The organism is Nitratireductor sp. J20-h4, from assembly GCF_056780505.1.
In genome coordinates, this window is record NZ_CM165557.1 from 4,008,982 (window position 1) to 4,063,473 (window position 54,492).

The window sequence follows — 54,492 nt, forward strand, 5'->3', positions numbered from 1 at the left end:
CTGCATGTCCAGCCGGGCCCAGTCGATCGTGCGGCCGTCGAGCCGCGGCGGCGTCCCGGTTTTCAGCCGGCCGAGCGCCAACCCGGCCTGCCGCAAGGCCTGCGACAGGCCATAACTGGCCTTTTCGTTCATCCGCCCGGCCGGAATGCGGCGCTCGCCGATATGGATCAGGCCGCCGAGAAACGTGCCGGTGGTCAGCACTACGGCCCCACAGGCGATCCGTTCTCCCGAAGCCAGCGTGATGCCGCCGATCCGGCCATCCGCCCGTTCGAACCCGACCGCCTCGCCCTCGACGATGTCGAGCCCGGCCTGCAACGCAAGCGCGTCCTGCATCGCCAGCCGATAAAGCGTGCGGTCGGCCTGGGCGCGCGGCCCGCGTACAGCCGGCCCCTTGCGGCGGTTGAGCAGACGAAACTGGATCCCGGCCTTGTCGGCGACTCGGCCCATCAGCCCGTCCAGCGCATCGATCTCGCGCACGAGATGGCCCTTGCCGAGCCCGCCAATGGCGGGATTACACGACATTACGCCGATCTTGTCCCGCGCAAGGGTCAATAGAGCGGTTCGCGCGCCGGCACGCGCGGATGCCGACGCGGCTTCGCAACCGGCATGCCCGCCGCCGATCACCACTACGTCATATGTCGAGTTCATCACCGTCTCCGAGATCGGACGGGACAGATGCGCCGCGACATCTGTCTTGTCAAGAAAACAGCGCGGCATTGTTTCACGTGAAACGGCCTGCGCCGACATGGCCGGCCTGTTTCACGTGAATCACGCCTTTGCGCCTGTGATCCCCGGCAGGCCATTGTTTCACGTGAATCACTTGCCGATGCAAAACCGTGAAAAGATCGCGCCCAACACCTCCTCGACATCCATCGTTCCCACGACCCGGCCCATGGCCCGCGACGCGATGCGCAGCTCCTCCGCCTGAACTTCCAGCCCCGCAGTGCTGTCTACAGCCGCACGCAAGGCAATCGTCCCGTGCGTCAGTTCTTCGGCCTGGCGCGCCGTAAACGGGACCAGCGATCCGTGTCGGGCAACGCTGGCACGCGCCGCGGCGCTCAGCCGGTCCAGCAGGTCGACCAGGCCTTCGCCCGTGCGCACCGAAAGTCGCAAATCCGCCTCCACCGCCGCGCGCGCGCCCGGTTCGACAAGATCGATCTTGCTCGCCACCCGCAACGCGTCATCCGGAACCGCCCCCGGCACCGCGCCCGGCGCGCCGGGATCGATCAACACAATAACGCAGTCGGCTTCATCCGCGGCCGCGCGGCTGCGACGGATTCCTTCCCGTTCCACCGCCCCGACCGCCTCGCGAATACCCGCCGTATCGGTCACCCGCACCTTCATCCCATCAAGATCGAGCTCGACGCTAACGAGATCGCGCGTCGTGCCCGGCTCGTCGGAGACGATCGCCACGTCCCGCTGCGCCAACGCATTGAGCAGGCTCGATTTCCCGGCATTCGGCGCCCCGATGATCGCGACCTTGAACCCGTCGCGAATGATCTCCGCCTGGCGATAGCCCGCCACATGCGCGGCGATCTCGTCGGCCAGCGCCGCCATGTCCGGCCACACGCGATCCGACATCGCGCCGGGCACGTCGTCCTCGTCGGCGAAATCGAGTTCGGCTTCGATCAAGGCCCGCGCCGCAAGGATCCGGTCGCGCCAGCCCGCATAAAGCGTCTGGTGCCGTCCGTCCGCGTTCTCAAGCGCAAAACGGCGCTGCGCGTCCGTTTCCGCATCGATCAGATCGGCGAGCGCTTCGGCGCCGGGAAGGTCGATCTTTCCGTGCGCGAGCGCTCTTCGGGTGAATTCGCCGGCTTCGGCCTGTCTGAGCCCCGGCATCGCCGACAACACAGCAAGCAGCTTGCCCACGCCGGCGCGCCCGCCATGAATCTGCAGTTCCACGCAGTCCTCGCCGGTAAAACTCGCCGGCCCCGGAAAAAACACCGCCAGCCCGGTATCGATCGGTTCCCCGGCCTGATCGCATAAGCGCCCAAATCGCATCGCCCGCGGCGGCGGCAGCGATCCGATCAGGCCTCGCAGCGCATCGCGCGCCTGCGGTCCCGACAGCCGCACCACGGCCACGCCGGCCGGCAATCCGCCGCTCGACAGGGCGAAAATCGTATCTTGGAAAAGCGTTTGCCCCTGCAACCCGTCAGCCCTACCCTTTGCCCGCATCGCGAGGAAATCCAACATGACTCTCCCGGCCGAGAACCTTCTGTCCGCCGAAAGCAGCCCCTATCTGCGCCAGCATGCCGACAATCCCGTTCATTGGCGCGCCTGGTCCAGCGCTGCGCTTGCCGAGGCCAAGGCGCTCGACCGGCCGATCCTGCTTTCGGTTGGATACGCCGCCTGCCATTGGTGCCACGTCATGGCGCACGAATCCTTCGAAGACGCCGAAACCGCCGCCGTCATGAACCGGCTCTATGTAAACATCAAGGTCGATCGCGAAGAGAGACCCGACATCGACCAGATCTACATGGCCGCGCTGACGGCGACCGGCGAACAAGGCGGGTGGCCGCTGACCATGTTTCTCACGCCCGACGCCCGCCCGTTCTGGGGCGGCACCTATTTCCCCAATAAGAACCAGCACGGCCGGCCGGCCTTTACCGCCGTCCTGAACGCCGTCCATGCCGCCTGGACCGACAAGAAGGCGGAGATCGAACAAAACGCCGCGGCGCTCTCCGCCCATGTCGCGCGCAGTCTCGCCCCCCTCGTCGAAGCCAGCCAGGACGCGACCGCGCCGCTCGCCGATCTGGCCGGATCGATCGCTGATATGACCGACCCCACGCGCGGCGGCCTGCGCGGGGCGCCGAAATTCCCCAACGCGCCGTTCATGAACGCCCTTTGGCACGGTTGGCTCGACCATGGCGAACAACGCTATCGCGATGCGTTCCTGACCAGCCTGCGCGGCATGCTCAACGGCGGCATTTACGACCATGTCGGCGGCGGTCTGTGCCGCTATTCGACCGATGGCGACTGGCTGGTGCCGCATTTCGAAAAGATGCTCTACGACAACGCGTTGATGATCCGCCATTGCCTGTGGGCGCACGCCGAGACCGGCGACGACATGTTTCGGGACCGAATCGAAAACACGGTCGCATGGCTGGTCCGTGAGATGCGGCTCGACGGCGGTGCCTTCGCCTCCAGCCTCGACGCCGACAGCGCCGGCGAAGAGGGACTGTTCTACACGTGGACACGGAGCCGAATCGAATCCGTCCTGGGCGGCGATGCGGGTTTTTTCTTTCGTCATTACAAACTCGGCACGGCCCAGCATTGGGAGGGCGATCCTGTGCTGTTCCTGGCCGACGCTCCCCAGCCAGAGGACGAGGCCCGGCGCTTGGCCGACCTACTGGCAAGGCTGCGCGACGCACGCGCCGAGCGCATACGGCCCGGACGTGACGACAAGGTTCTGGTCGATTGGAACGGCCTCATGATCCGCGCGCTCGCCGAAGCCGGTCGCTATTTCGACCGCGGCGACTGGATCGACATCGCGGCCGACAGTTTTCGTTTCGTTGTCGAATCGAGCGATGGCGGGCGCCTGCCACACAGCATTCTTGGCGCGGACCGGCTGTTTCCCGCCATGTCCAGCGACTATGCCGCGATGATCAACGCCGCGATCGCGCTGGCCGAGGCCTCGGGCGATCGCGATCCGCTCGATCAGGCGCTTATGTGGGCGGCGACGCTGGAAGACTGGTACGGCGACGGCAATTCGGCCCATTACCTGACCGCGCGCGACAGCGCCGACGTGCCGTTTCGCATCCGCGGCGACGCCGATGACGCCGTTCCGTCCGCCACCTCGCAAATCGTCGAGGCTCTCTTCCGGCTTGCCGCGGCGATCGGGGATGTCGATCTGACGCTGCGCGCCATGGCCACCGCGCGCGCCGCTCTCGGCCGTGCTGCCCAGCAGCGTTTCGGCCAGGCCGGCATCGTCGTCGCGGCCGCCATGGCACTCGAGCCGCGAAAACTGGTCATGACCGGCGGCGCTGAGTCCGGGTTCCTTTCGGTTGCGAATCGATATCCCGATCCGCGACGGGTCGATGTCATCGCCTCCGCGTCCGGCGATCTCGGCGCTGCCTTGCCGGAGGGCACGGTGATCGACAGCGGTGCGGCCGCCTATCTGTGCCTGGGGCAGACCTGCCTGCCACCGATCAAGGCAACCGGCCAACTCGAAGCCCGGCTGGCCGAAACGGTACGCCGCGACGCGCCATAAGAACGTGCCGGGACGCCAAGTTTTTGAAAGCCGTGTCCCGCCCTTGACCCAGAGCGCGACGCTCCCGGCAAAGTCTATCGAAACTTACGGAAAAACAACCACTTATCGAGAAGATGGCGAATCATAGCCGGCTCATCGACCGGCCCTGACTCACGTGTTCATCGAATCGAAGAAGTCGGCGTTGCTCTTGGTCTGTTTGAGCTTGTCGATCAGGAATTCGATCGCGTCCGTGGTTCCCATCGGCGACAGGATCCGGCGCAGCACGAAGATCTTCTGCAGATCCTGGCGCGGGATCAGCAGATCCTCCTTGCGCGTACCCGATTTCAGAATGTCGATCGCCGGGAAGATGCGCTTGTCGGCCACCTTGCGGTCGAGCACGATTTCCGAATTGCCGGTGCCCTTGAATTCCTCGAAGATGACCTCGTCCATCCGGCTGCCGGTATCGATTAGCGCCGTGGCGATGATGGTCAGCGACCCGCCTTCCTCGATATTGCGCGCCGCGCCGAAAAACCGCTTCGGCCGCTGCAGGGCGTTGGCGTCGACACCGCCGGTCAGCACCTTGCCGGAAGACGGCACGACGGTGTTGTAGGCGCGTCCGAGCCGGGTGATCGAATCGAGCAGGATCACCACGTCGCGGCCGTGCTCGACAAGGCGCTTGGCTTTCTCGATCACGATTTCCGCAACTTGGACGTGGCGTGCGGCCGGTTCGTCGAAGGTCGAGGACACCACCTCGCCGTTCACCGAGCGCTGCATGTCGGTCACTTCTTCCGGCCGCTCGTCGATCAGCAGCACGATCAAGAAACACTCAGGATGATTGGTGGTGATCGAGTGGGCGATATTCTGCAGAAGCACCGTCTTGCCGGTGCGCGGCTGGGCCACGATCAGCGCGCGCTGGCCCTTGCCGAGCGGCGCCACCAGATCGATGACCCGCGACGAGCTGTCCTTGGTCGTCGGATTGTCGATTTCCATGCGCAGCCGCTCATTGGGGTAAAGCGGCGTCAGATTGTCGAAATGAATCTTGTGACGGATCTTTTCAGGATCCTCGAAATTGATCGTGCTGACCTTGAGCAGCGCGAAATAGCGCTCGCCTTCCTTCGGGCTGCGGATCGGTCCCTCGACCGTATCGCCGGTCTTCAGCGAAAACCGCCGGATCTGCGAGGGCGAAATGTAGATATCGTCCGGACCCGGCAGATAGTTGGCATTGGCCGAGCGCAGGAAGCCGAACCCGTCCTGCAAGACCTCCACCACGCCTTCGCCGATGATCTCGACATCCTGCGCCGCCAGCTTCTTCAGGATCGCGAACATCAGCTCCTGCTTGCGCATGACGCTGGCGTTTTCGACCTCCAGCGACTCCGCAAAGGCGATCAGGTCGGTAGGCTTCTTGCTCTTGAGGTCTTGGAGTTTCATTTCTTGCATATTGTGTGCTCGAAGGCGGAGGGGAAAACAGCGGAAACGGCGAATGCCCGCGGCAGAGTACGAATTCTATGCGGCTGCGCTGTAAGGAGGGAAGAATTCCATAGTCCTTCCGGATCGAAAGCGCAAGGTCGGTTTTGGATCAGAACGGCTTGACGATCACCAAGATCACGATCGCGATCATCAGCACCGTGGGAACTTCGTTCATCAGGCGCCAGAACCGCGCCGGCCGCTGATTGCGGTCTTCGGCGAAACGGCGCACCGATGCCGAGAAATAGCCATGCGCACCCGACATCGCAAGAACCAGTGCAATCTTTGCGTGCAGCCAGCCACCGGAAAACCCGAATCCCTGCCAGGCGAGCCACAGCCCCAGCGCCCAGCTCACCGTCATCGCCGGATTGATGATCGCCCGCAACAGCCGGCGTTCCATCACCTTGAAGGTTTCAGACTGCGCCGAGCCCGGCTCTGCCTGGCAATGATAGACGAACAGGCGCGGCAGATAGAGCATCCCGGCCATCCACGAGATCACCGCGATGACATGGACGGCCTTGATCCAGAGATAATATCCAGCCAGGTCGAAAGCCAGCAGCGCCAGCACCGCGAGCGCCAGCACGATCAGCCCGACGATCGCCCTGACGAGCGGGCTCGGTCCTGCCGCCGATGTCCCGTCCGATTTCATGCCTTGCTCCGAACCCGCGCGATCATCGCTTCGACATGCGCGATCGGTGTTTGCGGGGTGATGCCATGTCCGAGATTGAAGATCAGCGGCCCGTCGGACAGGTGCTCGAGGATCCGATCGACCCCTTTGCCGAGCGCGTCTCCGCCCGCCACCAGCCGCAACGGATCGAGATTGCCCTGCACGGCGCCCCCGGCCTGCAGGCGACGCGCCTGGGAAAGCGGCACGGTCCAGTCGAGCCCCAGCCCGTCGACACCGGTTGCCGCGCGATAATTGTCGAAACGGCTGCCGGCGCCTTTGGGAAAGCCGATCACCGGAATGTCGGGATGCCGCTCCTTGATCGTCGCCACCATTTGCGCCACCGGCTTCACGCAGAACCGGGTAAACTCTTCCTCGCCGAGCACCCCGGCCCAGGAATCGAAGATCTGCACCGTATCGGCGCCGGCTTCGATCTGACGCAGCAGATAGGCGGCCGATATCTCGGTCAAAACCCCGATCAGCCGGTCCATGGCTTCCGGTTCCGTGTAGGCGAACAGCCGCGCCGGCGCCTGGTCGGGCGTCCCGTGCCCGGCGATCATATAGGTCGCGACCGTCCATGGCGCGCCGCAAAAGCCGATCAGCGCGGTTTCTGCCGGCAAAGTCTGCCGCAGACGCGACACGGTTTCGTAGACCGGCGCCAGCCTTTGGTGAAAATCGCTTGGATCGAGGTCGCCGATCTCGGCCGCTTCGATCGGCGTCATCAGCGGCCCTTTGCCTTCCTCGAAGCGCAGATCGCGGCCGAGCGCATGCGGTACGACCAGAATGTCGGAAAACAGGATCGACGCGTCAAAACCGAACCGCCTGATCGGCTGCATGGTCACTTCGACCGCCAGATCGGGATTGTAGCACAGATCGAGAAAGCTCCCCGCCTTCTTCCTGACCTGCCTGTATTCCGGCAGATACCGTCCGGCCTGCCGCATCATCCAGAGCGGTGGCGGGGAGAGGCTTTCGCCTTTCAGGACGCGAATCAGCCTTCGGTCACTGCCCATGCGGAATCCTTCCAGTTGCGGACTTAATTAAAGAAAGAGATTTGAGAAGGGAACTTCTTGTTCTTCTATGACTCTGTCGAAAACGGGGATTGGCGCCAGTCCCCAGATTGTCGCGGTGCGGCTCAACCGAATCGGCCGAACGGTCGTGTACGTCCTGGAATGTTGATAGCGGGGATTGCCAAAAATTTCGCTTGGATTTCAATATGTTGAAAAAGAGACGATTCTTTCCCGAATTCAAGGCCCCGTGGACGGCGTGCCCGGCCCACCGAGTTCTCAACAGCGCCGGAATCTTGTCCAGATCACCCTGGATTGTGGAAGACTCGGCATCTGATACAGTCGCTTCGCCTCGGCCGGTCCCTGGGTCGGGCTTATCCACATTTGCCAACAGGACCGCCGTGCCCCTGTGAATAGACCTCAGAGCTTTTTCCATCTCCATTTGATATCCGATGCGACCGGCGAGACCCTGCTTGCCGCCGGCCGGGCGGCGGCGGCCCAGTACAAGGACGCCCGCGCCGTCGAGCACATCTATCCGCTGATAAGGACCGAACGGCAGCTCCAGGCCGTATTGGACGAGATCGACGCCGAACCGGGCATCGTTCTTTATACCGTCGTCGACGAGACGCTGGCGCGCACCATCGACGAACGCTGCGCGGCGATGGGCCTGCCCTGCGTGTCGGTGCTCGAGCCGGTACTGACCGTGTTCCAGTCCTATCTCGGCGCGCCGGCCGGCCGCCGGGTCGGCGCCCAGCACGCGCTCGATGCCGATTATTTCCGACGCATCGACGCGCTGAATTTCACCATGGATCACGATGACGGCCAGCTGCCCGCCGACATCGAGGAGGCCGACATCGTCCTGGTCGGCATTTCGCGCACCTCCAAGACACCGACCAGCATCTATCTGGCCAATCGCGGCATCAAGACCGCCAATGTGCCGATCGTGCCGGGCGTGCCGGTGCCCGAAGCGCTGTCGCGGGCCAAAAAGCCGCTGATCGTCGGCCTGGTCGCCTCAGCCGAACGCATCTCGCAGGTGCGCCACCATCGTATTCTGGGCGCCACGGCCGATTTCGACGCCGGCGCATACACCGACCGGGCTCATATCGTTCAGGAACTGACCTATGCACGCCAGATCTGCACCCGCAACGGCTGGCCGATGATCGACGTCAGCCGCCGATCGATCGAAGAGACCGCCGCCGCCATTCTTGCACTGCGCGGCAGAAGCCGCTAGCGAGCCGATCATGACCAAGATTCAGACCCGACCGCCGCTCATTCTCGCCTCGCAGAGCCCGTTCAGGCTCAAAATGCTCGCCGATGCCGGCGTGCCGGTCGAGGCGCAGTCGGCCGGGATCGACGAGCGCGCCGTCGAGGCCCCGCTGCGCGGCAGCGGTGCCACGGCCGAGGATGTCGCCATGGTGCTCGCCGAAGCCAAGGCAGGCGCCGTCAGCGAAAAAAGGCCGGAGGCGCTGATCATCGGCGCCGATCAGACATTGTCGCTCGACGGCGAACTGCTCCACAAGCCCGCCGACATGGCCGAGGCACGGCGCCGGCTGTTGCAGCTGTCAGGCAAGACCCATCAACTCAACAGCGCCGTGGCGCTGGTTCGCGGCGGCGAGACCCTGTGGCGGCACGTCTCCGTCGCGCACATGACGGTGCGCGCGCTGGAGCCCGACTTCGTCGGCCGGCATCTCGCCCGCGTCGGCGACGCCGCGCTGACCAGCGTCGGCGCCTATCAGGTCGAGGGCGAGGGCATTCAGCTTTTCGAGCGCATCGAGGGCGACTTTTTCGCCATTGTCGGCCTGCCGCTGCTGCCGCTCCTGGCCGCGCTGCGCGACCTGGGCGCCATCGATGGCTGAGCCGGCGCGGCGCGCCTTCGTCTGCGGCTGGCCGGTCGCGCATTCGCGCTCGCCGTTGATCCATCGATACTGGCTGGCCGAACACGATATCGATGGCAGCTACGACGCCGTTGCGGTCGAACCGGCCGGTTTCGACGATTTCGTCCGCGGGCTGCAGGAGGCGGGCTGGGCCGGCGGCAACGTCACCATTCCGCACAAGCAGCGCGCGGTCGCGCTGGCCGAGCGTCGCGACGCCGCTGCCGAAAGGATCGGCGCGGCCAATACGCTGTGGTTTGAAAACGGCAGGCTTCATGCCGCCAACACCGATTGGTCGGGTTTTGCCGCGAACCTCGATCAGGGCGCGCCGGGCTGGCGCGAGGGCGAGCGTGCCGTCGTGCTGGGCGCCGGCGGCGCGGCACGGGCGGTGATTCACGCCCTGCAAATCGCCGGCTATCGGCACATCGCCATCGTCAACCGCACGGTTGAGAGGGCGCAGGTCCTCGCCGCGCGTTTCGGCGCCGGCGTCGATGTTGCCCCCCTGGAGAGCCTGGGCGGCCTGCTTGCGCATTGCGACCTCCTGGTCAACACGACCTCGCTCGGCATGGACGGTGCGCCCGGCCACGCGTTCGATCTTGACCGGCTCGGCGACCGCACGATCGTGACCGACATCGTTTATGTGCCGCTGGTCACGCCGTTGCTCGCGCAGGCCGCGGCGCGCGGCTGCGTGACCGTCGACGGGCTCGGCATGCTGTTGCATCAGGCCGTGCCCGGTTTCGAAGCCTGGTTCGGGGTGCGGCCGCAGGTGACCGACGCGCTGCGCGCGCTTGTCGTTGCCGATATGGAGAAAAACAAATGATCGTTCTCGGCCTCACCGGTTCGATCGGCATGGGCAAATCGACCACGGCGCGGTTCTTTTCAGACTATGGCGTGCCGGTCCACGATGCCGATGCCGCGGTTCACGCGCTTTACGAAGGAAAGGCGGTTCCGCTGGTCGGCGAACGGTTTCCCGACGCCATCGTTGCCGGCAGGGTCGATCGCGCGCGGCTGGCCGAGCAGGTCCTGGGCAGGCCCGAAGCGCTCAAGGCGCTGGAGGCGATCGTCCATCCGCTGGTGCGCGCCGCCGAACTCGAATTCCTCGCCGCGCACAGGAAAAAGGGCACGCCGCTGGTCGTGCTCGACATTCCGCTTCTTTACGAGACCGGCGGCGAACAAAGGGTTGATCGCGTTCTGGTCGTGACCGCGCCCGAAGAGGTGCAGCGCGAGCGGGTGCTCGCCCGGCCGGGCTTGACGCCCGAGCGCCTGCAAAACATCCTCGACAAGCAGGTTCCGGATGCCGAAAAGCGCCGCCGCGCCGATTTCGTGCTCGATACCGGACAGGGCATGGACCATGCCCGTCGCCGGGTCGGGGAGATCATCGCTGTCCTGACCGGGAAAACCGATGCATCGCCACAGTGACGCCGCCGGCGCGCCGGCATGGCCGTGAAGCCTGTGGTGAAACCGCCGCCGTGGAGCAAAGGTGATTCAGCCGTGGGCCATCATGGTCTAGTCTGGCCATCGAATCGGGATTCGAGGCGGCGATGCGCGAGATCATTTTTGATACCGAAACCACCGGCCTCGACGCCCGCGAAGACCGCGTGATCGAGATCGGGGCGGTCGAACTGGTCAACCGATTTCCCTCCGGCCGGGTCTTTCACGTCTATATTCATCCCGAAAACCGGGCCATTCATCCCGATGCGCAGGCCGTGCACGGCATCAGCCTGGCCGATCTGGAGGGAAAGCCGGTGTTTTCCGAGATCGCCGGGGATTTTCTTGCTTTTGTCGGCGACGGCAAGCTGGTGGCGCACAATGCCGGCTTCGACATGGGCTTCATCAATCAGGAGTTTGCCCGCTTAGGCATCGATGCGGTGGATCCGAACCGCGTAATCGATACGCTGGCGATCGCGCGGCGCAAGCATCCCATGGGGCCGAACTCGCTCGACGCCCTGTGCCGGCGCTACGGTATCGACAATAGCCGCCGCACCAAGCATGGCGCCTTGCTCGATTCGGAACTGCTGGCCGAAGTCTATATCGAGCTGGTGGGCGGCAAGCAGGCCGCGCTCGGGCTGGAAGTGCGCGGCTCCGACACCGAGGAAACCGGGCGCGACATCGACATGATCGCGATCAGGCCGCGCGCGCGCGCCCTGCCGTCGCGTCTCACGGCCTCGGCGCGCGCAGCCCACGCGAAAATGGTCGAAACGCTCGGAGAAAACGCGATCTGGTCGCGGATCGACATTCGGCAAGACGAAAAGACACCCGACTGAGCGGGCTCGATTCTGGTGGGTGGACCAGACCCGGCCGCGCGGCGGGCGCGACGGGCCTTGCCGGTCAGCTTGCCTGGGCTTTGGCCTTGGCCTGATCCTCGGCGACCTTTTTCTGGAAGATCTGCGCGAAGTCGATCGGGTCGAGCATCAGCGGCGGGAAGCCGCCATTGCGCGTCGCGTCCGCGATGATCTGGCGCGCGAACGGGAAAAGCAGCCGCGGGCATTCGATGAACAGCACCGGCAGCACGTGCTCCTTGGGGAACCCGGCCACCCGGAACACGCCGCCATAGGCGAGTTCGACGTTGAACAGCACCGAGTCCTGATGGCTGGCCTTGGCCGTCAGCATCAAATTGACGTCGTACTCGTTTTCCGAGATCGAGTTGGCGTTGACATTGACATTGATATTGATGTTCGGAGCCTGGTCGCGCCCGCGCAGCGAGTTCGGCGCGCCGGGGCTTTCGAAGGACAGGTCCTTGACATATTGGGCCAGAACGTTGAGCGACGGCTGCGCGCCGTTGCCGTTCCCGGTGGTTGCGGCGGCGCCGGCCGCTTCTTTCGACTTCTCGTCAGCCATTCGATCATGCCCTTGCCTGGAGGCCGCATCGCGGCCCGAAAATTTGCGCGTTCGCTATCATGGGCGGCTGTCTGAAACAAGCGCGCAAGCGCAATCGCCGGTCTCCGGCGTCGCCGATCGCCCTATTCGTCGCGTTTCGGCCCTTTCCAGGGCGAGTCCGCCGGACCGGAGCGGGAAAAATCCTTCTCGTCGAGGTCGATGACCGTTTCGTCGCGGGGGGTGAAGTCCGGTTCGGGCCTTCCTCCGACATTGAAATGCACTTTCAGTCGTGACTTCACCAGCGACCAGACCGCGTCGCGCAACGCCGGCACGAACAGCGCGAAGCCGCATGCGTCAGTGACGAAACCCGGCAGCAGCAGCAGCAGCCCGGCGAACAGAATCATCGCGCCGTGCACCAGCTCGCGCTGCGGCACGCGCCCGGCATCCGTTTCCGCCTGGATGCGGCGCAGCAGTCCGAACCCCTGGACCCGCAGCAGCACGGAGCCGATCAAAGCGGTCAGAACCACGATCGCCAGGGTCGCGAAAACGCCGATCCGCCCGCCGATCGCGACAAAAGCCGCGATTTCAAGCAGCGGAACGACCAGAAATATCGCAAAAAGGGTTGGAAATCTCACACTAATCACTTCGCCTGTCCGCGGATGGGACTGTTGTGATAAAATGGCTCGCAAAACGATGATGCGACCTGCACGTTCCCAACATAGTCATGCTACGGTCGGATTTGAATGATTGACCGTCGCGTTCTATATGCAATCGTCTGGGTCCGGTTCCACCGGGCCGGGACACACGGTTAACAACAACGGCGACGATTTTCGAGGCGGTTCGGCGGACACGATGGAATTTCTGGATATCGGAACACTGTTTTTCGTCGTCGCCGCGGTGGTGATCTTTCTCCAGTTGCGCAACGTTCTGGGGCGCCGGACGGGGAGTGAGAAACCGCCCTTCGATCCCTATACGGCCAAGCGCACGCGCGAGACCGACACCGACAGGCCGCAGGACAATGTGGTGTCGTTGCCGCGACGCAAATCAACCGGCGAGGGCGACCAGGAAACGCCCTATGCGGCGATCGACAAATATGCCGCGCCGGGCTCGGAGCTCAACAAGGGGCTGCGCGCCATCCACGACGCCGATCCCTCCTTCGATCCGCGCGGCTTCACCGAGGGCGCCAAGCTCGCCTACGAGATGATCGTCATGGCCTATGCCGACGGCGACCGCAAGACACTGAAAAACCTCCTGTCGCGCGAGGTCTATGACGGGTTCGTCGCCGCGATATCCGAGCGCGAGAAACGGTCGGAAAAGATCCAGTCCTCCTTCGTCGGCATCGACAAGGTCGATATCGTTTCGGCCGAGATGAAGGGAACGGAGGCGCATCTCACCCTGCGCATCGTCAGCGAGCTGATTTCGGCGACGCGCGACGGCGCCGGCGAGGTGATCGACGGCGATCCCGAAACGGTTGCCGAGGTCAAGGATGTGTGGACCTTCGCCCGCGACACGCGCTCGCGCGATCCGAACTGGAAACTGGTGGCCACGGAAGCCGAAGACTGATTACCGGCGTGGTCGGCCCGTGTCCTTGTCTCCCCTTCTGCGGCGCGTCGGGTTCGACGATGTGCCCGGCTGGGACGCCGACGATAGCCGGGCCGCGTTCGCGGCCTATCGGCGCAGCGCTAAGAAGGCGGCAACACGGACCTATCGGACCGGCAGCCTCGGCATAGAAGCCGCCGCCTTCGCGCCGGCCCATGCCGCCGCCTGCGCCGCCCCGCCAGATGACGTCGGCGCGGCACGAACTTTCTTCGAAACCCATTTCGCTGCCTTTCGCGTCGCACCGGACGACCGCGCGCGCGGTTTCGTCACCGGGTATTACGAACCCGAAGTCGACGCCGCGCCGCGGGCCTCGCCCGTTTTCAAATATCCGCTTTTGGCGCGCCCGGCCGATCTGGTTGCGGTCGACGACAGCAACCGGCCCCCCGGTCTCGATCCGTATTTCGCCTTCGCCCGCCAATATCCGGATGGTCGGATCGGCGAATATTTCGACCGTGCCGCGATCGAGAGCGGGGCGCTGTCGGGCCGGGGGCTGGAGATCGCCTGGCTGGCGGACCCCGTCGACGTGTTTTTCATCCATGTCCAGGGCGCGGCGCGGCTGCGCATGCCCAACGGCGCGGTCAAGCGTGTGACCTATGCCGCCAAGAGTGGACATCGCTTCACGGGACCCGGCGGAATTCTGGCCGAAATCGGCGAATTGGCGCGCGAAAACGTCACAATGCAGACGATTCGGGCCTGGTTTTGCGAAAATCCGCAGCGAATCTCCGAGATTTTGTGGCAAAATCGCTCCTTTATCTTCTTCAAGGAAGCGCCGGTCGACGATCCCGCGCTTGGCCCGGTCGCTGCGGCCAAGGTGCCGCTGACGCCCGGTCGCTCGCTTGCGGTCGACCGCCTGCTGCACACGTTCGGCACCCCGGTTTACGTTCATGCGCCGGATCTCGCGGCGTTCGGCGCGGCGCCGTTTTCACGGCTGATGATCGCCCAGGACACCGGCTCCGCCATTACCGGTCCCGCCCGCGGCGATCTGTTTGCCGGCTCCGGCGCGGCGGCCGGCGACATCGCCGGCGTGATCCGGCACGAGGCCGATTTTTTCGTGCTCGTTCCGCGTGTTCTGGCCGACGGGGCCGGCGGATGAGAAACCGGGCGACAAAGGGCCTGACCGAGCAGGACCGGATCTTGTGGGAACGGGTCGCCCGCACCGCCACGCCGCTCAAGGGCCGCCATGCGCCGCCGGCCGAGATCGCGGCGCCGGTTTCCGCATCGCCGCAACAAGACCAGGCGGGCGCGGGCACACGCCGGGCGTCGGTCGCGACCGCGCCGCGGCAGCAGGCCAAGCCCGCGCAGCAGGCGGCCGGCGGCATCGACCGGCCGACCCGGCAGAAACTGGCCAAGGGCCGCGTCGCGCTCGAGGCCAGCGTCGATCTGCACGGTCTGACGCAGAGCCAGGCGCACGGGCTGCTTCTGTCCTTCCTGATGCGCGCCCATGCCGCCGGCATCCGCCATGTGCTGGTCATCACCGGCAAGGGCGCCTCGTTCGGCAGCGAAGGCGTCCTGCGCCGCGCCGTCCCCGGCTGGCTGGCGACCCCCTCCTTCCGCGCCATCGTTGGCGGGTTCGAACCCGCCGCGCGCCATCATGGCGGTCATGGCGCGCTTTATATCCGTCTGCGGCGGGCCGGTGACGGGGCGCGCTGATGACGCCGTTTGGTGAAAAAATGCGCGCCATGCGCCGCGACAAGGGCGTGACCCAGAAGGAGATGGCGCAGGCGCTCGGCGTCAGCCCGGCCTATCTGTCGGCGCTCGAGCGCGGCCATCGCGGCGTGCCGAGCTGGACGTTCCTGCAAAAGGTGCTCGGCTATTTCAACATTATCTGGGACGATGCGGAGGAATTGCGCCGGATCGCCGAACAGTCCCGGCCCCGGGTGGTGATCGACACCTCCGGGCTTTCGCCCGCCGCGACCCGCCTCGCCAATCTGCTGGCCACCGACATCGCCCGGCTCGACGAGGACGACATCGCCGCGCTGATCGAGCGGATCCGGGCGGCGGGACGGCGCTCGAAGCGCTTCGACTGATCTTTTTCCGCCGTGTGCGACGGGCGTCCGGCAATCAATCGGCCGCAAACAGCGCCTTGAGTTCGCTCAGCCTGTCGTTGACCAGCCAGCCATAATAGTTTTCCTCCGGCAGCCGCTTCTCCTCGCCCTTTGCCGCGCGTTCGGCGTTTTCCCGGCGCAGCGCCTGTGCCCGTTCGCGCGGATTGCCGACATTGTAGAGCGTCGCGGTGATGCCGGGATTGTTGGAAATGTCGAACCCGGCGATCTCGGCATAGGCGTCGATCGCGGTTTTCAGCGTCGCCGCGACATAGGGCAGGGTAAGGTCCGGGTCCATGATCGTGCGGTAGACCTGCTGCGGATAGCGATGATCGAGCTTGGGCAATCCGGAAACCCGGTGCACCGTGTCGCTCATCTGCAGGGCCGTCAGCGGGTTGAGCTGGCCGATCCCGAACGTCTGGCCCGCGTAAAAGGGCTGGAAGAACACCGCGCTGAAGCGGTTGTTCGGAAATCCCTTGCCGTCGACGACGCGGCCGCGGAACTGGGTGTTCCAGACCCTTTCGCGACAAGTCCACACCGCGTAACTGCCGGTTTCGGCATCGCAGGCGGCGAATTGCGGCCGCTTGATGAAGACGTCGACATCCTCGCCGTCATAGGCGAAGGAAAACCGCGTCGTCAGGTAGGATACCGCCTTGACGTAATAGGTCTGCAGCCGGTCATACGCATCGACATTGTAGGTATGTTCGCCGACGATGGCGCCGACGATATGCATCGGATCGATGCGGTAGGCGGAGGCGGCCTCGACGATCTTGGTCCGTAGCGTGTCGTCGCGTTTCAGCAGTGCGTAGACCTTGCGGTATTTGGCCTCGAACGTGGTCTTGAGCGCGCGTGTGCGCGATCCCGAACCGAACGGGATGTCGGGTTGCTCGACGTGCCGGTTGCCGACGGGCACCGGCGTTGCCGCCTGCGCGGGGGGCGCGATCAGGCCTGCCGCCAGGATCAGGATCCAAAAAAACTGCCTTGCCATATGTCCCAGAGCCGTTCGTTTTTGAACCGCCACGGTAGGAAACGCGCGGCCCCGAGTCGATAGCGCCAAGGGTGACTTGTTGCCCTTTGGGCCGTCGAAACGGAAACACCGCTTCGACATCCTTGCCACTTCCTAAAGAATGAATCGGGACAAATCTGTGTTCTTGGCCAGATCGCCGACATTCCTGGCGACATAGTCGGCATCGATCGTCAGCGACGATCCCGACCGGTCGGGCGCCTCGAAGGAGATATCGTCGAGCACGCGTTCCATCACCGTCTGCAGCCGGCGCGCGCCGATATTTTCCACCGAGGCGTTGAGATCGACGGCGATGCCGGCCAGCGAATCGATGGCGTCGTCGGTGAAGTCGAGCGTCACGCCCTCCGTCTGCATGAGCGCGACATATTGCTTGATCAGGCTCGCCTCGGTTTCAGTCAGGATGCGCCGGAAATCCTCCTTCTCCAGCGCCCGCAGTTCGACGCGGATCGGCAGCCGGCCCTGCAGCTCCGGCAGCAGGTCCGACGGCTTCGAGACGTGGAAGGCGCCCGAGGCGATAAACAGAATATGGTCGGTCTTGACCGGCCCGTATTTGGTGGCGACCGTGGTGCCCTCGACCAGCGGCAGCAGGTCGCGCTGCACGCCCTCGCGGGACACGCCGGCCCCAACGCCGCTGTCGCGCGTGGCGATCTTGTCGATCTCGTCGAGGAAGACGATCCCGTCATTTTCCGTGATCGACAGCGCCCGGCTCACCACCTCGTCCTGGTCGAGCAGCTTGTCGGATTCGTCGTTGATGAGATGGGCGTAAGAGTCCTTGACCGTGGTCTTGCGTGTCTTGGTACGCCCGCCCATCGCCTTCGACAGCATGTCGTTGATGTTGAGCACGCCGATATTGGCGCCCGGCATGCCGGGGATCTCCAGGGACGGGCCGGAAGTGTCGGCGACCTCGACCTCGATCTCCTTGTCGTCGAGCTCGCCGCTTCTCAGCTTCTTGCGAAAGCTGTCGCGGGTCGCCGGGCTGGCATTCTTGCCCACCAGCGCCTCCAGCACCCGCTCCTCGGCATTGATATGCGCGCGCGCCTTGACGTCCTCGCGCATCTTGTCGCGCACCAGGCCCATCGCCACCTCGACCAGGTCGCGGATGATCTGTTCGACGTCGCGGCCGACATAACCGACCTCGGTGAATTTGGTCGCTTCCACCTTGATGAAGGGCGCGCCGGCGAGCCGCGCCAGCCGGCGCGAGATCTCGGTCTTGCCGACGCCGGTCGGGCCGATCATCAAGATGTTTTTCGGCATCACCTCCTCGCGCATCTGGCCTTCGAGCTGCTGGCGCCGCCAGCGGTTGCGCAGCGCGATCGCCACGGCGCGCTTGGCGTCCTTCTGGCCGATAATGTAGCGGTCGAGCTCGGAAACGATCTCGCGGGGGGAAAATGTGGTCATGACGGGATCTCTTTTGTGTTTTCGCCGTGCTGCATCAAGAGGCAGTCGCCGGTGCGCCCGGCAAGATGCGGGATCGGCCGATAGCCGGCTTTTTCATAAGCGCGTATGGCGCGGCGATTATTCGGATCGGGATCGATGATGATCGTGGTGTGGCCTTGTTCGCGCAGCATTCGGGTGAATGCGCCGAGCGCCGCCGAGCCGATCCCTTTTGACAGCATGTTTTCCTCGCCGATGGAAATATCCACCCCGACCGTTTCGGGAAGGAATTCCGCCAGCCAGGGGTGGTCCGCGATCCAGTCCTCGTTCTGGTGGTGGCCGACATGCCAATACTGGATATAGCCGACCGGCGCACCATCGAGCAGGATGATGAAAGGGTGTGTCGTGTCGCGGCCTTCCACCATGTCGCGGATGTAGCCGAGTTCCACCTCCGGCTCGCCCCACCAGCGGCGCAGATGCGGGCTGTCGAGCCAGGTCCGCAGCACGGGGTAGTCGTCTGGCGTCACCGGCCGGAAGGAGATGTCCTGCGTGTCAATCGGCATCGAGTGTTTCGATCACGACGTTGCGGTTCGTGTAGACGCAGATGTCGGCTGCGATCTCCATCGCGGCGCGGGCGATCTCCTCGGCCGACTTGTCGGTGTCGGCGAGCGCGCGCGCGGCGGCCAGCGCGTAATTGCCGCCGGAGCCGATCGCCATCACCCCGTGCTCGGGTTCCAGCACGTCGCCGGTGCCGGTAAGCGCCAGGGTCACGCTCTTGTCGGCGACCAGCATCATCGCCTCGAGCCGACGCAGATAGCGGTCGGTGCGCCAGTCCTTGGCCAGTTCCACACAGGCCCGCGTCAACTGGTCGGGATATTGTTCGAGCTTGGTCTCGAGCCGTTCGAGCAGGGTGAAGGCGTCGGCGGTCGCGCCGGCGAAACCGGCGATCACGTTGCCCTTGCCCAGGCGCCGGACCTTGCGGGCATTGCCCTTCATGACCGTCTGCCCCATCGAGACCTGACCGTCTCCGGCGATCACCACGGTGCCGCCCTTGCGCACGGTAACGATGGTGGTCGCATGCATTGCGGGTGCTTCTGACATGAATGGCTCCAATGACACGTGACCGAGGCGCGGCGTTTCGACAGGGCCTTATTTATGCAGCGCGGGCCGGATTGCAAATCTGCACCGGACAATGGTCTGCATGCTCCGGCGAACTGGCATTCCCCGCGCGCCACTGTTAGAAGGCAGCGCCACGCTACTTTCAGGACAAGCGAGATGGACGCCAGCACCGGTCGCACCGCAACGATCAGCCGCAAGACCAACGAGACCGCCATCGAGGTGGCCGTCGATCTCGACGGCGGCGGCAAACACGACATCGTAACCGGCGTCGGCTTCTTCGACCATATGCTCGAGCAGCTGTCGCGCCATTCGCTGATCGACATGACGATCAGGACGAAGGGCGACCTGCACATCGACGACCACCACACGGTCGAGGATACCGGCATCGCCATCGGGCAGGCCATCGCCCGCGCGCTCGGCGAGCGGCGCGGCATCACCCGCTACGCCTCGCTCGATCTCGCCATGGACGAAACGCTGACGCGGGCCGCCGTCGACATATCGGGCCGGCCGTTCCTGGTCTGGAACGTGCCTTTCTCGGCGCCCAAGATCGGCACGTTCGATACCGAGCTGGTGCGCGAGTTCTTCCAGGCGCTCGCCCAGAATGCCGGCATCACGCTGCATGTGACGACGCTTTACGGCGCCAACAACCATCATGTCGCCGAGACCTGCTTCAAGGCCGTCGCGCGGGTTCTGCGTGTCGCGCTCGAAGCCGATCCGCGTCAACCCGACGCCGTGCCCTCGACCAAAGGCACGCTTGGCTAGGAACCCGCTTATGGCCAGTTTCGTCGTTCTGGAGCCTTCCGGTGACCGTCCCGCCGCCGACATGAGATTCGTCCGCGACGGTTTTGCCTGGCTCGGCCTTCTGCTGCCCTTCTTCTGGCTTTTGTGGCACCGGCTGTGGATCGAGGCGTTGCTTTTCCTGGCCGCCTCGATCGGACTGGCGCTGCTGGTCGAATTCGCCGGTCTGGGCGTGGTCGCGCCGTTCCTGTCGCTCATTCTGGCGCTTTATGTCGGCATCGAAGGTGCGACGCTGCGGGTCTGGGCGGCAACCCGTCGCGGCTGGCGCGAATGGGGCGTCGTGGAGGCCGACACGCTCGAGGACGCCGAGGCGCGCTATTTCGCCGAACGCGGCGACGCTGCGGAACCCGAGCGGATCGTCCAGCGCGCCGAGCCATCCCGCACGGTGAGGCCGGGCGTTTCCGGCGAACCCGCGCTCGGCCTGCTCGACTATCCCGCGCGAGGCTGACAATGCGTGTCGCCATCATCGATTACGGCTCCGGCAATCTGCGCTCGGCCGTCAAGGCCTTCGAGCGCGCCGCGCGCCAGGCCGGCATCGCAGCCGAGATCGAGCTGACATCAAATGCCGAACGGGTGCGCACGGCCGACCGCGTCGTGCTGCCGGGCGTGGGCGCCTATGCCGATTGTCGCGCCGGCCTCGATGCCGTGCCCGGCATGGTCGAGGCGATCGACGAGGCCGCGATTGCCAGGGGCCGGCCCTTCCTCGGCATCTGCGTCGGCATGCAGCTGATGGCGCAGCGCGGCCTGGAAAAGACGACGACGAAGGGTTTCGGCTGGATCGCCGGCGACGTGGTCCGCATCGAGCCCGCCGAGCCCGCCTTGAAAGTTCCCCAGATCGGCTGGAACACGATCGCGCTCGTGCGGCCGCACCCGCTGTTTGAGGGCATTGCGACCGGCGAAAGCGGGCTGCACGCCTATTTCGTCCATTCCTATCATCTGCAGACGCGGCTGGCCGAGGAACTGGTCGCCGTCACCGACTATGGCGGCCGGATCACGGCGGCGGTCGGCCGCGACAACCTTGCCGGCACCCAGTTCCATCCCGAAAAGAGCCAGGCGCTCGGCCTGGCCCTGATCGCCAATTTCCTGAGGTGGAGGCCATGAGCCGCAAAGCGTGTTGGATCGCAACGGCCGCAAACAGGGCGGGAGCCGAGGCATGATCCTGTTTCCCGCCATCGATCTCAAGGACGGCCAGTGCGTGCGCCTGAAGCTCGGCGACATGGCGACCGCCACGGTCTATAACGCCGATCCGGCCGCACAGGCCGGGGCCTTCGAGGCGCAGGGGTTCGACTGGCTGCACGTCGTCGACCTGAACGGCGCCTTCGCCGGCGAGAGCGTCAACGGCGCCGCCGTCGAGGCGATCCTGAAGGCGACGCGGAACCCGGTCCAGCTCGGCGGCGGCATCCGCACGCTCGCCGATATCGAGGCCTGGCTCGACAAGGGGCTGGCGCGCGTCATTTTGGGCACGGTGGCGGTGCGCGATCCCGATCTGGTCAAAGAGGCCTGCCGGCTTTTTCCCGGCAAGATCGCGGTCGGCATCGACGCCAAGGGCGGCAAGGTCGCCGTGGAAGGCTGGGCCGAGGCCTCCAAGCTCGGCGTGATCGAGCTGGCCGAGCGTTTCGAGGGCGCCGGCGTGGCCGCCATCATCTATACCGACATCGACCGCGACGGCGTGCTTTCGGGCATCAACTGGGAGGCGACCATCGATCTGGCCAACGCGGTCTCGATCCCCGTCATCGCCTCGGGCGGGCTTGCCTCGATCGCCGATATCGTGCGCATGACCATGCCCGACGCGAAGCGGCTCGAAGGCGCGATTTCCGGCCGCGCGCTTTACGACGGGCGCATCGACCCTGCCGCGGCGCTGGCCGTGCTCGGCGGCGCCAAACCTCCGGCCGGGCTGTTCGAGGACCCGGCATGACCCTGAAAGCCCGCGTCATCCCCTGTCTCGACGTCAAGGACGGCCGCGTCGTCAAGGGCGTCAATTTCGTCGACCTGATCGATGCCGGCGATCCCGTCGAGGCCGCCAAGGCCTATGACGCGGCCGGCGCCGACGAATTGTGCTTTCTCGACATCACCGCCTCGTCCGACAATCGCGAGACGATTTTCGACGTGGTGGCGCGCACGGCCGAGCAGTGTTTCATGCCGCTGACCGTCGGCGGCGGCGTGCGCGCGGTCGCCGATATCCGCAAGCTGCTGCTGGCCGGCGCCGACAAGGTGTCGATCAACACGGCGGCGGTGAAAAATCCCGATTTCGTCGCCGAGGCGGCCGACAAGTTCGGCAACCAGTGCATTGTCGTGGCGATCGACGCCAAGAAGGTGTCGGCGCCGGGCGAGGCCGCGCGCTGGGAGATCTTTACTCATGGTGGCCGCGAGAAGACCGGCATCGAGGCGATCGGGTTCGCACAAAAAATGGTCGAACGCGGCGCCGGCGAGATCCTGCTGACCTCGATGGATCGCGACGGCACCAAGGCCGGTTACGATTTGGCGTTGACGCGGGCGGTCGCCGACGCCGTGCGCGTGCCGGTGATCGCGTCGGGCGGCGTCGGCACGCTCGACCATCTGGTCGAGGGCGTCCGCGACGGCCACGCCGCCGCCGTGCTTGCCGCCTCGATCTTTCATTTCGGCACCCATTCCATCACCGAGGCCAAGCACTTTATGGAAGCGGCCGGCATCGCCGTGCGCCTCGACCCGGCGGCGCCGGGCGGAGCACGACCATGAGCGGATTTTCCCTGACCGATCTGGAAAAGATCATCGCCGAGCGCGGTCGCTCCGGCGATCCGCAGTCGTGGACGGCGAAGCTTTTTGCCGGCGGCACCGACAAGGCGGCGCAGAAGCTCGGCGAGGAAGCCGTGGAAACGGTGATCGCGGCGGTGCGCGGCGATCGCGACGGGCTGGTTTCTGAAAGCGCCGATCTTGTCTATCATTGGCTGGTGGTGCTGGCACTCGCCGATGTGCCGGTTGCCGATGTGCTGGCCGAACTCGAGCGCCGTACGGCGCGCTCCGGCATTGCCGAAAAGGCGGCGCGCAAGGAGTGAGGCGGGCGCGAAAGGGAAGGTGATGGACCAGCTTGCTCCGGACCTGAAATATTCGCCCTACCGCTTCTTCAGCGCGGCGCGCTGGGCAGGCTTTCGCGCCGACACCCCGCTCACCCTGACCGAGGACGAGGTTCGCCGGCTGAGCTCGCTCAACGACCCGGTCGATCTCGACGAGGTCCGCCGCATCTACCTGTCGCTGTCGCGGCTCTTGTCGGCCCATGTCGAGGCGAGCCAGCTTTTGTTTCACCAGCGCAAGGTGTTCTTCAACACCGGCGACGTGGTCAAGACGCCCTTCATCATCGGCATCGCCGGTTCGGTCGCGGTCGGCAAGTCGACGACGGCGCGCATTCTCCAGGAACTTCTGGGGCGCTGGCCGTCGAGCCCCAAGGTCGACCTGGTCACCACCGACGGGTTTTTGTACCCCAACGAGGTGCTGCGCGGCGAAAACATCATGGACCGCAAGGGCTTTCCGCAGAGCTACGATGTCGGCCAGCTGTTGCGGTTCCTGTCGGCGATCAAGTCCGGCGAGCCGGACGTGCGCGCCCCGGTCTATTCCCACCTGACCTATGACGTGGTGCCCGGCGAATATGTGCTGATCGACCGGCCCGACATCCTGATCTTCGAGGGCATCAACGTTCTGCAGACCCGCGACCTGCCCCCGGACGGGCGCGCGGTGCCGGTGGTGTCGGATTTCTTCGATTTCTCGATCTATATCGACGCCGACGAAGACCTGATCCACACTTGGTATATCGACCGTTTCATGCGCCTGCGCGAGACCGCCTTCCGCAACCCGCAATCCTTTTTCCACCGCTACTCGCAGCTTTCCGAGGACGCCGCGCGCGCCATCGGCGAAAACCTGTGGGCCAATATCAACCTGAAGAACCTGCGCGAGAATATCGTGCCGACCAGGCCGCGCGCCGACCTGATCCTGCGCAAGGGCGCCGACCATCTGGTCGAGGAGGTGGCGCTGCGCAAGCTATAGGCGCCATGCCGCCGCGCGGGACGATCCGACGCCCTCCTTCGCAGCCGGCGGGCAGTCGCAATCCGGCCTGGCCCATCGCGCTTGTGAGGCCGCCGGATGTGGGTTAGGTCGAGCCCGCGAACGGGTCCGCGAGCCAAGGAGAACGGCAGATGACGACGACGACGGTTTTGCCCGCCGGGCCGCGGGAGCTGCGCTTTCCGTTTCCCGACACGCCCGAGACCGGCACGGTCAGCGAGGTCGCGCCCGGCATTTTGTGGGCGCGCATCCCGCTGCCCTTCCGCCTCGACCACGTCAACATCTACCTGATCGAGGACGGCGACGGCTGGGCCGTGCTCGACACCGGCATCGCCAACGGGAAGACCCGCGAAATCTGGCGGGCGCTGGTCGCCGGGCCGCTGGCCGGCCGGCGCCTGACGCGGCTGATCGTCAGCCATTATCACCCCGACCATATCGGGCTGGCCGGCTGGCTGTGCGACCGGTTCGACCTGCCGCTTCTGACCAGCCATTCGGCCTATCTCGGCTGTCTCAACATCTCGCTCAGCCCGGGCGCGCTCGATGCCGCGCCCTATCGCGACCATTACCGCCGCCACGGCATGGCGGACGACGCGGCGCGCCTGGTCAGCACCCAGGGCCACAATTATCTGCGCATGGTGGCGCCGCTGCCGCCGGTTTTTTCGCGGCTGGTGGCTGGCGACACGCTGACGCTCGGCGGGCGCGATTTCGAGGTGCTGGCCGGCGACGGCCACGCGCCGGAGCAGCTGATGCTCTACTGGCGCGACGGCAACGTGTTTTTGGCCGCCGACCAGGTGCTGGCCAGGATATCGCCCAATATCGGCGTGTGGGCGGTCGAACCGGAGGGGGACCCGCTCGGGCTCTACCTGCGTTCGCTCGCCGCGCTGCGCGCGACGATCCCGGCCGACGCGCTGGTGCTGCCCGGCCACCAGCTTCCCTTTGTCGGGCTGCACCAGCGCTGCCGCGAGCTGGCCGCCCATCATGACGAGCGCTGCGCGGCGATCGCCGAGGCCTGCAGCGCGAAGCCGCGCTCGGTGGCCGATCTGCTGCCCTTCGTGTTCCCCCGCGCGCTCGATCCGCACCAGATGGGTTTCGCCTTCAGCGAGGTCCACGCCCACGTCAACCGCATGAAGCGGCAGGGCAGGCTGGTGCGCGACGCAAAGGACGAGGATGTGCACCGCTACCGGCTGGCCTGAGGCCACAGCCAGCGCCGGACGCGGGCCCGTTCCGCCGCGCCAGGCGCGGTCGGCCCGACACGCAGGAAGGCGGAAAGATCAGCGGCGGCGCCGCGATCACGCCCGGATGGTCATGGGAGCGTTGGTCGGAGGCGGCCATGAAACGGGCCTTCTGGGGGTGGGCTCAGAAGGGCTTAGGCTCTCTAGTGGCTAGAGGTGCAATGGACATCGAGCCTGTTTCAAACGCGAAGGTCGGCGTTGGGGTGGATTCCTGCCCGGTCGCTTCTGGGCGCCGAACTGGGAAAACAGCCATCCAGGTGGCCGACGCACTTCGACCGCAGCGCGCCTCCTCTTAAGACCTTCCGGCAGGCGGCATTTGATCCCGAGAGCAGCCCCTTCCCGACGCGTGCGGCCTTGCGTGTTTCGATGTTCGCGCGTTAGCTGGGCCGTTGCTCGAACGCTGCCGATTTTCGGGGTCGCCTGCTTCTGATACCCTTCACCGCAGAGACAGGGCGAGGGAGGTCATTTGTGAAAAAGGAGGTTCGTCAACTCCGCGAGAAGGCCATCAATGCGCTCGTACTCGCCATCGAACATTTCAATAGACCTTGGGACCGCGGCAGGACCGAAGCCGTTCTCATCCTGCTCGACCATTCATTTGAAATGCTGCTCAAGGCGGCGATCCGCGAGCGGCACGGGAAAATCCGCAAGCCCCGGGAAAAGCAAACCATCGGGTTCGACGCTTGCGTCCGGAAGGGACTGACCGACGCGAGTTTGCGGTTCCTGACGGACGAGCAGGCTCTCACGCTCCAGTCGATTAATGGGCAGCGCGATGCCGCACAGCACTACCTCGTCGATATGTCGGAGCATCAGCTCTACTTCTACGCCCAGGCGGGCGTGACCCTCTTCCGCGACATCCACGATGACGTCTTCGAGGAAAAGCTCCTGATCCGGCTGCCCGAGCGCGTCCTTCCGGTTTCTACCACGGCCCCGAAAGACCTGACGACTCTGTTCGACAGGGAAGTCGACGAGATCAAAGGGCTGTTGGCTCCCGGGAAACGAAAGAAGATGGACGCGGTTGCCAAGGCACGCAGCCTGGCGGTTCTGGAAAGCGCAGTGAAGGGCGACTACGAACAGCCCAGTGACCGCGAGTTGGAGAAGGTTTGTAAAAGGTTATCGGGAGGGGAGGCCTGGACGTCCGTTTTTCCCGGTGTGGCGTCTATTAACATCACGGCTGAGCATGACGGGCCAAGCCTTAGTCTGCGCCTGACCAAGAATGAGGGCACCCCTGTCCAACTGCTGAAGGAAGGGGAGGGAACCGGCGCGGTTGTGGCGGTGCGGCGCGTAAATGAGCTGGACTTCTATAGTCTTGGAGCGGCTCTACTGGCGAAGAAGGTGGGGCTCACGATCCCCAAGTCTCGGGCCGTGGTCGACCACCTCAATCTGCGTGACGATCCAGAATGCTTTAAGGAGATTGCGATTGGCGGCATCACGCACCCACGCTATTCGCCCAAGGCAATCAAGCGAATCCAACAGGCGCTCGAAAGGGAGTCGATCGACGATATCTGGAAAGCTTATCGTGCAAAGCAAAAGGCCGACAAGTAAATAGGGGGAGAATGAACATCTTTATCAGCCATTCTTGGGCATATTCTGGGCACTACGACCGGCTCGCGGAGTGGATTTTTGGCGAAGTGCGGAAGGATCGCGGCTGGCAGCTATCAGTGCTTCGTACCTCAATAGCTGTCTGCCCGCAAACGGCACCGTTCATGCCGCAGATAGGCGCTGTGCGAACGGCAGGATTTGGGAAGCGGCAGCATGCAACGGAACGACCACAACGGAGTCGCAAGCGGCCAAGAAAACGGAATACGCGCCCCTATTTCCCAAAAAAGTCACGGCAAATTCTGCCTGCGATCGGGCATGCGCCCGGCATGAGACGTCTTGCCGGCTGGGCCCGGTCGATGACGCCGGGCCTTTCGGCGCGCGGTGTCAAATACGAGCACCGGCAGGGTCCAGCGAGGCGGCGCGGCTTTCCGGCTCGCGCGCCTGCGCGACAAATGTCTCAACGAGCGGCTCTTCACCGGCTATCGACACGCCCGAGACAGCATCGAAGACGGGAGGATCGACTACAATGCGAACCGCCCACACACCAGCCTCAAAGGGTTCACCCCGAACAAATCTGCAAACCGGTCCAGATCGGACCACGACGTGAACGGGGCGAACGTATAGGCGCGGACAAACGGGAAGCAGGTCAGCCCGTCGACTGCCTTGTGCCGGCTTCTCAGCCGTTCGCGCACGTTTGCAGTTTTCCTTGAAGCCGACTTTCGGCCGCGGAGGATAAACGACTCAGGCGATGAATATCCGATCGACCACGCTGCCTGGCCTGGTCTGGAACCGACGCTGGTCGAGCGGTCCACATAGGGCAGGCATCGGGCTCTCAGGCATTCGATTGCGGCAGGCGTTGCCGCGCGGTCTGCTTGTCATGTGGGTGCAAGCCTGCCCGCCACATCGTTGAGCGCATCCAGCTTCGCCTTCTCGGATCCGCCCGAGAATGCAGCATCCAGAAGGCGAACGATTTGTGTGATCTCGTCGAGTTCTTCGGCGGCTTCCTTCACGGTCAGCGGCTGATCATCGTAGGCTTCCACGAAGCGCTGCGTTGCATAGGAAATCAGAAGCAGGGCGGCGGCGTTTCGGGGCTCGCCGGTTATGCGCGCCCTCGCCGCACGGCCGCAAGCGTCATAGGCGCGTACGCTGCCACCCGCCTCGTTCAGGTCTTTTATCAGCGATTCAAACATCACACACTCCTTGGTGTTAGCGTGGCAGTTCCGATTTGCCGCCATGACCGGCGGACCACGAAACCGGATCGTTCAGGAAGTTCTCCACCTCGGCGATTGTTCCCGAGGGAAGCCGGTTTTCGTTCTTGCAGACCTTTATTATGTCCCACCAAGTTGCAAGATAGTGTAGTCGCAGCCGGCCGCTGCGAGACGCCGCGGCGTGTCGGGGAAAATGTCGTCGTAGACCACTGCCAATGTCTTGGCGACCATGGCTCCGCTGCGGGTGATCGCGGTCGCGAATTCGATCTTCGACCCGCCATCGGTGGTCGGATCCTCAACAAGCATAACCCGCGCGCCATCCCTGCGCGATCCCTCGCCCTGCGTGCCGCGGCCAAAGCGCCTGGGCTTCTTGCGTACGCAGAGCATCGGCAGACCAGGCCTGTCCGACAGCCAGGCCGCAAACGGAACGCCCGCCGTCTCGCCACCCGCCGTCGCGTCGAACTGCTCGAAGCCGGCCTGCCTGGCAATGGTGGACGCGGCGACATCCATCAGGGCGGACCGAAGACGCGGATAGGACATCAGCTTGCGGCAATCGATATGGACCGGGCTCGCCAGACCGGCGGTGAAGGGGAAGGGCCGGCCCCGAAATGGACGGCGTTGATCCCCAGGAGCATCTTTGCGGCGGTTTCGCATATCAGCTCCCTATCCGGAAATGTGTTTGAAAACATGCGCGTTTACTGATGGTTGGTCGGGGTCGGCGGGCGCCAGTTCGATCTGGCCTAGGCAGGTTCGGCTTGCATTTCCCAATGCACGTCGAAACCTGGGTCGAAGACGGTGACGGCTCCCTCGGCGGTGTCGATCTTTGCCGGGAAGGTGACGGGTGCGTCGTGTCTCGTCAGCGTCATGCGGGTGTCGTTGGGCGGCAGGCGATAGAAGGCGGGACCGTTGAGCGAGGCGAAGGCCTCGAGCTTGTCGAGTGCGCCTTGCGCCTCGAACACATGCGCAAGAAGCGGCATGGTGTGGATCGCGGTGAAGATGCCGGCGCAGCCGCAGGCGTTTTCCTTCAGCGGGTCGAGGTGCGGGGCGGAGTCGGTGCCGAGGAAGAACCGGGCATCGCCCGAGGTGGCCGCCTCACGCAGCGCCAGCCGATGACTTTCGCGCTTGGCTACGGGCAGGCAGTAATAATGCGGCCTGATACCACCGACGAGGATCGCGTTCCGGTTGATGATGAGGTGATGCGTGGTGATGGTCGCCGCCAGGCTCTTGTCCTGGCTGCGGACATAGTCGACGCCGTTCGAGGTCGTCACATGCTCCATCACCACATGCAGGCCCGGCAGGTGCCTGCGGAGGGGATCGAGCACACGCTCGATGAACACCGCCTCGCGGTCGAAGATGTCGACCTCGGGATCGGTCACTTCGCCATGGACGCAGAGCGGCATGCCGATCTCGGCCATCTTCTCCAGGACCGGCATCGCCTTTGTGATGTCGCGCACCCCGGACTGCGAATTGGTGGTGGCTCCCGCGGGGTAGAGCTTCACCGCGGTGATCACCCCGTCCGCGAAACCTGCGGCGACATCGGCCGGATCGGTCCTCTCGGTCAGATAGAGCGTCATCAGGGGCGTGAAGTCGTGGCCTTCGGGCAGTGCGGCCATGATCCGCTGGCGATAGGCCAGCGCATCCGTCACCGTTACCACCGGCGGCGCCAGATTTGGCATGATGATGGCGCGGGCAAAATTGGCCGAGCTGTAAGGCAGCACCGCCTCCAGCATCGCACCATCGCGCAAATGCAGATGGCAGTCGTTCGGGCGGCGTATGGCGATCGAGGTCATGCCGGCGCCTTGATGAACGCGTCGAGAATGTCGACGGCTGCAATGAAATCACGCAGGTCCATCGCTTCCTTCGGGTTATGCGAGCCGTTCTGGTTGCGCACGAACACCATCGCGGAGGGAACGCCAGCGGCGCCGAATACCGCAGCATCGTGGCCGCCGCCACTCGGCATGACAAAGGGCGCCTGTCCGGTTCTCTCCATCGCCGCTTTCAGCCCGGCGACAAGCGATGGATCGCACAGGGCCGGCTGCGAATAGAGTTCCTCGTCAAGCTCGAAGCGTACTTTGCGATCCCGCTCGACCTGCCGCATTTCGGCGGCGATGAGTGCGCGCATCCTCTCCAGCGTCGCGGCGCTTTGGCTGCGGATGTCCAGACTGAACATGACCTCGTCCGGAATGCGAGACATCGCGTGGCGGTGCGGGTCGGTGCCGACGACGCCGCTTGTCAGCACAAGGTCATCACCCTTTTGCAGAATGGTCGACCAGCTCTCATCGAGCCTGACCAGAAGATCTGCCATGGCAAGCACCGGGTCGCGCCGGAACGCGCGCGGCACTGCGCCGGAGTGGCCGGCTTCTCCCAGGCAGCGTATCGAACGATGGCGAATATTGCCGCGTATGCCCGACACGATCGCGGCCGGTATGTTCTTGCCGATCAGCAGCGGCCCTTGTTCGATGTGAAGCTCGAGATAGGCTTCGATCCTCGACAGATCGATTAGCGGCTCGCCAGCCCGGACGTTGTCCATCGAAACGCCGATTTCGGCCATGTGCTCGTCCAGCGAACGGCCATCGCCTTTGTGGCGCGCGGCAAGCTCGTACGCAGTCAGCCTGCCGGTAAGTGCCTTGGAGCCAATGTAGCAAGGGCCGAACCAGGCGCTTTCCTCGCCGCGCATCGCCAGGACATGCAGCGGTTTGATCCTTGCCGCTCCCTTGGCTGAAGCACGAACGAGACAGACCAGGCCGGCCACGACACCGGCCAGGCCATCAAAATTTCCGCCGAATGGAACGCTATCTACGTGCGAGCCCACGATGGTGAACCGATCGGCATCGCGGAACCCAGGCAGGCAGAAGTTCGCGTTGCCGCCCGCGTCGTGCCAGGCTTCCAATCCGTGCGCCCGGGCGAAGTCGACCAGCAGGGCAAGGGTCTTTGTTTCAATGTCCGAGAATGCCGGGCGGCTGACACCCTCGACGTCGGCCGTGCGCGCGGCAATCTCGTCGAAAAGCGTGCCGGCGATGCGGATGTCGGCGGCGCCGGTGTCCCGCGGCAGGGGCCGGGGCAAGGTCATGGCGCCGCTTCCATGAAGACGATGCCCGACTTCTGCTCGTCGTCTATCACGGTGCCGATGATTTCGCGAACCGAGGCAATGCCTTCGAGTGCGAGCCGCCGCTCCAGTTCGGCTATGATGGACACCATCGCGGTCGGATTGATGAAAGTGGCCGTGCCGACTTGCACGGCAGACGCCCCCGCTATCAGGAACTCAAGCACGTCGTCGGCGGTGGAAATGCCTCCGCAGCCGATAACAGGGATGCGTGTTGCCCTCGCGCATTGATACGCCATGCGAAGCGCGATCGGTTTCAATGAGGGACCGGAGAGCCCGCCCATGAGATTACCGAGCTTGGGGCGGCGGGTGCGGGTGTCGATCGCCATCGCCAGAAGGGTGTTGGCAACGACGAGAGCGTCCGCGCCGCCTTCCTCGGCCGCGCGCGCAACCTCGGGCGTCTCGCCGGTATTGGGAGTGAGCTTCGCCCACAGCGGCAGGCGCGTTGCCTTGCGAAGCCTGCTCATCACCTCATAGGTCGAGGACGGCCTGATGGCGAACGCCTTGCCGTCTTCCTCGATGTTCGGACAGGAGACATTCACTTCGATTGCGGCGACACCGTCGATTGAAACCTCGGCGCAAAGCGCTTCGAATTCGTCGGCGGTGTTGCCGGATATGCTGACGACCAGCGGCGTATCGTAGGCGCTGTAGAACGGTGCTGTGTTTTCGATGAAATAGCGAACGCCCTTGCTCGGGATGCCTATCGAGTTCAGCATCGAGCCATCGACCTCGCAGACGCGCGGCGTCGGGTTGCCGCTGCGCAGGTCGCGGGTGATCGTTTTCGTGACATGAGCACCCAGGCACTCGATGTCAAAGACCTCGGCCAGTTCCTCGGAGAAGGTCCCGGAGGCGGGCATGACCGGGTTTTTGAGCCGCAGGCCGGCGATGTCGACTGACATGTCTACCATGGCATCGCCTCCTGAATGTCAAAGACAGGACCTTCGCGGCAGACGCGCAGCTGAACGCGCTGTCCATCCTGCATGAAGGGGCGTACGCAGCAGTGGCACATACCCAGCCCGCAGGCCATTTGCTGCTCAAGTGCGATCTCCCCCGGTATGCCGTGCCGCTTGCCGAGTTTTTGTAGGAGCATGAGCATGCGGTTCGACCCGCAGGTGTAGAAGGCATCGACACCCGACTTCTGGATGAGCGCCTCGATGACGCCCTCCACATGTTCCATGGAAGAGGTACGTTCGGCATCGGTCACGGTTACGATGTCGGCGCCCATGTCGCGGAAATAGTCGATCGACATCAGGACGTCGGCGTGTCTGGCGCTGCAGATCGCTGTCAGCCGGCGACCGCGGTTGCGGGCCTCAAGCGCCAAAGGCGCCAGCGTCGCCAGCCCAACGCCGCGCGCGACGAGCAGCAGATGATGCCAGTCGTCCTCGATGCGGAAGCCCACGCCAAGCGGACCAAGCACATTGAGCGCATCGCCCGGGCCGAGATTGAAAAGCGCGCGCGTGCCGGCGCCCGCCACCTTGTAAAGGAAGTGCAGTTCGCCCCGTTCGGGGAAGAATCCGTAGATGCTCATGGGCCGGCGCAGATATGGCGTTTCGCCGCCGATCAGTGGGCAAAGCAGATGGAAGAACTGGCCGGCGCGGCAACGCCTTAGCAGTTCGGCGGGGGCCCTGAGCGCAAGCCGCATGTACTCGCCGTTGGCCGGATCGTTCGAGACCACGGCGAGGTCGCGCTCGAAAACATCGGTGGCGGGCATGCGGGCGCCCGAGAGAGGAGGAGCCAAGACCTTGCCCATCAGCCGAACACCAGGTTTGGCAGGAAGGTCGAGATCGGCGGTACATATGTGATTACCGCCAGCGCCAGGAGGTTTGCGATCACGAAGGGCCAGATCCCCGAAATAATGGTCATTACCGGTTTGCCAAGCGTGGACGAGGTCACGAACAGGTCGAGCCCGAAGGGCGGCGTGATCATGCCGACCGAAATGTTCAGCGTCACGATCATGCCGAAATGGATCGGATCGATGCCGAATGCGGTCGCTACCGGGTAGAGAGGCGGCACCAGGATCAGCAGGGCCGAATTGGGATCGATGAACATGCCTGCGATGAGAAAGGCGACGTTGACGACGAGCAGGAAGATCACCGGGCCGGCTTCAACCGCGGTCAGGAAGGCCAGGATCTGGTTCGGCACCTGTGCGAGGGTGATGAAGTAGGAGAGCAGGCCACCCAGAGCGAGCAGAATGAAGATGATGGCGGTCGAAATCGCCGCACGTTCGGTGATCTCGAAAAGCTTCTTGAAGGTGAGAGACCTGAAGACCGCGCCTTCGACGAGAATCGCGTAAACGACGCTCGCGGCCGCTGCTTCCGTGGGGGTGAAGAAGCCGGTGTAGATGCCTCCCAGGATGATCAGCGGCATGCCGAGCGCCCAGCCGGCATGGCGGATCGCGGCGACGCGCTCGGACCAGCTGGTCCGGGGGCCGGCGCTCACGCCGCTGCGTCGCGCCTCGACGGCCACCAAAACGGCGAAAACCAGACCAAGCACCAGGCCTGCCGCAATGCCGGCAACGAACAGCCGTGCTACCGACGCGCCGGTCATCCAGCCATAAATGATGAGCGTAATCGAAGGCGGGACCAGCAGCGCGGTCTCGGCGCTCGAAGCGATGAGACCCAGCGAGAACCTGTCACGGAAGCCGGCGGCGCGCATTTCGGGATAGACCATGCGCCCCATGGCCGCCACGGTCGCAGGCGCCGAGCCGGAGACCGAGCCGAAAGCCATCGAACCGCCGATCACAGTATAGCCGATGCCGCCCTTGCGGTGGCCGACCAGCGACTGCACCAATCCGGTGAGGCGGCGGGCAATCTGGCCATCGCCCATCAACTCCGCCGCGAGAATGAAGAAAGGGATCGCCAGCAATGTCGAGTGATTGATGCCGCCGACGACTTTCTGGACGATAACGGGGTCGGGCAACGAGCCGTAGAAGAACTGCTTGGTCATGATCGCCGGAACGCCGAGAACGAGGAACATCTCGAATCCGCACACGAGCATCAGTACGGCCGTGGCAATGACTGTGAACAGGAGGATCATGCGTCGCTCGCTTCTGTCCGCGGGTAGCGACCGATCATGCCCGTCAGGCTAAGCAGATAGCGCAGCGCCAGAAGCGCGAAACCAATCGTCGGCGCCACGTAGAGCCAGCCCATCGGCAGGCCAAGAGTGGGGCTGCGCTGGCCGGTGCCGAACACGAAGCCTGTCATCTTCAAACCCAGCCAGGCCAGGTAGAGCGCGAAGACGAAGCCGACCGCGTCGAGAATTCTGCGCAGCGGCAGGCCGAGCGCGCGGGCGATGCTGGCGCGCCAGGAATCAACGGCGACGTGCCGTCCATATTCAAGCGCGAGGCCCAAGGCCAGGAAAACCAGGTAGACGTTCATCAAGCGAACCGCCTCTTCGATCCAGGCCAGCTCGGATGCTAGGCTGGAGCCGGAGGCGCGCACGACGACATTGGTGAAGTAGAGGCCGACCATCGCGAGAAACAACGCGACAAGCAGCGAGCGTTCCACCAGGCGCAATACCGACAGCGAACGTTGCACTATTCTCCCCCTTTTCCCGAACCAAATGACGAGGCGCGCAAGCGGCCATTCTGCCGGCCGCCCGCGCGCCGCGACAGCGCAACCCTATTTGGTCGCCGCGTATTCCTTTTCGTAAAGGTCGATCAGCGTGGCGCCCTCGTCGCCAGCGCGCTCCACATATGCAGCGCGCGTCGCCGGATACATGGTCTCGCGGAAGGAGACCTTCTCCTCGGCGGTGAGTTCACGCACATCGAGGCCCGCTGCCTTGATCTCATCCAACGAGGCGGCCACCGCCGCGGCCTTATGAGCGATCAGATCGGGGATGACCTCGGCAAAAGCGTCGGTGATCACTGTTTGATGCTCGGCCGGCAGGCTTTGCCAGAAAGCCGGGTTGAAGAGGATCACGTCTTCCATCGCGCCGTGGTTGGAAACAACCAGATATTTCTGCACTTCGTAGAACTTCATCGCGCGGATGGTGTCGAGCGGGTTCTCCTGCGCGTCGACAACGCCGGTTTGCAGCGAGGTGTAAAGCTCGCCGAAGGGCAGCGCGATAGCCGATGCGCCGAGAGATTTGTATTGCTCGATCAGAATGTTGGAATCCATCACACGAAACGTCTGGCCGGCGAAGTCGCCCATGCCGGTCAGCGGCTTGTTGGATGTGAAGTTCTTTTTGCCGTTGGGCCAGAGCATCAGGCATTCGACGCCGCGACTATCGAACGAGTCGCAAAGCGCCTGTCCGAATGCTCCGGCCCTCAGGTCCTGCGCCTTCGTGTCGTCCTCCGGGAGGAGGAAGGGGATGTCGAGAATGGAGATGGCTGGGTTGAAGCCGCCCAGGAATGCCGCGGGAGCAACGGTTGCCTCCAGCGTGCCGAGCTGAACGCCCTCGGTCATTTCACGCTGCTGGCCAAGCTGGCCCTGCGGGAATATCTGAAACTCGACGGCGCCGTTGGTGCGTTCCGCAACCAGCGCAGCCACCTTTTCAAGATGGATATGGCGCGACTGCTGGGTCGATTCCAGATGGCCGATCTTGGCGACGAAGTCCGCCGCCCGGGCGCCGACCGCGCTCGTTGCAATGATGACCGAAGAAAGGGCCAGGCTGCGAAGCAATTGTTTCACGGGTTCCACCTCTCGTCTGCTTATTGGATTGCTGCATGTTGGAGCGTATGGACCACCGGAAAGCCTGTCAATCATTTTTTAAAAAATGAGACAAACCGGCAATTTGTCTATTTAATAAGCTTCAGGCATGTTTTCGGGAATCGAATTTGACAATCGGCCAAATGCGGTTCGATAACGGTGATCAATGCAGCTGAGGTCGTTTCGGATGAAAGAACCGTTCGGGGATTCTGTTCGTTTCAAGGACATTGGAGCCCGATTGCGCGCTTATCGCCTTGGCAAGGAACTTACGCCGGACGAGTTGGCTGGAAAGCTCGGCATTTCTCGCGCTGCTCTCTATCGTGCGGAAAAGGGCGAGATTCGCAAGATCGATATGCTCACTAGCATCGCCGACGAACTTGGCGTTTCGCTGGCCAGCCTCATGGGCGTCGGTGTCGAGTATGTCAGCACGGCGATCGCCTTCTTCGAGCGCATGCGGCAGCTCGAGGAGCACTGTCAGCAGATCATCGGGCTGTTCAGTCCGGTCTCGTATCTGCTGACCTCGGACAATTACGATGCCGTTCTGCGGGAGGTGCTGCGTGAATCCGTGCCCGAGGGAATCGAGGCCGAAGGCACGTCGGCCAAAGCAGTCGACGGGCTGCTGGAGATACTTCGGGCCCGGAAAAAGGCATTCAACGCGAACCGGCCGCTGATCGTCAGCCTTATCGCATCGGCCGATCTGGAGCGGTTTCTCCTGCATGGCCTGATCGGCCGCCTCGACCTGCCTGCCGATATCGTCGATTTCCGCCGCAGGCACGCACGTGCGGAGGCCGAATTCATCCTTTCCATGCTGCGGAGCCAGCCGATCGGAATTCAGATCGGCATTGTTCGCGAGCCGGTGCCGGCAACCAGCTTCCAGATATTCCGTCAGGCGGACAGGTCGATGCTGGCAATCAGCCCTTTTCGCCTTGGCGAGCAGCCGAATATCCGGTTGGGCGTGGCGCTCATCACCTCGGCCCCCGAAGCGATGGACCTTCATGAAGGCATCGCAGAACGCTTATGGGGAGAGGCACTGAAAGGGGGCGAAGCGGCGTCCTATCTGGAAGCCATGATCAAGAAATACGCGATCAGGACGTGAAGCAGCCGAAAAATCCTGTGAAGCTTCAAGCCCTGATTTCGTCGGCCGAGTTCGCCAGGATGGAGCGCACCCGGTCAGCCGCTTCTTTTCCCTTCAGGCTGTTCTGCCAGAGTTGCGCCGTGACTTCCTGATGCAGCTTCACCGAATCCTGTGCTGCCGTGATGGTGGCAACGCCGACGCGAATGTTGGCATAAAGACCGAGCCGGAAGGGGCTTACCGCAACCTGCGCCGCGGAGCCCGTTCGCAGGATTTGGAAACTTGCGCCGGGCAGCGAATCCTCGACAAGGCCGATCTGCACTCCCATGGGCTGTTCGGTAAGCAGCCGAAGGATGTTTTCAATCTCGGTCAAAGCCGCTGCGCGCCGTCTCTTCAGCTCGGCGCCGTTGATGCCGTGCCGGCCGACAAATCCGAGCCGCAGCACCTGTTCCAGCTCGGCCGCCGACACGAGACTGACGATGTTGGGGCGGCGGCTGAGGTAACCCGCCTTGCGGGCCAGCAACAGCTCGATGATCTCATCGATCTGGCTTCCTAGATTCTGGCGATTGACCGCGAGCTCAGGCACGCTTTCCATCAGAATCTCCGGCAGAAGCGCATCGAAGCTCTCCGTTGTCAGCAGATACGAAATCGGCCCGAACAGGACGCTGATCTGGTCCGCCATACCCTCAAGCTGACGCACGCGCTCATAGAAGCCCGCTGCCGTTGAAATGAACTCCGATCCGACCCCGAAGAGCGAGGCCACGGAAATGTCGAGGAAATCAGCGATTTTCCCAAGCGCATCCACCCGGATTGGCTGGCCCGCCTCATATCTGTAGATCGCTGCTCGCGACAGGCCGGTTCCCGATGCCACGTCTTCCGGAAGAAGGCCTTTGCCGAGGCGAAATGAGCGCAGGCGCTCGCCAACATGCAGTGCGGTTTCGTATTGCGACGTCATTGTTCTCACAGAGGCTTTTTTCTCAGAAGTATGACTGTCCACACAAATTCACAAGTTGTAGAAAACAGATGCGCACATTCGTATCGGTGAAATGAATCTCAATTCATGGAAACGAGGGTGCTCGCAGGAGGTGTCGGCGATGGATCCGTGGCAATTTTCGCTGCGTCGGCCAGCCGAACCCAAAGTCTGAACCGACCCACCTGCAGCCCGTAAGCCATTCCCAATATTGCGCATCAATGTATGAAAATCTCAATATTGGGATTTTTCTTGACATCGATAATTGCGCGGACGTAGCCTTGCGTCACGCTGCAGCTACGCCAGTGTCCCAGGCCACGCTTTTGATTGACGCCCGAAAGGCCCGAAGTGATCACGGTCCAGCAAATCGCAAAGACCTTTGGCGGCAAGGAAGGCACTGTTGTTGCGCTGGAGCCTTTCAGCCTTGAAATTGCCGAAGGCGAACTGGTGTCGATTATCGGGCCCTCAGGCTGTGGCAAATCCACCTTGCTGCGCATCATTGCCGGCCTGGAAGAGCCGACATCCGGCAATATCGCTCTCGGGACCGCCGATCTCAAACGCCCGGTTGGATTTGTGTTCCAGGATGCCGTTCTGCTGCCCTGGAAGACGGTTGCAGAAAACATCCGCTTTCCGCTGGATACGTCGGGCGTCCCGCGCAGCCAGAGCGACGAGAAGGTCCGCGAGCTCATCAAGCTTATCGGCCTGGAGGGGTTTGAAAACGCCCTGCCCAGGCAGCTTTCGGGCGGGATGAAACAGCGGGCCGCTATCGCCCGCGCCCTGGCCGACGATCCGCCTATTCTGTTGATGGACGAGCCGTTTTCCGCCGTTGATCTACTGACCAGGGAAACGCTGAATGACGAGCTAAGCCGGATCTGGCAGCAGACCGGAAAGACCATTCTTCTTGTGACCCACTCGGTCGATGAAGCGGCATATCTCGGCACCAAGGTGATGGTCATGAGCCCGCGTCCCGGCCGCCTGAAAAAGACCATCGAGGTCGACCTGCCGCTGCCGCGGGACGAGCATACAAGGCGGTCCGCGGAATATCTGGATCTTGTTTCGGAGCTCCGCAACATGATGCGGGAGATGACCGCATGAACGGCCGTCTCCGGGCGAGCCTCGAATACGCCGCCGCGCTCCTGCTCCTGGCTTTTGCCTGGTGGTATGCGAGCGGCCCGATGGCCATGCCGCACTATCTGCTGCCTTCCCCGCAATCGGTCGTCGCGACGCTTTGGGATCTCCTGCAGGACGGGCAGCTCCTACCGCATGTTGCCTTCACGGTTAAAAACATCGTGCTCGGCCTGGTCATCGGGGCGGTCCTCGGGGTCGCGCTTGCCTATCTGCTGTTCAAGATTTCCGGTCTCGCCGAGGTCCTCGAGGGTCCGCTGGTCGTTCTGCAGACGGCCCCGAAGATCGCCCTGGCGCCGCTCATCATCATCTGGTTCGGGCTCGGGCTGACGGCCAAGATCGTCCTTATCGTCAGCCTCGTCTTCTTCCCAGTCTTCGCCGGCGCGCTCGCGGGCCTGCGGGCGATCGACAGCAGGCTGCACGACCTGGCTGACCTTCTTCATCTTTCGCCGCTTCAGCGCCTGGTGAACATCGATCTGCCGGCGTCGCTTCCCGGCATATTCGTCGGCGTGAAAATTGGCGCGATCCAGGCTCTCGTCGGGGCGATCCTGGCCGAGTGGATGTCTGGTGCGCAGGGTCTCGGCTACATGATGACCTTCGCAACAGCGACCTACAAAACGCCGATGCTCTTTGGCGCCGTGTTGCTGACCGCGCTCATCGGCATGGCGATGCATGCCGTCCTCAATGAGACCGAAGCCCGGTTCCTGTCGTGGAACGCTCCCGATGAACCGTAGAACCGTCCCCACCGCGCTGCATCCGTTCACGGACGGTCGTCCGCCGCATCTGCCATGCGGACCGGGCGATGTCTGCGCGGACGTGCTCATTCCGGGCGATCCCGATCGCGTGGCGCTTCTGGCGACCATGCTCGACAGCGTGACCGATTTCGGACGCCGTCGTGAATTCGCGGTTGTGAGCGGGCGCCACAAAGGTCACCCGCTTACCATCTGCTCCAGCGGCATTGGCGGGCCTTCCACCGAAATTGCACTTGTTGAGCTCGCGATGCTTGGCGCAAGGCGTGTCATCCGCATCGGAGGCATGTCGGCTCTGGTCGACGACATTCCGACCGGTTCGTATGTGGTTGCGGACAAGGCAATCGGCATGTCTGGGGTCGCGCCGCTCTATTCGACAGCCGCTGCTGACGAACTCAGTTCTGATCCCGGCCTGTGCGCCGCCCTCCTCGACACCGCGCGAGCCAAGGGGCTTGTGGTTCGGCCCGGCAAGGTGGCGACGAGCGACAGCTACTATCTCGGCCAGGATCGTCCTTTTGCAGCCGCAGCCGCCCTTGAGACCAGTTACCTGGAGAGCTTCCGCAAACGCGGCGCCGTCGGCATCGACATGGAAAGCCAGGTCATTCTTTCCGTGAGCCAGAGAATCGGCCTGAAGGCGGCATGCCTTCTCGGCGTTCACGGCAACCGTGCCACCGATGATTGGCTCGTCGACTACGAGCCCACGCAACGCAATCTTTTGCACATCGCGGGAGACGCGCTGATCCGGGCTCAATCAGAAACCCCGAAGGAGAAGGAATAGGAATATGCATGACAAGCTAAGGAAACTCGCTGCTGCAATTGGCCTTGTGGTTCCCCTTCTAGGCGCCTCGGTTGCCGGCGCGCAGGACAAGGTCGTCTTCCAGATCGACGGCAATGTGGTGCCGTTCTACGCACCGCTATACGCTGGTGTCGAAAACGGGTTTTTCGCGGACCAGAATATCGAGGTCGAATTCCTTTACGCAGGCGCTTCCGACATCCTGACCAATATCGCCGCCGGCAATGTCGACTTCGGGTTCCCGAATGGTGACGCCGTTGTGGCTGCCGCGGCCAATGGCCTTCCTATCAAGGTGGTTCACACCACCTACCAGCGCGGCATCGGCGCCCTTCTCGCCAAGAAGCAAAGCGGAATCCGGACCTATGCCGATCTGAAGGGCAAGAAGGTCGCGGTCACGTCGCTGGGAAGCCCGAACTATCTCCAACTGCAGGTCGGTCTCGCCAAGGCGGGGCTTTCAATCGATGACATCACCGTCGAGGTTGTCGCTTCCGGCGCCATAGTGCAGACGCTGCAGAGCGACGATGTCGACGCCATCGTTTTTTCCGAGCTCAGAAAATACGCTCTTGAGGCGGCTGGGTTCGACGTCACCATGATCCTGTCGAATGATTTCCTGCCTTCCTTCGGCAACGTAGTCGTCACCAGCGCGGCCAAGCTGGCTGAAGAACCGGACCTGGTAAAGCGCTTCACAACGGCCGTAACCAAATCCTACGAGTGGGTCATCGATGGTCATGTAAAGGAGGCGCTCCAGATTTCCATGGACAAATACACGCCGACCTGGGCGGACCAGATGGGCACCCTCACCACCGCGTTCGAAAACACATTCGTCGTCTCTGTCTGGCAGAGCCCGCTGACCAAGGAAAAGGGCCTGGGCGCTGCCGACTTCGATGCATGGCAGATGAACGCAGACATTCTGGCCGAATACAAGGTGATCGACGCCGCGCCGAAGGCAGCGGACTTCGTGGTCGACCCCTCATCGATCGAGTAGCCTAGTGCTGAAACGAAACCTCATCGGACTGTTCGGAATCGTCGCGCTCTGGGGCGCGGCGGTCCCGCTGTTCGCCATTCCAGCCTATCTGCTGCCCGGCCCCTGGCCGGTCTTTCAAAGCCTGGTTTTCCACTTTCAGCGCTCCGCGCTCGCCTGGCACATCTACGTCACGTTGACGGAAATCGTCGGTGGTTTCCTTCTGGGCGCTGCCGTCGGTATCGTCTCGGCTATTCTGTTCTCGCGCTCGCCGGTTCTGCTTCGCCTCTCCACGCCGCTCATCCTGCTCTTGCAGACGACGCCCAAGATCGCGATCGCTCCGCTGCTGCTGCTCTGGCTCGGCCTTGGCGCGGCGCCGAAAATCGTTCTGGTCGCCATCGTCACATTCTTCCCGGTCATGACCGCAATGCTTTCCGGCATTGTCTACATGAACAAGTCGTACGCCGATCTGGCCGGTGTATTGCGCTTGACCGCATGGCAGCGCTTTCGCCATATCGAACTGCCCGCGGCGATCCCGACACTGTTCGCGGGTGCCACCGTCGCCACGACGCTTGCTATGACCGCCGCCGTTGTCGGCGAACTGATGGGCGCCAATAAGGGGATTGGATTCCTGCTCGCCAACGGCCAGGAGAACGCCGACGCGGCCGCAGTGATCGCTATGGTGATACTGCTGTCGTTACTTGGCTGGGTCTTTTTCGCGCTATTGGACTATGGCCGCAGACGCATGGAAAAGCGGTATGTGTGACCAGAGACGCTCCACGTCGCCATACGCAGCTGCACGCCTTTTGCGGGAAGCCGGGCAACTGCGCGGTCTGGAGTGGTCGCGCCTGGTGAGACAGTCTGGCGGCTGGGCTTAAGGTGGATCGGGTTGGATTTTACGCCGCCAATTGCTCCGTCATTTCCGCCGCGGCATAGACCTCGTCGGGCGTCCTGCCGCCAAAGGTCGAGTGCGGACGTCGCTCGTCGTCGTAGTCGATCCAGGAGCCGGCGCCATTGCCGGCCTCGCCGCCGGTCTCGAAGACGCCGAGGAAGACGCACTCATAATTGAGGCTGCGCCACAGCCGCTCGATGAAGACATTGTCCATCCAGCGGAAGCGGCCGTTATGCGCAGGAACGCTGGTGCCCAGGAGAGGACTCGAACCTCCACGCCTTGCGGCACACGGACCTGAACCGTGCGCGTCTACCAATTCCGCCACCTGGGCAGGTGTGCGGCCCCGTTTATGCGGGCGGCCGAGCCGTGTCAATCGGATATCGGCGTGTCACGGCGGGGATTTTGTCGCGGCGGGCCGGTGGCGTGATCGGCGCGTGGCTTGCCGTGACCCAAAACCCGCACGGAGCCTGGCGCGCCGGCCCGCCCGCCAGTGGACCGTCAGGCCGAGCGGCGCGCGCCGCACCGGCAAATTCTCTGCCTGGCCCCGGCCAAGCGCATCCTTGCCGGTGGCAGGCATGACGACGAGGACAGGGCTCGGCCGAAGCTGTCGGATCTTTTTGGCGGACCGGCCGTGCCGGCGCAGCGGGGCCGGTCCGTCGCGGAGCCGAATGCGGCCCGTAAGGGCCGCGGCCTTCGCATCTCAGGCGGCGACCTTGGCAATGCCGGCGCGAAGCTGGGCGGCACTGTCGGAAGCCGCCTTGCCGGCAGCCTCGCCGGCGGCGCGGACGCGCTCGACATTGGCCCTGGCGTTTTCGCGCAGGAACTCGGCCTGGATTTCCAGGGTCTCGCCGACGCTCTTGGCGCCGGCCAGTTTCTCGGCCGTGGTCAGCGCGTGCTGGAGATTGGCGAAACCGGCCTCGACGACGTCGCGGGCGGCGTTGACGGAGTGGCCGACAAAGGTCTCGGTCAGCTTTTCAGCCGAGGCGACGGCATCGCGGGCGCCAAGATGCGCCTGCTCGGCGCGCTCCCTGGCCGAAACCGCGCCACGCTGGGCGAAATCGCGCGCGGCGGCCGGAACGTCCATCTTGCCGTAAAGCCCGTCGAAAGCCTGGCGGAACTGGTCGAAATAGGCGGTGGTCTGGGTCGTGTTGGTCTTGCGGGTCATTTCTGTCTCCATTCTTTGCAAAAGCCATGGGCGCCCCGTCCCTCAGGCCCGGGGCATGACAGGCATATAGGTAGGACTATTGTGCACTGCAACATTATTTGTGCATTGCAATATGGTTCCGCCGTTAGACTCGTCTTCGGTCCCGGCGGCGGTGGCAATGCGGGCGGCGCAGACCGATATGGATAAAGCCGCTCATGCCCGCCGAAGGATCGTCGATGGCCGAGACCCGCTCCCCCCAGCCCGTCCCCGCCGCAGCGCCGGACCGGGACGCCGAAAAGGAACGCGCGCTGAAAAGGATCAAGCGTGCGGCGACGCTGACGCTGTTGATGTGCATCGCGCTTTTTGTCGGCGCGCGCCTCTTGGAGCCGCATGCGCCGGGTCTGGTCTGGCTTGCCGCCTTCGCGGAAGCCGCCGCGATCGGCGGCATTGCCGACTGGTATGCGGTGGTGGCGCTGTTCCGCCGTCCGCTCGGCCTGCCGATCCCGCACACCGCGATCATACCGGCCAACCAGACCCGCATCGCCGACAATCTCGGCGGCTTCATCGAGGCGAATTTTTTGGCGCCGGCGCCGGTGCGCGCCAGGCTCGGCGCGGTCGACTTCGCCGCGCATGTGGCCGACTGGCTCGCCGATCGCGGACGGGCGGACGGGCTGGCACGGTTCATGACCCGCATGGTGCCGCAGACCCTGGACGCGCTGGAAGGTTCCGGCCTGCCGCGTTTTCTCGCCAGGCGGGCGCGCGAACGGATCGAAGCGGTCGAATTCGCGCCGCTGGCCGCCGGGCTGCTGTCGGCCTTCGTCGCCGACCGGCGTCATCAGAAACTGTTCGACGAACTGATCACCGCGCTCGGCCGGTTCCTGAACGACGAGGCCGCGCTCGCCGCGCTGCGCGACAAGATCCGCGCCGAACTGCCGACGCTGGCCCGCTATTTCCGCGCCGACGCCTATCTGCTGCACAAGATCGTCGCCGCCGCCGGAACGCTGCTCGACGAGGTCCGCGCCGACCCCGACCACAAGCTGCGGCACGAATTCGACCGTTTCGCCGCCGATTTCGTCGCCCAGCTCGCCACCTCGCCGGCCTATGCCGCCCAGGCGGAGCGGCTGAAGCGCGAAGTGCTGGCGCGACCCGAGCTGCGAAGCCTTGCCGCCGATCTGTGGGCCGGCCTGCGTCGCTTCCTGCTTGCGGATGCCGGCGCGGACGATTCCGCCACCCGCCGGCATCTGACCCGGCTTTTGACCGATATCGGGCGCCAGCTCGCCCAGGACGACGCCATCCGCGCCGACATGAACCAGGGGTTCGTGACCATGCTGGCGGGATTCGTCGAGACGCAGAAAAGCGGCGTTTCGGCCTTCATCGCCGACCAGGTCAAGCGTTGGGACCTGGCCCAGCTGACACGGCTGGTCGAGCTCAATATCGGCCGCGACCTGCAATATATCCGATTCAACGGCATGATCGTCGGCGGCCTGGCCGGCCTGTTGCTGCATCTCGGCCAGGTGCTGGTGTTCGGCAATTGACGGCGCGGGCACATCGCCTAATCTGAAAGCCGACGGAAACGCCGTCGCCCTGTTGGAGATGGGAGGAATTCATGGCGAAGAAACCGCACTCGGATTCGATCATCGATCTGTTCGCGAAATTCGGCGAAGACCTGAAAATGCCGAACATGGATATCGAACGGGTGATCGAGCACCATCGCAAGAACCTGGAAGCGTTCGAAAAGGCGACCAGAACGGCAGCCGCCGGAGCCGGCGACGTTTTTGGCAAGCAGCGCGCCGCCCTGGAGGAGACACTGCGCGAGGCCAGCGAGATGGCGCGCAGCTTCCAGGGCCCGGGAACCCCGCAGGACCTGCTCGCCAAACAGGCCGATTTCGCCCGGCGCTCCTTCGAGACCGCCGTCCGCAATGCCAGCGAGATCGGCGAGGTGATGCGCAAATCCTCCAGCCAATCGGTCGAGATCCTGCGCGAGCGGATTCGCGAGGCGATGGCCGACATGCGCAACGACAGCGGGTCGCGGACATGATCGCAGCGGTGCCGGCGCGCAAAGGTTCATGACGCACGACAGCGGCGCTGCGGCTCCCGGGCGTCGGCGCCAGATGGAGGTTTATGTCACCGGCGCCGGCGGCGCGCGCCCAACCGTTCCGGTTTCGGCGGCACGGCTGGAGGCGCGGGCGGCAAACGCGATGACGCCGGAAGCCGCCGCCTACGTGATCGGCGGCGCCGGCCTCGAAGCCTCTATGGCGGCCAACCGCGCCGCGTTCGAGCGCCATCGTTTCGTGCCCCGCGTGCTGCGCGACGTCTCGGCGCGCGACCTTGGCGTCGATCTCTTCGGGCGCCGCCACCGCGCGCCATTGCTTCTGGCGCCGATCGGGGTTCTTGAACTGGTTCACCGCCAGGCCGATCTCGCCGTGGCGCGCGCGGCCGCGGCCGAAGACATCGGTCTGGTGTTTTCCAACCAGGCCTCGGTCGCGATGGAGGACTGCGCGGCCGCGATGGGGACCGCGCCGCGATGGTTTCAGCTCTACTGGTCGCGCGACGACGCGTTCGTGCGCTCGCTGCTGGCCCGCGCAGAGAAAGCCGGCTGCGAGGCGATTGTGGTCACGCTCGACACCACGCTTCTGGGCTGGCGGCCGCGCGATCTCGATCTCGGCTACCTGCCGTTTCTGCGCGGCATGGGACTGGCGCAATATCTCTCCGATCCCGTCTTCCGCTCAAAAATCCCGGCCAGGCCGCCCGAGACAGGCATCCGGCCGCGCGGCGCGAAACTGCTTGCCACCGCCTACGGCCTGCATCGCAAGGGGCGCGAATTCGGGCTTTCCATGGCCAAAATGCGCGCCGCCGCCGCCTATTTCACCGCGACCTATTCCCGGCCCGACCTCAACTGGACCGACATTGCGCGCCTGCGCACCATGACCAGCCTGCCGATCGTCCTGAAAGGCGTTCGCCACGCCGACGATGCCAGGCTGGCGCGCGAACACGGCGTCGACGGCATCGTGGTGTCCAATCATGGCGGCCGGCAGGTCGATGGCGAGACGGCAACGCTCGACGCCCTGCCCGGCGCGGTGGCAGCGGCGGGAGACATGCCGGTGCTGTTCGATTCAGGCATCCGCACCGGCGCCGACGTCGCCAAGGCGCTTGCGCTCGGCGCGCGGGCGGTGTTTTTGGGCCGGCCCTATGTCTACGGCCTGGCGCTTGCGGGCGAGACCGGGGTTCGCGAGGTGATCGGCAACATCCTGGCCGAGCTCGATCTGACGCTGGCGCTGTGCGGCCTCGACGGCATCGCGGCCCTCGGGCCCGGCTGTCTTGCCGCGGACGGGCCGCCGGGCCGCACCGAACCGATAGACGGAGGAAAAGACCAGGTATGAGGACAGGGGCGTGATGGCGGGACAAAAGCCAGGCTTCGAGGAGTTGACGCGCATGGCCGGCACCGAGCTCGGCGTGTCGTCGTGGATTTGCGTCGACCAATCGATGATCGATCAGTTTGCCGAGACCACGCGCGACCGGCAGTGGATCCATATCGATGTCGAACGGGCACAGCGCGAAAGCCCTTACAAGGCGCCGGTCGCGCATGGCTACCTGACGCTCTCGCTGGTCGCGGCGATGAGCTACGAGATCGGCGCCATGCCGGACGGCACGGTGGCGGCGGTCAATTACGGGCTCGACAGGGTGCGCTTCCTGGCGCCGGTACGGGCCGGCGCGAACATACGCATGCGCTCCAGGTTGATCTCGTTCGAAAGCAAGGGCGAGCGCCGCTACCTGATGAAATGCCACAACGTGGTGGAGATCGAAGGCGAGGAACAGGCCGCGCTGATCGCCGACACGCTGGCGCTGCTGGTGGCCGCGCCGGACGCCGCGTGATGCGCGCGGATCGACCGACGCGCTGTGAAGCCATAAAACATGACTGTCACTGTCAAGTCAGTTTAGAATTGTTCTAAACTATTGATTTTTCATCCTTTTTAATGCGAATCCGTTTGACATCCGGATTGCTGGGAGTCATGTCTTCGCCCGAAAGCTGAAGCGACTTTTGACTGTCGGGCCTTGAACCCGGCCGTTTGGAGGCGATCGGACCCGCCGCGATGGCCAGTGCGCTGTTGTCGCCCGGGCCGCCTGTCTCCGACAGCCAGGCTCCAACCGGCCCCATGCGGTTTTGCGCTGCAGTTCGAGCCGAAGGACAGAGCCTTGCCGAACACTTTTTTTATCGTAACCGCGACGACGGCGCTGATCGCAACGACCCTGACGGGTCAGTCCATGGCCGCAACCGACGCACGCGCCGTGCTGAACACCTATGCCGACATCGCGCACGCCACCTACGAGGACGCGCTGTCGACCGCCATGCGCCTCGACGAGGCCGTCGACGCGCTGATTGCCGCGCCCTCGGCCGAAACCATGGCGGCGGCGAAAGCGGCCTGGCGGGCAGCCCGCATTCCCTACCAGCAAAGCGAAGCCTACCGGTTCGGCAACCCGATCGTCGACGCCTGGGAAGGGCGCGTAAATGCCTGGCCGCTCGATGAGGGGCTGATCGATTACGTCGATGCGGGCTACGGCGTGGAGTCCGACGATAACGGGCTCTACACCGCCAACGTGGTTGCCAACACGACCCTGATGATCAATGGCAGTGAGGTCGACGCGTCCGACATCACGCCGGAATTCCTGTCCGGCACGCTGCACGAAGCCGGCGAGATCGAGGCCAACGTCGCCACCGGCTATCACGCGATCGAGTTCCTGCTGTGGGGGCAGGATCTGAACGGCACCGGGCCGGGCGCCGGCGCGCGCGCCCACACCGATTACGATCTGCAGAACTGCACCGGCGGCAATTGCGAGCGCCGGGCGCTTTATCTGGCCGCCGCCGCCGATCTGCTGGTTTCCGACCTGGAGGAAATGGTCGCCAACTGGGCCGGGGACGGCGCGGCGCGCCGGGCGCTGGCCGAAGGCTCGCCGGAAGCCGGGCTGGCTGCGATGCTGACCGGGATCGGCTCGCTGTCCTACGGCGAACTGGCCGGCGAGCGCATGAAGCTCGGACTGCTGCTGCACGACCCCGAGGAGGAGCATGACTGCTTCTCCGACAACACCCACATCTCGCATCTTTACGACGCCGTCGGCATTCGCAACGTCTATGCCGGCCGCTACGCGCGGATCGACGGCTCGGTGGTGGAAGGCCCGTCGCTGTCGGCGCTGGTGCGCGAGAGCGATGCGGCCCTGGACGCGGAGCTGACGGCCAAGCTCGACACGACCGTCGGCACCATGCAGGCGATCGCGGAAAAGGCGGAGGCCGGCGAGGCCTACGACCAGTTGATCGGCGAAGGAAACACCGCCGGCAACGCCCTGGTGCAGACCGCGATCGATGCGCTCATCGACCAGACACGATCCATCGAACGGGTCGTCGCCGGGCTCGAACTCGACGCGATCGGGTTCGAGGGCTCCGACAGTCTCGACGATCCCGAGGCGGTGTTTCAGTGAGCGGCACGGGACGCCGAATGTGCTAGAATAAGCCAGCGGCCATCGCGCCGCGAGCCTTGGATGAACGACCATGCTGGTTTGTCACTGCAATCTGATCACGCAGAGGGAAATCGAGGACACGATCACCGGCCTGCTGGACGCCGATCCCTGGCAGCTGATCGTGCCGGCGAAAGTCTATCACGCCATGGCCAAACGCGGCCGCTGTTGCGGCTGTTTTCCAAATGTGGTGGAAACGATCATCCGGGTCACCGAGGCGTATCACGCCCGTTCGGCCGCGGCCGAGCCGGATATACTTTCACATCTCGACCGCGTCCGCGGACTACGTGGTCAATTTGGGAGCAGGCGCCATGAAGGGCGAAAAACAAGTCATCGAGCGGCTTAACGAGGCGCTGTTTCTGGAACTCGGCGCAGTCAACCAGTATTGGCTGCACTACCGGCTTCTCCAGGATTGGGGTTACGCCAAGCTCGCGCAGAAGGAGCGCGAGGAATCGATCGAGGAGATGCACCACGCCGACAAGCTGGTGGAACGCATCATTTTCCTCGAGGGCCATCCCAACCTGCAGTCGGTGTCGCCGCTCAAGATCGGCCAGAACGTCCGGGAAGTGCTGGAAGCCGATCTGGAAGGCGAACACGAGGCGCGCAGTTCCTACAAGACGTCGCGCGACATCTGCCACGAGCACGGCGACTACGTGTCGATGGCGCTGTTTGAGGAACTGCTTGCCGACGAGGAGGGCCATATCGACTTCCTCGAAACCCAGCTCGAACTGCTGAACACGATCGGCGAGAAGAATTATGGCCTGCTCAACGCGGCGTCCGCCGACAAGGAGGAATAGGATCATGGGCGCATGCGGCCGCTGACCCTTCCGTCCCGTCGCATGCGTCCAGTCCGCCCGGCGCTCCTTGTTGCCGCGCTCGGCGCTCTGGTTCTGCCGGGCCTCGCGGCCGACGAGACCGCCCTGCCCACGAGCCGCGACGACCTGACGGCGGCCGACCGCGAGCGCGTCGAGGCCGTCACCCGCCCGACGACGGATTTTTCCGCGGCCGAGACATACGAGGCGCTGCCCGGCGGGGCTGCGACCTCGCGCAAGCGCGTCAACCAGGACGCGTTTTCCCACCCCTCGGCCAATCTCAGCTTCGAGGAAGAGGGCACGTTCAAGCTCGGCAACGCGCTGTTTCGCAAAGTGTGGGTGTCCTCGCCCTCCTCCACCCAGGCCTCCGACGGTCTCGGGCCGCTGTTCAACGCCCGCGCCTGCCAGAGCTGTCATCTGAAAGACGGGCGCGGCCATCCGCCGGAGGGCGACCGCGACGCGACCTCGATGTTCCTGCGCCTGTCGCGTGCGCCGCGCACGCCCGACGAGCAGGCGCTCTTGAAGGACAAGACCCTGCTCAACCTGCCCGATCCGGTCTATGGCGGCCAGCTTCAGGATCTGGCCGTGCCGGGCCTGAAGGGTGAGGGCCGCATGGTCGTCACCTATGAGGAGTTCACCGTCACGCTTGCCGACGGCGCCGAGGTCGCGATGCGCCGGCCCGACTACGCGGTCAGCGATCTCGCCTACGGGCCGATGGATGTCAGCACCACCTTGTCGCCGCGGGTGACGCCGCCGATGATCGGCCTCGGCCTGATCGAGCAGATCCACCCGGCCGACATTCTCGGGCTTGCCGATCCCGACGATGCCGACGGCGACGGGATTTCGGGAAAACCCAATATCGTGCGCGACCCGGCAAGCGGCGCGCTGGTGCTCGGCCGCTTCGGCTGGAAGGCGCAGACACACTCGATCCGCCGCCAGTCCGCCGACGCGTTTGCCGGCGATATCGGCATTTCCTCGCCCGACCTGCCCAACCATTGGGGCGACTGCACCCCCAGCCAGGCCGACTGCCTGGCCGCCGCGACCGGCGTCCAGCCGCGCCTCGGCGATAGCGAGGCGCCCGATCCGGTGCTCGACCTGGTGACGTTTTATGCGCAGAACCTCGCCGTGCCGGCCCGCCGCGACATCGACGACCCGCAGGTGCTCGAAGGCAAAAAGGTCTTCTACGATCTCGGCTGCGCCTCTTGCCACCGGCCGAAATTCGTCACCCGGCGCGACGCGCCCAACAAGGCGCACGCCTTCCAGCTGATCTGGCCCTATTCGGACTTCCTGCTGCACGACATGGGGCCGCGCATGGCGGACTGGCAGGTCGTCGGCGACGCGCGCGGCGGCGAATGGCGCACCCCGCCGCTGTGGGGGATCGGGCTGACGGAGACCGTCAACGGCCACACCTTCTTTTTGCATGACGGGCGCGCCCGCAACCTGACCGAGGCGATCCTGTGGCATGGCGGCGAGGGCGAAACCGCCCGCGACGGTTTTGCCGCCCTTGACGCCGACGACCGCGCCGCGCTGGTCCGGTTCCTGGAATCGCTGTGATGATGCGCCTGCTCGCCCTCGCGCTCTGTCTCGGCCTGTCCCTGCCGGCCAGCGGCCGCGCCGAGCCCGCACCGGTGGCCGCGATCACCCGCGCGGCGATCGACGCGGTGATCCGCCCCGGTTACGCGCGCTTCCGGGCGGCGGCCGAAACGCTGAAAAACGACGTGCGCGCGCTGTGCGAGGCCCCCGGCCCGGCGCAAATGGAAACGGCTCGCGCGGCCTTTCGCGACACCGCGCTCGCCTGGGCATCGATCGAAATGGTCGGCTTCGGCCCGGTGCGGGCGCAAAACCGGCTGGAGCGCATCCTGTTCTGGCCCGACCGGCGCGGTACCGGCCTCAAACAGGTTCAGGCGATCCTGGCGACCCGCGACGACACGGCGACCGACGCCGCCACGCTGGCGCAAAAGAGCGTGGCCGTGCAGGGGCTCGGCGCGCTTGAGTACGTGCTTTTCGGGACCGGCGCCGCAGAATCTTGCCGGGGCCGACGCGTTTCGCTGCCGCTACGGCGCGGCGATCGGCACGAACCTGGCAAAAATCGCCGCCCGGATCGCTGCCGCCTGGGCCGGCGATGACGGCATTGCTGGCCAACTCGCCCGACCCGGGCCCGGCAACGCGCTGTTTCGCGATGAGAGCGAGGCGCTGGGCGAGGTCACCGACATTCTGATCCACGGCCTGGACCAGCTGCGCGCGGTGCGCCTGAACGGGTTTTTGGGCGAGACGCCCGACAAGGACCGGCCGAAGCAGGCGCTGCTGTGGCGCGCCGGGCTGACGGTCGCGACCGTCAAGGCCAATCTCGACGGGCTTCGATATCTGTTCGACAAGGCCGGGTTCGCCGATCATCTGGCGGAAGAGGATCGCTGGATCGCCGCCTCGATCCGGTTCGAGTTCGCGCAGGCCGACGACGCCCTCTCGGCCCTGCCGGCGCGCATCGCCGATACGCTGGCCGACCCGCAAGCCCGCGAGAAGCTCGCCTTCGTGCGCGTCGTTTCCTCCAGCCTGTCGCAACTCGTTGGCGAGCACCTGACCGCCGCCTACGGGCTGACGGCCGGGTTTTCCTCGCTCGACGGCGACTGATGGCGACCCTGCTCAACCGCCGCGCCCTGCTGGCGGCGGCCGGCACCGGGCTCCTGGCCTGGATCGGCGCGCCGCGTGCGCTTGCCGGGCCGGGCCGAGAGGCCGCCTTCGCGGCGGCCTACAAGGACCGCGACGGCCGGTTCGGGATCGCGCTCATTGCCGGTGACGGCGCGATCCATGCGCGCATCGCCTTGCCCGACCGCGGCCACGACATCGCCTGCGACAGGGCCGCGCGGCGCGCGGTCGCCTTTGCGCGGCGGCCGGGGTATTTCGCCGTCGTCTTCGACCTCGACCGGCGCGCCGAACCGGTGACCCTCCAGGCCGCGCCCGGGCGACATTTTTTCGGCCATGGCGTCTTTTCGCCGGACGGGAGGCTGCTCTACGCGACCGAGAACGATTTCGAGGCCGCGCGCGGTCTGATCGGCGTCTACGATGCGACCGACGGCTTCCGTCGCGTCGGCGAATTCGACACGCACGGCATGGATCCGCACGAACTGCTCCTGATGCCGGACGGGCGCACGCTGGCGGTCGCCAATGGCGGCATCGAGACCCATCCCGATTTCGGCCGCGCCAAGCTCAATCTGGCGACCATGCGGCCTTCGCTGGTCTTCCTCGACCGGATTCACGGCACGCTGGTCGAAACCCATCGCCTTGCCGCCGATCTGTACCAGCTTTCAATCCGCCACATGGCGGTCGACGGTAGCGGGCGGTGCTGGTTCGGCTGCCAATATCAGGGCCCGCGCGGCGACGTGCCGCCGCTGGTCGGCCTCGCCAGGCCGGGCGAGGCGATCAGGCTGCTCGATCTTCCAGGCGAGGCCTGGGCGGGGTTCGGCAATTATGTCGGCTCGGTCGCCTGCAACCCGACCGCCGACAGCGTCGCCGTCACCTCGCCACGCGGCAATCTGCTGGCGACGTTCGATGCCGCCAGCGGAGAGCTCGTGGGGCGGCAGCGCCTCGAGGAAGTGTGCGGGCTCGCCGCGCAGGCGGACGGTTTTTTCGCCACCGCCGGCACCGGCGCCATCCGCCCGGCAAACGGCAAGCCGGAACATGTCGATCTCGTCTGGGACAATCACGTCCTGCGTCTCGACGGCTGAGAAACGGCAAAGGCCGGCGCGTGACCGCACATGGCGGCTACAAATCCAGCGGCGCCCGCGCCAACTCGCCGGCCATGCGGATCGCCGCCACAAGTGCTGCGCCGCCGGCCTCGAGCGTGTCGTCGTTTTGAATGACGGTCACCGGCGCGGGAATTTCGTCCTCGCCGGCCGCCGCGCGCGACAGGCGCGCCAGGATCTCTTCCTGTGTCTCGCGGCCGCGCGACGCCAGTCTGGCAGCCCGGATCGCGGGCGCGGCGGTGACGAAAACGACGCTGACGTTGCGATAACGCGCCCTGAGCGCCGGAATCGCGGTCCGCGACAGATTGGCGACGACCGTGGCGCCGGCGGCGATCTTGTCGTCGACGACGGCCGGCAGGCCGTAATGCAGGCCATGCGCGCTCCAGGACAGGGCGAAGGCGCCGTTGGCCTCGGCCTCCACAAAGGCCTCTGCAGACAGCGTGTCGTGGTCCTCCGTGCCGCCGTCCGGCGCGCGGGTGATCACCCGACGCACGAAATGGACCGCATGCCCGCTTGCGCCGGAGAGCCGGCCGCGCGCATAAGACATCAGCGTGTCCTTGCCGGCGCCGCTGGGTCCGACCACGGCAACGAAGGCACCCTGGCGCGCGCGCGGATCGAGACGGGCACGAAGTACTGTCGAGGCGTCGGTCATGCCACGCGGCGGCCTTCGCGCCACACCGAGCGGACGACGGGAATGTGCTCGTCGACGCGCACGCGCACCAGATCGGCGCGTTTGCCGACGGCGATCTCGCCGCGGTCGGTCAGACCGGTGGCATCGGCCGGATTTTTCGACACCATGGCGACGGCGCGCGGCAGCGAGATGCCGTCGACGACCTCGCCGAGGAAAAAGGCCGACTGGATCAGGCTGAACGGGATGTAATCGGACGACAGGATGTCGAGGCAGTCGTTCTCGGCCAACTGGCGCGCCGATACGTTGCCCGAATGCGAGCCGCCGCGCACGACGTTGGGCGCGCCCATCAACACACCCATTCCGGCCTTTT

The 54,492-nt window shown here is 64.7% G+C and carries 59 protein-coding genes, 1 tRNA gene and 3 pseudogenes (2 of these 63 cut by a window edge); 37 read left to right on the top strand and 26 right to left on the bottom strand.

The genetic code is table 11. The features are described from left to right. Both mnmG and mnmE read right to left on the bottom strand, forming a co-directional pair. On the bottom strand, nt 1-648 hold the 5' portion of the coding sequence (gene mnmG, locus ACT2B0_RS19345) for a tRNA uridine-5-carboxymethylaminomethyl(34) synthesis enzyme MnmG (protein ID WP_473459914.1). The gene continues 1,227 nt to the left of window position 1, outside the view; the window shows 648 of its 1,875 coding nt (coding positions 1-648); it begins with the start codon at nt 646-648; its stop codon lies beyond the left edge, outside the window. Between the two features lie 168 nt (nt 649-816). Next, complete coding sequence (gene mnmE, locus ACT2B0_RS19350; RefSeq protein WP_473466112.1) at nt 817-2,175, bottom strand: tRNA uridine-5-carboxymethylaminomethyl(34) synthesis GTPase MnmE; 1,359 nt, start codon at nt 2,173-2,175, stop codon at nt 817-819. A gap of 16 nt (nt 2,176-2,191) precedes the next feature. Between mnmE and ACT2B0_RS19355 the strand changes: the two genes are divergently transcribed. Beyond that, on the top strand, nt 2,192-4,210 hold the full coding sequence (locus ACT2B0_RS19355; protein ID WP_473459915.1) for a thioredoxin domain-containing protein: 2,019 nt from the start codon (nt 2,192-2,194) through the stop codon (nt 4,208-4,210). Nucleotides 4,211-4,360: 150 nt separating this feature from the next. Here the strand turns inward: ACT2B0_RS19355 and rho are convergent, their stop codons facing one another. From rho to hemE, 3 genes are all read right to left on the bottom strand, one after another. Then, the gene (gene rho / locus ACT2B0_RS19360; RefSeq protein WP_106570317.1) at nt 4,361-5,626 is read right to left on the bottom strand and encodes a transcription termination factor Rho; all 1,266 of its coding nucleotides are present in this window, start codon (nt 5,624-5,626) and stop codon (nt 4,361-4,363) included. Nucleotides 5,627-5,765: 139 nt separating this feature from the next. Next, nucleotides 5,766-6,302, bottom strand: a complete 537-nt coding sequence (gene hemJ / locus ACT2B0_RS19365; RefSeq protein WP_473459916.1) for a protoporphyrinogen oxidase HemJ — start codon at nt 6,300-6,302, stop codon at nt 5,766-5,768. Continuing rightward, a complete protein-coding gene (gene hemE / locus ACT2B0_RS19370; RefSeq protein WP_473459917.1) occupies nt 6,299-7,327 on the bottom strand; it encodes a uroporphyrinogen decarboxylase in 1,029 nt (342 codons plus the stop codon). The genes hemJ and hemE overlap by 4 nt, the downstream gene beginning before the upstream one ends. A gap of 403 nt (nt 7,328-7,730) precedes the next feature. Between hemE and ACT2B0_RS19375 the strand changes: the two genes are divergently transcribed. The 5 genes from ACT2B0_RS19375 to dnaQ all read left to right on the top strand — a co-directional run bounded on the left by ACT2B0_RS19375 (nt 7,731) and on the right by dnaQ (nt 11,456). Next, a complete protein-coding gene (locus tag ACT2B0_RS19375; RefSeq protein ID WP_473459918.1) occupies nt 7,731-8,552 on the top strand; it encodes a pyruvate, water dikinase regulatory protein in 822 nt (273 codons plus the stop codon). Between the two features lie 10 nt (nt 8,553-8,562). Then, nucleotides 8,563-9,177, top strand: a complete 615-nt coding sequence (locus ACT2B0_RS19380) for a Maf-like protein (RefSeq protein WP_473459919.1) — start codon at nt 8,563-8,565, stop codon at nt 9,175-9,177. Beyond that, nucleotides 9,170-10,012: a shikimate dehydrogenase gene (locus tag ACT2B0_RS19385; RefSeq protein ID WP_473459920.1), complete on the top strand. Its 843-nt coding sequence runs from the start codon at nt 9,170-9,172 to the stop codon at nt 10,010-10,012. Before ACT2B0_RS19380 ends, ACT2B0_RS19385 begins: the two co-directional genes overlap by 8 nt. Then, on the top strand, nt 10,009-10,611 hold the full coding sequence (gene coaE, locus ACT2B0_RS19390) for a dephospho-CoA kinase (protein WP_473459921.1): 603 nt from the start codon (nt 10,009-10,011) through the stop codon (nt 10,609-10,611). Before ACT2B0_RS19385 ends, coaE begins: the two co-directional genes overlap by 4 nt. 122 nt (nt 10,612-10,733) lie before the next feature. Next, nucleotides 10,734-11,456, top strand: a complete 723-nt coding sequence (gene dnaQ, locus ACT2B0_RS19395; protein ID WP_473459922.1) for a DNA polymerase III subunit epsilon — start codon at nt 10,734-10,736, stop codon at nt 11,454-11,456. Between the two features lie 64 nt (nt 11,457-11,520). Here the strand turns inward: dnaQ and secB are convergent, their stop codons facing one another. Both secB and ACT2B0_RS19405 read right to left on the bottom strand, forming a co-directional pair. Next, nucleotides 11,521-12,030 (bottom strand): protein-export chaperone SecB, encoded by a 510-nt coding sequence (secB, locus tag ACT2B0_RS19400; RefSeq protein ID WP_473459923.1) that lies wholly within the window; start codon nt 12,028-12,030, stop codon nt 11,521-11,523. 122 nt (nt 12,031-12,152) lie between these two features. Further along, nucleotides 12,153-12,644 (bottom strand): FxsA family protein, encoded by a 492-nt coding sequence (locus ACT2B0_RS19405; RefSeq protein ID WP_473459924.1) that lies wholly within the window; start codon nt 12,642-12,644, stop codon nt 12,153-12,155. A gap of 217 nt (nt 12,645-12,861) precedes the next feature. Between ACT2B0_RS19405 and ACT2B0_RS19410 the strand changes: the two genes are divergently transcribed. From ACT2B0_RS19410 to ACT2B0_RS19425, 4 genes are read left to right on the top strand one after another with little or no spacing between them, the layout of a single operon-like run. Further along, on the top strand, nt 12,862-13,572 hold the full coding sequence (locus ACT2B0_RS19410) for a Tim44/TimA family putative adaptor protein (protein WP_473459925.1): 711 nt from the start codon (nt 12,862-12,864) through the stop codon (nt 13,570-13,572). Between the two features lie 19 nt (nt 13,573-13,591). After that, entirely contained in the window at nt 13,592-14,701 is a 1,110-nt protein-coding gene (gene mltA, locus ACT2B0_RS19415; protein ID WP_473459926.1) for a murein transglycosylase A, read from the top strand. Further along, the gene (locus tag ACT2B0_RS19420) at nt 14,698-15,258 is read left to right on the top strand and encodes a Smr/MutS family protein (protein WP_473459927.1); all 561 of its coding nucleotides are present in this window, start codon (nt 14,698-14,700) and stop codon (nt 15,256-15,258) included. The genes mltA and ACT2B0_RS19420 overlap by 4 nt, the downstream gene beginning before the upstream one ends. Beyond that, nucleotides 15,258-15,635 (top strand): helix-turn-helix domain-containing protein, encoded by a 378-nt coding sequence (locus ACT2B0_RS19425; RefSeq protein WP_473459928.1) that lies wholly within the window; start codon nt 15,258-15,260, stop codon nt 15,633-15,635. Before ACT2B0_RS19420 ends, ACT2B0_RS19425 begins: the two co-directional genes overlap by 1 nt. Before the next feature lie 34 nt (nt 15,636-15,669). Here ACT2B0_RS19425 and ACT2B0_RS19430 read toward each other — a convergent pair whose 3' ends face one another. From ACT2B0_RS19430 to hslV, 4 genes are all read right to left on the bottom strand, one after another. Further along, nucleotides 15,670-16,638, bottom strand: coding sequence for a DUF1402 family protein (locus ACT2B0_RS19430; RefSeq protein ID WP_473459929.1), 969 nt, complete (start codon nt 16,636-16,638; stop codon nt 15,670-15,672). Nucleotides 16,639-16,770: 132 nt separating this feature from the next. Beyond that, entirely contained in the window at nt 16,771-18,072 is a 1,302-nt protein-coding gene (gene hslU, locus ACT2B0_RS19435) for an ATP-dependent protease ATPase subunit HslU (RefSeq protein ID WP_473459930.1), read from the bottom strand. Then, nucleotides 18,069-18,611 carry a GNAT family N-acetyltransferase gene (locus ACT2B0_RS19440; protein ID WP_473459931.1) on the bottom strand — a complete coding sequence of 181 codons (543 nt, stop codon included), beginning with the start codon at nt 18,609-18,611 and terminating at the stop codon, nt 18,069-18,071. The genes hslU and ACT2B0_RS19440 overlap by 4 nt, the downstream gene beginning before the upstream one ends. Further along, on the bottom strand, nt 18,601-19,149 hold the full coding sequence (gene hslV / locus ACT2B0_RS19445) for an ATP-dependent protease subunit HslV (RefSeq protein ID WP_473459932.1): 549 nt from the start codon (nt 19,147-19,149) through the stop codon (nt 18,601-18,603). Before hslV ends, ACT2B0_RS19440 begins: the two co-directional genes overlap by 11 nt. Nucleotides 19,150-19,323: 174 nt before the next feature. Between hslV and hisB the strand changes: the two genes are divergently transcribed. From hisB to ACT2B0_RS19495, 10 genes and pseudogenes are all read left to right on the top strand, one after another. Next, on the top strand, nt 19,324-19,929 hold the full coding sequence (hisB, locus tag ACT2B0_RS19450) for an imidazoleglycerol-phosphate dehydratase HisB (RefSeq protein ID WP_473459933.1): 606 nt from the start codon (nt 19,324-19,326) through the stop codon (nt 19,927-19,929). Nucleotides 19,930-19,939: 10 nt separating this feature from the next. Further along, nucleotides 19,940-20,413: a DUF2628 domain-containing protein gene (locus ACT2B0_RS19455; RefSeq protein WP_473459934.1), complete on the top strand. Its 474-nt coding sequence runs from the start codon at nt 19,940-19,942 to the stop codon at nt 20,411-20,413. Nucleotides 20,414-20,415: 2 nt separating this feature from the next. After that, nucleotides 20,416-21,066, top strand: coding sequence for an imidazole glycerol phosphate synthase subunit HisH (gene hisH / locus ACT2B0_RS19460; protein ID WP_473459935.1), 651 nt, complete (start codon nt 20,416-20,418; stop codon nt 21,064-21,066). A gap of 52 nt (nt 21,067-21,118) precedes the next feature. Beyond that, nucleotides 21,119-21,880 (top strand): 1-(5-phosphoribosyl)-5-[(5-phosphoribosylamino)methylideneamino]imidazole-4-carboxamide isomerase, encoded by a 762-nt coding sequence (gene hisA / locus ACT2B0_RS19465; protein WP_473459936.1) that lies wholly within the window; start codon nt 21,119-21,121, stop codon nt 21,878-21,880. Continuing rightward, on the top strand, nt 21,877-22,680 hold the full coding sequence (gene hisF / locus ACT2B0_RS19470; RefSeq protein ID WP_473459937.1) for an imidazole glycerol phosphate synthase subunit HisF: 804 nt from the start codon (nt 21,877-21,879) through the stop codon (nt 22,678-22,680). Before hisA ends, hisF begins: the two co-directional genes overlap by 4 nt. Further along, entirely contained in the window at nt 22,677-22,997 is a 321-nt protein-coding gene (locus tag ACT2B0_RS19475; protein ID WP_473459938.1) for a phosphoribosyl-ATP diphosphatase, read from the top strand. Before hisF ends, ACT2B0_RS19475 begins: the two co-directional genes overlap by 4 nt. Nucleotides 22,998-23,019: 22 nt before the next feature. Further along, nucleotides 23,020-23,979: a type I pantothenate kinase gene (coaA, locus tag ACT2B0_RS19480; RefSeq protein ID WP_348488299.1), complete on the top strand. Its 960-nt coding sequence runs from the start codon at nt 23,020-23,022 to the stop codon at nt 23,977-23,979. 149 nt (nt 23,980-24,128) lie between these two features. Then, nucleotides 24,129-25,187, top strand: a complete 1,059-nt coding sequence (locus ACT2B0_RS19485; protein WP_473459939.1) for an MBL fold metallo-hydrolase — start codon at nt 24,129-24,131, stop codon at nt 25,185-25,187. A 507-nt stretch (nt 25,188-25,694) separates the two neighbouring features. Next, entirely contained in the window at nt 25,695-26,768 is a 1,074-nt protein-coding gene (locus tag ACT2B0_RS19490; protein ID WP_473459940.1) for a DUF3644 domain-containing protein, read from the top strand. A 435-nt stretch (nt 26,769-27,203) separates the two neighbouring features. Beyond that, nucleotides 27,204-27,389, top strand: a pseudogene (locus ACT2B0_RS19495) (integrase core domain-containing protein); the annotation flags it as partial. A 251-nt stretch (nt 27,390-27,640) separates the two neighbouring features. On the opposite strand, the gene ACT2B0_RS19500 reads toward ACT2B0_RS19495, so the two are convergent. From ACT2B0_RS19500 to ACT2B0_RS19540, 9 genes and pseudogenes are all read right to left on the bottom strand, one after another. Next, nucleotides 27,641-27,955, bottom strand: a complete 315-nt coding sequence (locus ACT2B0_RS19500; RefSeq protein ID WP_348293312.1) for a hypothetical protein — start codon at nt 27,953-27,955, stop codon at nt 27,641-27,643. Between the two features lie 16 nt (nt 27,956-27,971). After that, nucleotides 27,972-28,662 (bottom strand): annotated as a pseudogene (locus tag ACT2B0_RS19505) (orotate phosphoribosyltransferase). Nucleotides 28,663-28,713: 51 nt separating this feature from the next. Continuing rightward, on the bottom strand, nt 28,714-29,763 hold the full coding sequence (gene pyrC / locus ACT2B0_RS19510; protein WP_473459941.1) for a dihydroorotase: 1,050 nt from the start codon (nt 29,761-29,763) through the stop codon (nt 28,714-28,716). After that, nucleotides 29,760-31,043: a Zn-dependent hydrolase gene (locus ACT2B0_RS19515; protein WP_473459942.1), complete on the bottom strand. Its 1,284-nt coding sequence runs from the start codon at nt 31,041-31,043 to the stop codon at nt 29,760-29,762. The genes pyrC and ACT2B0_RS19515 overlap by 4 nt, the downstream gene beginning before the upstream one ends. Next, nucleotides 31,040-31,984: a dihydroorotate dehydrogenase gene (locus tag ACT2B0_RS19520; protein WP_348488302.1), complete on the bottom strand. Its 945-nt coding sequence runs from the start codon at nt 31,982-31,984 to the stop codon at nt 31,040-31,042. Before ACT2B0_RS19520 ends, ACT2B0_RS19515 begins: the two co-directional genes overlap by 4 nt. Continuing rightward, nucleotides 31,978-32,826 carry a dihydroorotate dehydrogenase electron transfer subunit gene (locus tag ACT2B0_RS19525; RefSeq protein WP_473459943.1) on the bottom strand — a complete coding sequence of 283 codons (849 nt, stop codon included), beginning with the start codon at nt 32,824-32,826 and terminating at the stop codon, nt 31,978-31,980. The genes ACT2B0_RS19520 and ACT2B0_RS19525 overlap by 7 nt, the downstream gene beginning before the upstream one ends. Beyond that, entirely contained in the window at nt 32,826-34,112 is a 1,287-nt protein-coding gene (locus tag ACT2B0_RS19530; RefSeq protein ID WP_348488305.1) for a TRAP transporter large permease, read from the bottom strand. Before ACT2B0_RS19530 ends, ACT2B0_RS19525 begins: the two co-directional genes overlap by 1 nt. Then, nucleotides 34,109-34,612, bottom strand: coding sequence for a TRAP transporter small permease (locus tag ACT2B0_RS19535; protein WP_348488307.1), 504 nt, complete (start codon nt 34,610-34,612; stop codon nt 34,109-34,111). Before ACT2B0_RS19535 ends, ACT2B0_RS19530 begins: the two co-directional genes overlap by 4 nt. A gap of 84 nt (nt 34,613-34,696) precedes the next feature. Next, nucleotides 34,697-35,707 (bottom strand): TRAP transporter substrate-binding protein, encoded by a 1,011-nt coding sequence (locus ACT2B0_RS19540; RefSeq protein WP_348488308.1) that lies wholly within the window; start codon nt 35,705-35,707, stop codon nt 34,697-34,699. 205 nt (nt 35,708-35,912) lie between these two features. Between ACT2B0_RS19540 and ACT2B0_RS19545 the strand changes: the two genes are divergently transcribed. After that, a complete protein-coding gene (locus tag ACT2B0_RS19545) occupies nt 35,913-36,821 on the top strand; it encodes a helix-turn-helix domain-containing protein (protein ID WP_348506596.1) in 909 nt (302 codons plus the stop codon). 25 nt (nt 36,822-36,846) lie between these two features. Here ACT2B0_RS19545 and ACT2B0_RS19550 read toward each other — a convergent pair whose 3' ends face one another. Next, a complete protein-coding gene (locus tag ACT2B0_RS19550; RefSeq protein ID WP_473459944.1) occupies nt 36,847-37,752 on the bottom strand; it encodes a helix-turn-helix domain-containing protein in 906 nt (301 codons plus the stop codon). Nucleotides 37,753-38,115: 363 nt separating this feature from the next. On the opposite strand from ACT2B0_RS19550, the gene ACT2B0_RS19555 reads away from it, so the two are divergent. From ACT2B0_RS19555 to ACT2B0_RS19575, 5 genes are read left to right on the top strand one after another with little or no spacing between them, the layout of a single operon-like run. Continuing rightward, nucleotides 38,116-38,862, top strand: coding sequence for an ABC transporter ATP-binding protein (locus tag ACT2B0_RS19555; protein ID WP_348488324.1), 747 nt, complete (start codon nt 38,116-38,118; stop codon nt 38,860-38,862). Further along, nucleotides 38,859-39,626 carry an ABC transporter permease gene (locus ACT2B0_RS19560; RefSeq protein WP_473459945.1) on the top strand — a complete coding sequence of 256 codons (768 nt, stop codon included), beginning with the start codon at nt 38,859-38,861 and terminating at the stop codon, nt 39,624-39,626. Before ACT2B0_RS19555 ends, ACT2B0_RS19560 begins: the two co-directional genes overlap by 4 nt. Beyond that, entirely contained in the window at nt 39,616-40,419 is an 804-nt protein-coding gene (locus ACT2B0_RS19565; RefSeq protein WP_473459946.1) for a nucleoside phosphorylase, read from the top strand. The genes ACT2B0_RS19560 and ACT2B0_RS19565 overlap by 11 nt, the downstream gene beginning before the upstream one ends. A 4-nt stretch (nt 40,420-40,423) precedes the next feature. Then, entirely contained in the window at nt 40,424-41,419 is a 996-nt protein-coding gene (locus tag ACT2B0_RS19570) for an ABC transporter substrate-binding protein (RefSeq protein WP_481658425.1), read from the top strand. Between the two features lie 4 nt (nt 41,420-41,423). Then, the gene (locus ACT2B0_RS19575; RefSeq protein ID WP_348488315.1) at nt 41,424-42,161 is read left to right on the top strand and encodes an ABC transporter permease; all 738 of its coding nucleotides are present in this window, start codon (nt 41,424-41,426) and stop codon (nt 42,159-42,161) included. Between the two features lie 130 nt (nt 42,162-42,291). On the opposite strand, the pseudogene ACT2B0_RS19580 reads toward ACT2B0_RS19575, so the two are convergent. From ACT2B0_RS19580 to ACT2B0_RS19590, 3 genes and pseudogenes are all read right to left on the bottom strand, one after another. Further along, nucleotides 42,292-42,519 (bottom strand): annotated as a pseudogene (locus ACT2B0_RS19580) (integrase core domain-containing protein); the annotation flags it as partial. Between the two features lie 14 nt (nt 42,520-42,533). Then, nucleotides 42,534-42,618 (bottom strand) — tRNA-Leu (locus tag ACT2B0_RS19585). Nucleotides 42,619-42,987: 369 nt separating this feature from the next. Beyond that, nucleotides 42,988-43,452, bottom strand: a complete 465-nt coding sequence (locus ACT2B0_RS19590; protein WP_473459948.1) for a phasin family protein — start codon at nt 43,450-43,452, stop codon at nt 42,988-42,990. Nucleotides 43,453-43,667: 215 nt separating this feature from the next. Here ACT2B0_RS19590 and ACT2B0_RS19595 point away from each other — a divergent pair, with 215 nt between their 5' ends. From ACT2B0_RS19595 to ACT2B0_RS19645, 11 genes are all read left to right on the top strand, one after another. Further along, nucleotides 43,668-44,966, top strand: a complete 1,299-nt coding sequence (locus tag ACT2B0_RS19595) for a DUF445 domain-containing protein (RefSeq protein WP_473459949.1) — start codon at nt 43,668-43,670, stop codon at nt 44,964-44,966. Nucleotides 44,967-45,037: 71 nt separating this feature from the next. Next, nucleotides 45,038-45,469, top strand: a complete 432-nt coding sequence (locus ACT2B0_RS19600) for a phasin family protein (protein WP_473459950.1) — start codon at nt 45,038-45,040, stop codon at nt 45,467-45,469. 28 nt (nt 45,470-45,497) lie between these two features. Next, nucleotides 45,498-46,811 carry an alpha-hydroxy-acid oxidizing protein gene (locus ACT2B0_RS19605; protein WP_473459951.1) on the top strand — a complete coding sequence of 438 codons (1,314 nt, stop codon included), beginning with the start codon at nt 45,498-45,500 and terminating at the stop codon, nt 46,809-46,811. Between the two features lie 13 nt (nt 46,812-46,824). After that, the gene (locus tag ACT2B0_RS19610; RefSeq protein WP_473459952.1) at nt 46,825-47,304 is read left to right on the top strand and encodes a MaoC family dehydratase; all 480 of its coding nucleotides are present in this window, start codon (nt 46,825-46,827) and stop codon (nt 47,302-47,304) included. A gap of 321 nt (nt 47,305-47,625) precedes the next feature. Then, on the top strand, nt 47,626-48,903 hold the full coding sequence (locus tag ACT2B0_RS19615; protein ID WP_473459953.1) for an imelysin family protein: 1,278 nt from the start codon (nt 47,626-47,628) through the stop codon (nt 48,901-48,903). A gap of 70 nt (nt 48,904-48,973) precedes the next feature. Next, nucleotides 48,974-49,285: a (2Fe-2S)-binding protein gene (locus tag ACT2B0_RS19620; protein ID WP_348488321.1), complete on the top strand. Its 312-nt coding sequence runs from the start codon at nt 48,974-48,976 to the stop codon at nt 49,283-49,285. Next, complete coding sequence (gene bfr / locus ACT2B0_RS19625; RefSeq protein ID WP_473459954.1) at nt 49,251-49,736, top strand: bacterioferritin; 486 nt, start codon at nt 49,251-49,253, stop codon at nt 49,734-49,736. The genes ACT2B0_RS19620 and bfr overlap by 35 nt, the downstream gene beginning before the upstream one ends. A 12-nt stretch (nt 49,737-49,748) precedes the next feature. Then, on the top strand, nt 49,749-51,305 hold the full coding sequence (locus ACT2B0_RS19630) for a di-heme oxidoreductase family protein (RefSeq protein WP_473459955.1): 1,557 nt from the start codon (nt 49,749-49,751) through the stop codon (nt 51,303-51,305). Then, a complete protein-coding gene (locus ACT2B0_RS19635; protein ID WP_481658426.1) occupies nt 51,305-51,877 on the top strand; it encodes an imelysin family protein in 573 nt (190 codons plus the stop codon). The genes ACT2B0_RS19630 and ACT2B0_RS19635 overlap by 1 nt, the downstream gene beginning before the upstream one ends. Beyond that, the gene (locus tag ACT2B0_RS19640; RefSeq protein ID WP_481658485.1) at nt 51,831-52,379 is read left to right on the top strand and encodes an imelysin family protein; all 549 of its coding nucleotides are present in this window, start codon (nt 51,831-51,833) and stop codon (nt 52,377-52,379) included. The genes ACT2B0_RS19635 and ACT2B0_RS19640 overlap by 47 nt, the downstream gene beginning before the upstream one ends. Then, nucleotides 52,379-53,473, top strand: a complete 1,095-nt coding sequence (locus tag ACT2B0_RS19645) for a DUF1513 domain-containing protein (RefSeq protein WP_473459957.1) — start codon at nt 52,379-52,381, stop codon at nt 53,471-53,473. The genes ACT2B0_RS19640 and ACT2B0_RS19645 overlap by 1 nt, the downstream gene beginning before the upstream one ends. Nucleotides 53,474-53,510: 37 nt before the next feature. Here ACT2B0_RS19645 and phnN read toward each other — a convergent pair whose 3' ends face one another. Next, complete coding sequence (gene phnN, locus ACT2B0_RS19650; RefSeq protein WP_473459958.1) at nt 53,511-54,143, bottom strand: phosphonate metabolism protein/1,5-bisphosphokinase (PRPP-forming) PhnN; 633 nt, start codon at nt 54,141-54,143, stop codon at nt 53,511-53,513. Continuing rightward, on the bottom strand, nt 54,140-54,492 hold the 3' portion of the coding sequence (locus tag ACT2B0_RS19655) for an alpha-D-ribose 1-methylphosphonate 5-triphosphate diphosphatase (RefSeq protein ID WP_473459959.1). Its footprint extends 787 nt past the window's final position; only the last 353 of its 1,140 coding nucleotides appear in the window; the start codon falls outside the window, past its right edge; the stop codon is at nt 54,140-54,142. The genes phnN and ACT2B0_RS19655 overlap by 4 nt, the downstream gene beginning before the upstream one ends.

Coding starts and splice junctions, on each gene's coding strand:
- secB (WP_473459923.1), bottom strand. CDS start 12,030: ATGGCTGACGAGAAGTCGAAAGAAGCGGCCGGCGCCGCCGCAACCACC.
- ACT2B0_RS19620 (WP_348488321.1), top strand. CDS start 48,974: ATGCTGGTTTGTCACTGCAATCTGATCACGCAGAGGGAAATCGAGGAC.
- ACT2B0_RS19590 (WP_473459948.1), bottom strand. CDS start 43,452: ATGACCCGCAAGACCAACACGACCCAGACCACCGCCTATTTCGACCAG.
- mnmE (WP_473466112.1), bottom strand. CDS start 2,175: ATGCGGGCAAAGGGTAGGGCTGACGGGTTGCAGGGGCAAACGCTTTTC.
- ACT2B0_RS19645 (WP_473459957.1), top strand. CDS start 52,379: ATGGCGACCCTGCTCAACCGCCGCGCCCTGCTGGCGGCGGCCGGCACC.
- ACT2B0_RS19520 (WP_348488302.1), bottom strand. CDS start 31,984: ATGGTAGACATGTCAGTCGACATCGCCGGCCTGCGGCTCAAAAACCCG.
- ACT2B0_RS19550 (WP_473459944.1), bottom strand. CDS start 37,752: ATGACGTCGCAATACGAAACCGCACTGCATGTTGGCGAGCGCCTGCGC.
- hemE (WP_473459917.1), bottom strand. CDS start 7,327: ATGGGCAGTGACCGAAGGCTGATTCGCGTCCTGAAAGGCGAAAGCCTC.
- hisH (WP_473459935.1), top strand. CDS start 20,416: ATGCGTGTCGCCATCATCGATTACGGCTCCGGCAATCTGCGCTCGGCC.
- phnN (WP_473459958.1), bottom strand. CDS start 54,143: ATGACCGACGCCTCGACAGTACTTCGTGCCCGTCTCGATCCGCGCGCG.
- ACT2B0_RS19430 (WP_473459929.1), bottom strand. CDS start 16,638: ATGGCAAGGCAGTTTTTTTGGATCCTGATCCTGGCGGCAGGCCTGATC.
- hisA (WP_473459936.1), top strand. CDS start 21,119: ATGATCCTGTTTCCCGCCATCGATCTCAAGGACGGCCAGTGCGTGCGC.
- ACT2B0_RS19570 (WP_481658425.1), top strand. CDS start 40,424: ATGCATGACAAGCTAAGGAAACTCGCTGCTGCAATTGGCCTTGTGGTT.
- coaA (WP_348488299.1), top strand. CDS start 23,020: ATGGACCAGCTTGCTCCGGACCTGAAATATTCGCCCTACCGCTTCTTC.
- hslV (WP_473459932.1), bottom strand. CDS start 19,149: ATGTCAGAAGCACCCGCAATGCATGCGACCACCATCGTTACCGTGCGC.
- pyrC (WP_473459941.1), bottom strand. CDS start 29,763: ATGACCTCGATCGCCATACGCCGCCCGAACGACTGCCATCTGCATTTG.
- hemJ (WP_473459916.1), bottom strand. CDS start 6,302: ATGAAATCGGACGGGACATCGGCGGCAGGACCGAGCCCGCTCGTCAGG.
- ACT2B0_RS19475 (WP_473459938.1), top strand. CDS start 22,677: ATGAGCGGATTTTCCCTGACCGATCTGGAAAAGATCATCGCCGAGCGC.
- dnaQ (WP_473459922.1), top strand. CDS start 10,734: ATGCGCGAGATCATTTTTGATACCGAAACCACCGGCCTCGACGCCCGC.
- ACT2B0_RS19610 (WP_473459952.1), top strand. CDS start 46,825: ATGGCGGGACAAAAGCCAGGCTTCGAGGAGTTGACGCGCATGGCCGGC.
- ACT2B0_RS19530 (WP_348488305.1), bottom strand. CDS start 34,112: ATGATCCTCCTGTTCACAGTCATTGCCACGGCCGTACTGATGCTCGTG.
- ACT2B0_RS19380 (WP_473459919.1), top strand. CDS start 8,563: ATGACCAAGATTCAGACCCGACCGCCGCTCATTCTCGCCTCGCAGAGC.
- ACT2B0_RS19560 (WP_473459945.1), top strand. CDS start 38,859: ATGAACGGCCGTCTCCGGGCGAGCCTCGAATACGCCGCCGCGCTCCTG.
- ACT2B0_RS19600 (WP_473459950.1), top strand. CDS start 45,038: ATGGCGAAGAAACCGCACTCGGATTCGATCATCGATCTGTTCGCGAAA.
- ACT2B0_RS19635 (WP_481658426.1), top strand. CDS start 51,305: ATGATGCGCCTGCTCGCCCTCGCGCTCTGTCTCGGCCTGTCCCTGCCG.
- ACT2B0_RS19500 (WP_348293312.1), bottom strand. CDS start 27,955: ATGTTTGAATCGCTGATAAAAGACCTGAACGAGGCGGGTGGCAGCGTA.
- ACT2B0_RS19420 (WP_473459927.1), top strand. CDS start 14,698: ATGAGAAACCGGGCGACAAAGGGCCTGACCGAGCAGGACCGGATCTTG.
- hisB (WP_473459933.1), top strand. CDS start 19,324: ATGGACGCCAGCACCGGTCGCACCGCAACGATCAGCCGCAAGACCAAC.
- hisF (WP_473459937.1), top strand. CDS start 21,877: ATGACCCTGAAAGCCCGCGTCATCCCCTGTCTCGACGTCAAGGACGGC.
- ACT2B0_RS19410 (WP_473459925.1), top strand. CDS start 12,862: ATGGAATTTCTGGATATCGGAACACTGTTTTTCGTCGTCGCCGCGGTG.
- ACT2B0_RS19355 (WP_473459915.1), top strand. CDS start 2,192: ATGACTCTCCCGGCCGAGAACCTTCTGTCCGCCGAAAGCAGCCCCTAT.
- ACT2B0_RS19385 (WP_473459920.1), top strand. CDS start 9,170: ATGGCTGAGCCGGCGCGGCGCGCCTTCGTCTGCGGCTGGCCGGTCGCG.
- ACT2B0_RS19595 (WP_473459949.1), top strand. CDS start 43,668: ATGGCCGAGACCCGCTCCCCCCAGCCCGTCCCCGCCGCAGCGCCGGAC.
- ACT2B0_RS19565 (WP_473459946.1), top strand. CDS start 39,616: ATGAACCGTAGAACCGTCCCCACCGCGCTGCATCCGTTCACGGACGGT.
- ACT2B0_RS19605 (WP_473459951.1), top strand. CDS start 45,498: ATGACGCACGACAGCGGCGCTGCGGCTCCCGGGCGTCGGCGCCAGATG.
- ACT2B0_RS19485 (WP_473459939.1), top strand. CDS start 24,129: ATGACGACGACGACGGTTTTGCCCGCCGGGCCGCGGGAGCTGCGCTTT.
- ACT2B0_RS19545 (WP_348506596.1), top strand. CDS start 35,913: ATGAAAGAACCGTTCGGGGATTCTGTTCGTTTCAAGGACATTGGAGCC.
- rho (WP_106570317.1), bottom strand. CDS start 5,626: ATGCAAGAAATGAAACTCCAAGACCTCAAGAGCAAGAAGCCTACCGAC.
- ACT2B0_RS19525 (WP_473459943.1), bottom strand. CDS start 32,826: ATGGGCAAGGTCTTGGCTCCTCCTCTCTCGGGCGCCCGCATGCCCGCC.
- ACT2B0_RS19515 (WP_473459942.1), bottom strand. CDS start 31,043: ATGACCTTGCCCCGGCCCCTGCCGCGGGACACCGGCGCCGCCGACATC.
- ACT2B0_RS19425 (WP_473459928.1), top strand. CDS start 15,258: ATGACGCCGTTTGGTGAAAAAATGCGCGCCATGCGCCGCGACAAGGGC.
- ACT2B0_RS19630 (WP_473459955.1), top strand. CDS start 49,749: ATGCGGCCGCTGACCCTTCCGTCCCGTCGCATGCGTCCAGTCCGCCCG.
- coaE (WP_473459921.1), top strand. CDS start 10,009: ATGATCGTTCTCGGCCTCACCGGTTCGATCGGCATGGGCAAATCGACC.
- hslU (WP_473459930.1), bottom strand. CDS start 18,072: ATGACCACATTTTCCCCCCGCGAGATCGTTTCCGAGCTCGACCGCTAC.
- ACT2B0_RS19440 (WP_473459931.1), bottom strand. CDS start 18,611: ATGCCGATTGACACGCAGGACATCTCCTTCCGGCCGGTGACGCCAGAC.
- ACT2B0_RS19455 (WP_473459934.1), top strand. CDS start 19,940: ATGGCCAGTTTCGTCGTTCTGGAGCCTTCCGGTGACCGTCCCGCCGCC.
- bfr (WP_473459954.1), top strand. CDS start 49,251: ATGAAGGGCGAAAAACAAGTCATCGAGCGGCTTAACGAGGCGCTGTTT.